This window comes from Nonomuraea sp. ATR24 (genome assembly GCF_041950485.1).
Lineage (GTDB): Bacteria > Actinomycetota > Actinomycetes > Streptosporangiales > Streptosporangiaceae > Nonomuraea > Nonomuraea ceibae.
Map to the genome: position 1 here is coordinate 55,847 of NZ_JBGNUU010000029.1, position 54,817 is coordinate 110,663.

At 74.0% G+C, this 54,817-nt stretch carries 54 protein-coding genes (2 of these 54 cut by a window edge); 31 read left to right on the plus strand and 23 right to left on the minus strand.

Going from position 1 to position 54,817, the window contains the following annotated elements; all coding sequences use genetic code 11:
• The 3 genes in view from ACBI99_RS41420 to ACBI99_RS41430 are tightly spaced (each overlapping or abutting the next) and all read right to left on the minus strand, a layout consistent with a single transcriptional unit that may run on beyond the window.
• Positions 1-984 carry the 5' portion of an ABC transporter permease gene (locus ACBI99_RS41420; RefSeq protein ID WP_375074960.1) on the minus strand. Its footprint begins 573 nt before the window's first position, so the window shows 984 of its 1,557 coding nt (coding positions 1-984); its start codon is at positions 982-984; the stop codon falls past the left edge of the window.
• Entirely contained in the window at positions 981-1,853 is an 873-nt protein-coding gene (locus ACBI99_RS41425; protein WP_219509460.1) for an ABC transporter ATP-binding protein, read from the minus strand. The genes ACBI99_RS41420 and ACBI99_RS41425 overlap by 4 nt, the downstream gene beginning before the upstream one ends.
• Complete coding sequence (locus ACBI99_RS41430) at positions 1,846-2,517, minus strand: TetR/AcrR family transcriptional regulator (RefSeq protein WP_219509461.1); 672 nt, start codon at positions 2,515-2,517, stop codon at positions 1,846-1,848. The genes ACBI99_RS41425 and ACBI99_RS41430 overlap by 8 nt, the downstream gene beginning before the upstream one ends.
• A 131-nt stretch (positions 2,518-2,648) precedes the next feature.
• On the opposite strand from ACBI99_RS41430, the gene ACBI99_RS41435 reads away from it, so the two are divergent.
• Entirely contained in the window at positions 2,649-4,160 is a 1,512-nt protein-coding gene (locus tag ACBI99_RS41435) for an MFS transporter (protein ID WP_357588319.1), read from the plus strand.
• Between the two features lie 50 nt (positions 4,161-4,210).
• Complete coding sequence (locus ACBI99_RS41440) at positions 4,211-4,792, plus strand: TetR/AcrR family transcriptional regulator (protein WP_219509463.1); 582 nt, start codon at positions 4,211-4,213, stop codon at positions 4,790-4,792.
• A 10-nt stretch (positions 4,793-4,802) separates the two neighbouring features.
• On the opposite strand, the gene ACBI99_RS41445 is transcribed toward ACBI99_RS41440, so the two are convergent.
• From ACBI99_RS41445 to ACBI99_RS41455, 3 genes are all read right to left on the minus strand, one after another.
• The gene (locus tag ACBI99_RS41445) at positions 4,803-7,193 is read right to left on the minus strand and encodes a PEP/pyruvate-binding domain-containing protein (RefSeq protein WP_375074961.1); all 2,391 of its coding nucleotides are present in this window, start codon (positions 7,191-7,193) and stop codon (positions 4,803-4,805) included.
• 200 nt (positions 7,194-7,393) lie between these two features.
• Positions 7,394-8,605: a sodium:proton antiporter gene (locus ACBI99_RS41450; protein WP_219509465.1), complete on the minus strand. Its 1,212-nt coding sequence runs from the start codon at positions 8,603-8,605 to the stop codon at positions 7,394-7,396.
• Positions 8,606-8,765: 160 nt separating this feature from the next.
• The gene (locus tag ACBI99_RS41455; protein ID WP_375074962.1) at positions 8,766-9,533 is read right to left on the minus strand and encodes an SDR family NAD(P)-dependent oxidoreductase; all 768 of its coding nucleotides are present in this window, start codon (positions 9,531-9,533) and stop codon (positions 8,766-8,768) included.
• A 50-nt stretch (positions 9,534-9,583) separates the two neighbouring features.
• Here ACBI99_RS41455 and ACBI99_RS41460 point away from each other — a divergent pair, with 50 nt between their 5' ends.
• From ACBI99_RS41460 to ACBI99_RS41485, 6 genes are all read left to right on the plus strand, one after another.
• The gene (locus tag ACBI99_RS41460) at positions 9,584-9,937 is read left to right on the plus strand and encodes a helix-turn-helix transcriptional regulator (RefSeq protein ID WP_219509467.1); all 354 of its coding nucleotides are present in this window, start codon (positions 9,584-9,586) and stop codon (positions 9,935-9,937) included.
• Positions 9,938-10,000: 63 nt separating this feature from the next.
• Complete coding sequence (locus tag ACBI99_RS41465) at positions 10,001-10,570, plus strand: redoxin domain-containing protein (protein WP_375074963.1); 570 nt, start codon at positions 10,001-10,003, stop codon at positions 10,568-10,570.
• A gap of 7 nt (positions 10,571-10,577) precedes the next feature.
• Positions 10,578-11,426: a cytochrome c biogenesis CcdA family protein gene (locus ACBI99_RS41470; RefSeq protein WP_375074964.1), complete on the plus strand. Its 849-nt coding sequence runs from the start codon at positions 10,578-10,580 to the stop codon at positions 11,424-11,426.
• Positions 11,427-11,470: 44 nt separating this feature from the next.
• Positions 11,471-11,821, plus strand: a complete 351-nt coding sequence (locus tag ACBI99_RS41475; protein ID WP_219509493.1) for a PadR family transcriptional regulator — start codon at positions 11,471-11,473, stop codon at positions 11,819-11,821.
• Positions 11,818-12,837 carry a hypothetical protein gene (locus ACBI99_RS41480; protein WP_375074965.1) on the plus strand — a complete coding sequence of 340 codons (1,020 nt, stop codon included), beginning with the start codon at positions 11,818-11,820 and terminating at the stop codon, positions 12,835-12,837. The genes ACBI99_RS41475 and ACBI99_RS41480 overlap by 4 nt, the downstream gene beginning before the upstream one ends.
• 119 nt (positions 12,838-12,956) lie before the next feature.
• The gene (locus tag ACBI99_RS41485) at positions 12,957-13,355 is read left to right on the plus strand and encodes a DUF6223 family protein (protein ID WP_375074966.1); all 399 of its coding nucleotides are present in this window, start codon (positions 12,957-12,959) and stop codon (positions 13,353-13,355) included.
• Here the strand turns inward: ACBI99_RS41485 and ACBI99_RS41490 are convergent.
• From ACBI99_RS41490 to ACBI99_RS41500, 3 genes are all read right to left on the minus strand, one after another.
• Complete coding sequence (locus ACBI99_RS41490; RefSeq protein ID WP_364179160.1) at positions 13,331-13,636, minus strand: hypothetical protein; 306 nt, start codon at positions 13,634-13,636, stop codon at positions 13,331-13,333. The two genes, ACBI99_RS41485 and ACBI99_RS41490, sit on opposite strands and share 25 nt — an antisense overlap.
• Positions 13,637-13,734: 98 nt before the next feature.
• Complete coding sequence (locus ACBI99_RS41495) at positions 13,735-15,063, minus strand: MFS transporter (protein ID WP_375074967.1); 1,329 nt, start codon at positions 15,061-15,063, stop codon at positions 13,735-13,737.
• Positions 15,064-15,086: 23 nt separating this feature from the next.
• Positions 15,087-15,554: a GNAT family N-acetyltransferase gene (locus ACBI99_RS41500; protein ID WP_219509473.1), complete on the minus strand. Its 468-nt coding sequence runs from the start codon at positions 15,552-15,554 to the stop codon at positions 15,087-15,089.
• 93 nt (positions 15,555-15,647) lie between these two features.
• On the opposite strand from ACBI99_RS41500, the gene ACBI99_RS41505 reads away from it, so the two are divergent.
• Positions 15,648-16,259 carry an MBL fold metallo-hydrolase gene (locus tag ACBI99_RS41505; RefSeq protein WP_375074968.1) on the plus strand — a complete coding sequence of 204 codons (612 nt, stop codon included), beginning with the start codon at positions 15,648-15,650 and terminating at the stop codon, positions 16,257-16,259.
• 178 nt (positions 16,260-16,437) lie between these two features.
• Here the strand turns inward: ACBI99_RS41505 and ACBI99_RS41510 are convergent, their stop codons facing one another.
• A complete protein-coding gene (locus tag ACBI99_RS41510; RefSeq protein WP_357588346.1) occupies positions 16,438-17,040 on the minus strand; it encodes a TetR/AcrR family transcriptional regulator in 603 nt (200 codons plus the stop codon).
• Between the two features lie 102 nt (positions 17,041-17,142).
• Between ACBI99_RS41510 and ACBI99_RS41515 the strand changes: the two genes are divergently transcribed.
• Complete coding sequence (locus ACBI99_RS41515) at positions 17,143-18,645, plus strand: MFS transporter (protein ID WP_375074989.1); 1,503 nt, start codon at positions 17,143-17,145, stop codon at positions 18,643-18,645.
• Here the strand turns inward: ACBI99_RS41515 and ACBI99_RS41520 are convergent.
• Genes ACBI99_RS41520 through ACBI99_RS41530 form a run of 3 tightly spaced genes read right to left on the minus strand, consistent with a single transcriptional unit; the run spans position 18,614 to position 19,621 of the window.
• On the minus strand, positions 18,614-18,940 hold the full coding sequence (locus ACBI99_RS41520; RefSeq protein ID WP_219509475.1) for a DUF1048 domain-containing protein: 327 nt from the start codon (positions 18,938-18,940) through the stop codon (positions 18,614-18,616). The genes ACBI99_RS41515 and ACBI99_RS41520 overlap by 32 nt on opposite strands.
• 1 nt (position 18,941) lies before the next feature.
• Complete coding sequence (locus ACBI99_RS41525) at positions 18,942-19,298, minus strand: DUF1048 domain-containing protein (protein WP_219509476.1); 357 nt, start codon at positions 19,296-19,298, stop codon at positions 18,942-18,944.
• Complete coding sequence (locus tag ACBI99_RS41530; RefSeq protein ID WP_375074969.1) at positions 19,295-19,621, minus strand: PadR family transcriptional regulator; 327 nt, start codon at positions 19,619-19,621, stop codon at positions 19,295-19,297. The genes ACBI99_RS41525 and ACBI99_RS41530 overlap by 4 nt, the downstream gene beginning before the upstream one ends.
• 151 nt (positions 19,622-19,772) lie before the next feature.
• Between ACBI99_RS41530 and ACBI99_RS41535 the strand changes: the two genes are divergently transcribed.
• The 3 genes from ACBI99_RS41535 to ACBI99_RS41545 all read left to right on the plus strand — a co-directional run bounded on the left by ACBI99_RS41535 (position 19,773) and on the right by ACBI99_RS41545 (position 22,879).
• Entirely contained in the window at positions 19,773-20,711 is a 939-nt protein-coding gene (locus ACBI99_RS41535) for a winged helix-turn-helix transcriptional regulator (RefSeq protein WP_375074970.1), read from the plus strand.
• Positions 20,712-20,837: 126 nt separating this feature from the next.
• Positions 20,838-22,103, plus strand: a complete 1,266-nt coding sequence (eno, locus tag ACBI99_RS41540) for a phosphopyruvate hydratase (RefSeq protein ID WP_375074971.1) — start codon at positions 20,838-20,840, stop codon at positions 22,101-22,103.
• Between the two features lie 65 nt (positions 22,104-22,168).
• Positions 22,169-22,879, plus strand: coding sequence for a YqjF family protein (locus ACBI99_RS41545; protein ID WP_219509480.1), 711 nt, complete (start codon positions 22,169-22,171; stop codon positions 22,877-22,879).
• Between the two features lie 24 nt (positions 22,880-22,903).
• Here ACBI99_RS41545 and ACBI99_RS41550 read toward each other — a convergent pair whose 3' ends face one another.
• A complete protein-coding gene (locus ACBI99_RS41550; RefSeq protein ID WP_375074972.1) occupies positions 22,904-28,297 on the minus strand; it encodes a metallophosphoesterase in 5,394 nt (1,797 codons plus the stop codon).
• A 160-nt stretch (positions 28,298-28,457) separates the two neighbouring features.
• Here ACBI99_RS41550 and ACBI99_RS41555 point away from each other — a divergent pair, with 160 nt between their 5' ends.
• Complete coding sequence (locus ACBI99_RS41555) at positions 28,458-28,889, plus strand: type II toxin-antitoxin system PemK/MazF family toxin (RefSeq protein WP_375074973.1); 432 nt, start codon at positions 28,458-28,460, stop codon at positions 28,887-28,889.
• Between the two features lie 21 nt (positions 28,890-28,910).
• Here the strand turns inward: ACBI99_RS41555 and ACBI99_RS41560 are convergent, their stop codons facing one another.
• From ACBI99_RS41560 to ACBI99_RS41570, 3 genes are read right to left on the minus strand one after another with little or no spacing between them, the layout of a single operon-like run.
• On the minus strand, positions 28,911-29,318 hold the full coding sequence (locus ACBI99_RS41560) for a cupin domain-containing protein (protein WP_219509482.1): 408 nt from the start codon (positions 29,316-29,318) through the stop codon (positions 28,911-28,913).
• Positions 29,319-30,140, minus strand: coding sequence for a phosphoenolpyruvate hydrolase family protein (locus ACBI99_RS41565; protein WP_375074974.1), 822 nt, complete (start codon positions 30,138-30,140; stop codon positions 29,319-29,321).
• The gene (locus ACBI99_RS41570; RefSeq protein WP_375074975.1) at positions 30,137-31,345 is read right to left on the minus strand and encodes a Tm-1-like ATP-binding domain-containing protein; all 1,209 of its coding nucleotides are present in this window, start codon (positions 31,343-31,345) and stop codon (positions 30,137-30,139) included. Before ACBI99_RS41570 ends, ACBI99_RS41565 begins: the two co-directional genes overlap by 4 nt.
• A gap of 34 nt (positions 31,346-31,379) precedes the next feature.
• Here ACBI99_RS41570 and ACBI99_RS41575 point away from each other — a divergent pair, with 34 nt between their 5' ends.
• The 3 genes from ACBI99_RS41575 to ACBI99_RS41585 are packed head-to-tail and all read left to right on the plus strand — an operon-like array spanning position 31,380 to position 34,872.
• Positions 31,380-32,651, plus strand: coding sequence for an NAD(P)/FAD-dependent oxidoreductase (locus ACBI99_RS41575; protein WP_375074976.1), 1,272 nt, complete (start codon positions 31,380-31,382; stop codon positions 32,649-32,651).
• A gap of 55 nt (positions 32,652-32,706) precedes the next feature.
• A complete protein-coding gene (locus ACBI99_RS41580; RefSeq protein WP_375074977.1) occupies positions 32,707-33,381 on the plus strand; it encodes a DUF3152 domain-containing protein in 675 nt (224 codons plus the stop codon).
• Between the two features lie 60 nt (positions 33,382-33,441).
• Positions 33,442-34,872, plus strand: coding sequence for a carboxylesterase/lipase family protein (locus tag ACBI99_RS41585; RefSeq protein ID WP_375074978.1), 1,431 nt, complete (start codon positions 33,442-33,444; stop codon positions 34,870-34,872).
• Positions 34,873-34,886: 14 nt separating this feature from the next.
• On the opposite strand, the gene ACBI99_RS41590 is transcribed toward ACBI99_RS41585, so the two are convergent.
• Entirely contained in the window at positions 34,887-35,465 is a 579-nt protein-coding gene (locus tag ACBI99_RS41590) for a TetR/AcrR family transcriptional regulator (RefSeq protein ID WP_219518031.1), read from the minus strand.
• Positions 35,466-35,575: 110 nt separating this feature from the next.
• Between ACBI99_RS41590 and ACBI99_RS41595 the strand changes: the two genes are divergently transcribed.
• The 3 genes from ACBI99_RS41595 to ACBI99_RS41605 all read left to right on the plus strand — a co-directional run bounded on the left by ACBI99_RS41595 (position 35,576) and on the right by ACBI99_RS41605 (position 38,522).
• On the plus strand, positions 35,576-36,364 hold the full coding sequence (locus ACBI99_RS41595) for an SDR family NAD(P)-dependent oxidoreductase (RefSeq protein WP_375074979.1): 789 nt from the start codon (positions 35,576-35,578) through the stop codon (positions 36,362-36,364).
• Positions 36,365-36,451: 87 nt separating this feature from the next.
• On the plus strand, positions 36,452-37,573 hold the full coding sequence (locus ACBI99_RS41600) for an MBL fold metallo-hydrolase (RefSeq protein WP_357588371.1): 1,122 nt from the start codon (positions 36,452-36,454) through the stop codon (positions 37,571-37,573).
• A 34-nt stretch (positions 37,574-37,607) separates the two neighbouring features.
• Entirely contained in the window at positions 37,608-38,522 is a 915-nt protein-coding gene (locus ACBI99_RS41605; RefSeq protein ID WP_375074980.1) for a pirin family protein, read from the plus strand.
• A 32-nt stretch (positions 38,523-38,554) separates the two neighbouring features.
• Here ACBI99_RS41605 and ACBI99_RS41610 read toward each other — a convergent pair whose 3' ends face one another.
• Positions 38,555-39,502, minus strand: coding sequence for a DUF1731 domain-containing protein (locus tag ACBI99_RS41610; RefSeq protein WP_219518027.1), 948 nt, complete (start codon positions 39,500-39,502; stop codon positions 38,555-38,557).
• Between the two features lie 154 nt (positions 39,503-39,656).
• On the opposite strand from ACBI99_RS41610, the gene ACBI99_RS41615 reads away from it, so the two are divergent.
• On the plus strand, positions 39,657-40,247 hold the full coding sequence (locus ACBI99_RS41615) for a hypothetical protein (RefSeq protein WP_357588375.1): 591 nt from the start codon (positions 39,657-39,659) through the stop codon (positions 40,245-40,247).
• A 474-nt stretch (positions 40,248-40,721) separates the two neighbouring features.
• Positions 40,722-41,303, plus strand: a complete 582-nt coding sequence (locus tag ACBI99_RS41620) for a hypothetical protein (protein ID WP_219518025.1) — start codon at positions 40,722-40,724, stop codon at positions 41,301-41,303.
• Positions 41,304-41,675: 372 nt separating this feature from the next.
• Here ACBI99_RS41620 and ACBI99_RS41625 read toward each other — a convergent pair whose 3' ends face one another.
• Positions 41,676-42,674, minus strand: a complete 999-nt coding sequence (locus ACBI99_RS41625; RefSeq protein WP_308126205.1) for a hypothetical protein — start codon at positions 42,672-42,674, stop codon at positions 41,676-41,678.
• Between the two features lie 216 nt (positions 42,675-42,890).
• On the opposite strand from ACBI99_RS41625, the gene ACBI99_RS41630 reads away from it, so the two are divergent.
• From ACBI99_RS41630 to ACBI99_RS41640, 3 genes are all read left to right on the plus strand, one after another.
• Positions 42,891-43,715 carry a helix-turn-helix domain-containing protein gene (locus ACBI99_RS41630; protein ID WP_364179548.1) on the plus strand — a complete coding sequence of 275 codons (825 nt, stop codon included), beginning with the start codon at positions 42,891-42,893 and terminating at the stop codon, positions 43,713-43,715.
• A gap of 73 nt (positions 43,716-43,788) precedes the next feature.
• A complete protein-coding gene (locus tag ACBI99_RS41635; protein WP_375074981.1) occupies positions 43,789-45,540 on the plus strand; it encodes an ABC transporter ATP-binding protein in 1,752 nt (583 codons plus the stop codon).
• Complete coding sequence (locus ACBI99_RS41640; RefSeq protein WP_375074982.1) at positions 45,537-47,276, plus strand: ABC transporter ATP-binding protein; 1,740 nt, start codon at positions 45,537-45,539, stop codon at positions 47,274-47,276. The genes ACBI99_RS41635 and ACBI99_RS41640 overlap by 4 nt, the downstream gene beginning before the upstream one ends.
• 37 nt (positions 47,277-47,313) lie before the next feature.
• Here ACBI99_RS41640 and ACBI99_RS41645 read toward each other — a convergent pair whose 3' ends face one another.
• Entirely contained in the window at positions 47,314-48,954 is a 1,641-nt protein-coding gene (locus ACBI99_RS41645) for a protein kinase (RefSeq protein WP_375074983.1), read from the minus strand.
• A 146-nt stretch (positions 48,955-49,100) separates the two neighbouring features.
• Entirely contained in the window at positions 49,101-50,192 is a 1,092-nt protein-coding gene (locus tag ACBI99_RS41650) for an FAD-dependent oxidoreductase (RefSeq protein ID WP_375074984.1), read from the minus strand.
• Positions 50,193-50,260: 68 nt separating this feature from the next.
• Here ACBI99_RS41650 and ACBI99_RS41655 point away from each other — a divergent pair, with 68 nt between their 5' ends.
• From ACBI99_RS41655 to ACBI99_RS41680, 6 genes are all read left to right on the plus strand, one after another.
• A complete protein-coding gene (locus tag ACBI99_RS41655) occupies positions 50,261-51,163 on the plus strand; it encodes a class I SAM-dependent methyltransferase (RefSeq protein ID WP_375074985.1) in 903 nt (300 codons plus the stop codon).
• A complete protein-coding gene (locus ACBI99_RS41660) occupies positions 51,160-51,780 on the plus strand; it encodes a TetR/AcrR family transcriptional regulator (protein WP_375074986.1) in 621 nt (206 codons plus the stop codon). The genes ACBI99_RS41655 and ACBI99_RS41660 overlap by 4 nt, the downstream gene beginning before the upstream one ends.
• A gap of 103 nt (positions 51,781-51,883) precedes the next feature.
• Positions 51,884-52,516 carry a dihydrofolate reductase family protein gene (locus tag ACBI99_RS41665; protein WP_219519879.1) on the plus strand — a complete coding sequence of 211 codons (633 nt, stop codon included), beginning with the start codon at positions 51,884-51,886 and terminating at the stop codon, positions 52,514-52,516.
• Between the two features lie 144 nt (positions 52,517-52,660).
• On the plus strand, positions 52,661-53,050 hold the full coding sequence (locus ACBI99_RS41670) for a hypothetical protein (protein ID WP_219519876.1): 390 nt from the start codon (positions 52,661-52,663) through the stop codon (positions 53,048-53,050).
• A 114-nt stretch (positions 53,051-53,164) separates the two neighbouring features.
• A complete protein-coding gene (locus tag ACBI99_RS41675; RefSeq protein WP_219519873.1) occupies positions 53,165-53,359 on the plus strand; it encodes a hypothetical protein in 195 nt (64 codons plus the stop codon).
• A gap of 21 nt (positions 53,360-53,380) precedes the next feature.
• A complete protein-coding gene (locus ACBI99_RS41680) occupies positions 53,381-54,205 on the plus strand; it encodes an MBL fold metallo-hydrolase (RefSeq protein WP_357588385.1) in 825 nt (274 codons plus the stop codon).
• A gap of 45 nt (positions 54,206-54,250) precedes the next feature.
• Here ACBI99_RS41680 and ACBI99_RS41685 read toward each other — a convergent pair whose 3' ends face one another.
• Positions 54,251-54,817: the 3' portion of a DUF4291 domain-containing protein gene (locus tag ACBI99_RS41685; RefSeq protein WP_375074987.1), read on the minus strand. It continues 15 nt past the right edge of the window; 567 of the gene's 582 nt are visible here — the last part of the coding sequence; the start codon falls outside the window, past its right edge — the gene reads right to left on this strand; it ends in the stop codon at positions 54,251-54,253.

Genomic DNA, 54,817 nt, shown 5'->3' on the forward strand with positions numbered 1-54,817 from the left:
CCTGGCCCAGTGGTCCAGCCCGCCGCTCTGGCCGAACTGTTCCAGGACGCTCGGCCCGGCCAGCCCGAGCCCCGCGCCGACGAACGCGGCGCCCGCGATCCACGCCAGCGCGGCGCCCCGGTGGACGCGCCAGGCCAGCCCGAGCGGCCCGCGCAGCGCGGCCGGGGCGCGGGCGGGCCCGAGCCGCGGCGCGAGGAGGCCGCCGCCGAGGTCGCGCCGGGCCGACAGCGTGTAGGCGAGCCAGGCCAGAGCCGCGACGAACGCCGCGAGCAGCAGGAACACCCACCACCGCTCGGCGCCGAACGCGCGGGCGCGCAGGATCCAGCCGTTGGGGACGAGCCAGCCCAGCCATTCCAGGCCGGGACCGGCCAGGTCGCTGATGCCGCGGACCAGGTAGGCGGCGAAGAACACGGCGAAGGCCGCGGCCCCGGCCGTGCGGGCGCTCCGGGTGAGCTGCACGGTCACCGCGGCCAGCCCGGCCCCGAGCCAGCCGGCGGAGGCGGCCATCAGCCCCCAGGCGAGCGGCCCGGCCAGGCCGAGCCCGGCGCTCGCGCCGACCACGGTGATCAGCAGGGCCAGGACGAGGTTCGCGCCGAGCACGACGGCGAGGGCGGCGGTGAGCGGGGCGTGGCGGCCCACGGCGGCCGAGCCGACGAGCTCGCGCCTCCCCTGCTCCTCGTCGGAGCGGGTGTGCTTGACCACGAGCAGGATGCTGGCCAGAGCGGCGAAGATGGTGGTGGCGGCGCCGCGCTGCTGGGCGGCGGCCGCGCCCACGCTGTCGCCGTACGCCGGTCCCTGCAGCAGCATGATGGCCGGGTTGTCGATGATGTTCACGAAGTAGTCGCGGCGTGCCTCCGGGGTCGGCAGCAGCTCGCGGATGGTGGTGACCGTGGCCGCGACGAAGAGCGTGACGCTCAGGATCCACAGCGGCTGCCAGACGCGGTCGCGGCGCAGGATCAGCCGGATCAGGGTGCCGGTGTTCATCGGTAGTGCCTCATGAACAGCTCTTCGAGAGTGGGAGGCTGGGCGGTGATGTCGCGGATGCCGTACTCCGTCAGGCGGGTCAGGACCTCGCCGATGTGGTCGGCGTCGGCCTGGAAGCGGACGCGGCCGCCCTCGCCGGTGAGGTCGTGGACGTGGGGCAGGCCGGCCTCCGGAACCCTGGCCAGGTCGGCCGTGACCGAGATGCGCGTGAGGTGGCGCAGCTCGGCGAGCGTGCCGGACTCCACGATCCGGCCGTCGCGGATGATGCTCACCCGGTCGCAGAGCGCCTCGACCTCGGCGAGGATGTGGCTGGAGAGCAGGACCGTGCGGCCCGCGCGCCGCTCCTCGCCGACGACCTCGCGGAAGACCGCCTCCATCAGCGGGTCGAGCCCGGAGGTCGGCTCGTCGAGCAGCAGTAACTCCACCTCGGAGGCGAGCGCGGCGATCAGCGCGACCTTCTGCCGGTTGCCCTTGGAGTAGGTGCGGGCCTTCTTGCGCGGGTCCAGGGCGAACCGCTCGATCAGCTCGTCGCGCCGTTTGGCGTCGGCGCCGCCGCGCAGCCGGCCGAGCAGGTCGATCACCTCGCCGCCGGACAGGCTGGGCCACAGCGTGACGTCGCCGGGCACGTACGCGAGCCGCCGGTGCAGCTCGACGGCCTCGTTCCAGGGGTCGCCGCCCAGCAGGCTCACCTCGCCGGAGTCCTTGCGCAGCAGGCCGAGCAGGATGCGCAGGGTCGTGCTCTTGCCCGCGCCGTTGGGGCCGAGGAAGCCGTGGACCTCTCCCTCCCGCACGGTCAGGTCCAGCTGGTCCAGCGCGCGGACCTTGCCGAAGTTCTTGACCAGCCGGCGGATCCGGATCGCGTCAGGCATCGGGGTGCTCCTCGTCGTGGACGTCGGTGACGGCCTGGCGGACCCGGTCACCCTGCTGGGTGGCGATCCACTGCCCCATGTGCGCGTAGACGTCGAGCATGGCGGCGCCGAGCAGGCCGGAGTTCGGGCGGCGCAGCACGTCGATGCCGAGCCGCCTGGACAGGTGCTCGTGCAGGACGATCGTGCCCAGGTGCATCGCGGCCATGACGGCGGCGCGCTCGCGCACCTTCGCCTCGCCGGGGGTGAACGTGTCGGGCCAGGTGTCGGTGAAGAACCGCTCGGCCCCGGCCGAGCCCTCGTCGAACAGCTCGGCCGCCACGGGTGAGCCGTCGACCAGGGCGCGGGCCAGGTAGCGGACGCTGAGCTCGCTCGCCTCGTACATGCCCCTGAGGAAGTCGGCGTTGACCTCGGCCCCCTCCTGGACCCGGCCGGCGGCGCCCAGGACGGTGTCGCGGACGTGCTGGTCGCAGGCCTCCCGCAGGCGGTCCTTGGAGCCGAAGTGGTGCTGGACCAGGCCGACGGAGACGCCGGCGGCGTCGGCGATGTCCTTCAGCGTGGCGGCTTTGACGCCCCGGGCGGCGAACTGCTCCAGCGCGGCGTCGCGGATGCGGGCACGCGCGGTCAGGTCCTCCGGCGGGCGGTCCCCCGTTGGCGGTATCGACATACCGGGAACAATATCTGCATATTGGAAACCATATCAAGATATTGCCGCAGCGATCCAGCAGGCTCCTCTTTATTTTGAACGATCGTACTAGTTGTACTATCGTTCAAATATTCTTGCCCAAGGAGGATGTCATGCCCGAAGTCGTCACCCGGCGTGCGGGAACGCGGGAGTGGGCCGGTCTGGGACTGCTGGCGCTGCCGACGGTGCTGCTCGGCCTGGACGTCACCGTGCTGTACCTGGTCCTGCCGAGCATGGCCGAGGCCCTGGACCCGTCGGCGACCCAGACGCTCTGGATCATGGACGCGTACGGGTTCTTCATCGCCGGGTTCCTCATCACGATGGGGACCCTGGGCGACCGGATCGGGCGGCGCCGCCTGCTGGTGATCGGGACGGCCGCGTTCGCCGCGGTGTCGGTGTTCGCCGCCTTCGCGCCGAACGCCGAGCTGCTGATCGTCGCCCGCGCGCTGCTCGGGGTCGCCGGGGCCACGCTGATGCCCTCGACGCTGTCGCTGATCTCGAACATGTTCGCCGACGCCCGGCAGCGCGCGGTCGCGATCGGGATCTGGGCGACGATGTTCGCCCTGGGCATGGCCGCCGGCCCGGTGGCCGGCGGCGCCCTGGTCGGCACGTTCTGGTGGGGCGCCGCGTTCCTGCTCGCCGTCCCCGTCGCGGTCGCCGTGCTCGCCGGGGCGCGGGCGCTGCTGCCCGAGTACGCCGACCCGCAGGCGGGCCGCCTCGACCTGGCCAGCGTCGGCCTGTCGCTGGCCGCGATCCTGCCGGTCGTCTACGCGATCAAGCACGCGGCGGCGGACGGGCCCGGCCCCGGCACGGCGGCCCTGGCCGTGCTCGGCGCGGTGGCCGGGGCGCTCTTCGTACGGCGTCAGCGCGGCCTGGCCTCGCCCCTGCTGGACGTCACGCTGTTCACCAGCCGGGCGTTCTCCGCGGCGCTGGCCGTGCTGCTGATCGGGCTGGTCGGCGTGGGCGGGACCATGTACCTGGTCACCCAGTACCTCCAGCTCGTCGAGGGCCTGACGCCGTTCGCGGCCGGCCTGTGGATGGGACCGCCCGCCCTGGCGATGTTCGCCGCGGCGATCGGCGCGCCGATCATCGCCAGGCGGATGCGTCCCGGCCTGGTCATGGCGCTCATGCTCGCCCTCTCGGTGATCGGCTACGCGCTGCTGGCCACCGCCGGCACCGGGGACGCGGCACGGGTGGTGGCCGGGTTCGCGTTCGTCTACCTCGGCCTCGGCGCGATCGCCGCCCTCGGCACCGACATGGTCGTCGGCGCCGCGCCGGCCTCGAAGTCCGGGTCGGCCGCCGCGATGTCCGAGACCGTCCAGGAACTCGGCATCGCCGTCGGCGTCGCCGTCCTCGGCAGCCTCACCACCGTCCTCTACACCGCCCGCATGACCGCCCCGGCGGACGTCCCGCCCGAGCTCGCGGCGCGTCTCACCGACAGCCTGCCCGGCGCGCTGTCGGTCGCCGGCCAGGTGCCCGCCCCGGTGGTGCGGGAGGCGCAGGCGCTGTTCACCAGCGGGGTGAACATCGCCTCGGCCGTGGCCGGCGTCGCGATCGTCGCGGCGGCGGCGCTGTGCCTGACGGCGCTGCGGCACGTGCGGCCTCTCGGGGAGAACGAGCGGTGACGTGCTCGTCCACCCTGGCTCGTCTACCCTGGACCTCACGGGAGGGGTGCATGAACGACGACAGCGGGCACATCGACGGCCGCAAGGCCCGGGGCCACCGGCGCCGCGCCGAGATCATCGAGGCCACCCTCGCCGTCGTGACGCGCGAGGGCGCGGCGGGCGTCACCCACCGCACCGTCGCCAAGCAGGCCGGCATCACCACCAGCCTGAGCACCTACTACTTCGCCACCCTCGACGACCTGCTCGTCGCGGCCCTGTCCAGCGTCGCCGACACCTACACCCGGCGCATCCGCCAGATCATCGACGGCCCCGGCGACAAGCTCCGCGCGCTGGCCGAGCTGATCGCCGAGTCCGGCGGCCCCGGCCGTGACCACGCCCTGGCCGAGCGCGAGCTGTCCACCCTGGCGGCTCGCCGCCCGGCGCTCGCGCCCGTCGCCCGCCGCTGGCGGCAGGACATCGGCGAGCTCGCCGCCACCCTCACCGACGACCCCGAGGCCATCGCCGCCGTCGTCGCCGCCGCCGACGGCCTGTGCACCGCCATCCTCATCGACAACGCCCCCGCCGACGCCGGCTACGTGCACCGCATCCTGACCCGCGCCGTCCACGCGCACCCCGCCGCCGCTGTCTCCTGAGCGGCCCGGCTCATTCCTCCTCGATGCGCACGGTGCCCGCGGCGCCGTCGATGGTGATGAGCTGGCCCGTCCTGATCTCGCGGGTGGCGTCGCGTACGCAGATGACGGCCGGGATCCCGTACTCCCTGGCGACGGTCGGGCCGTGCGCGACCGGGGAGCCCGTTTCGGTGACCAGGCCCGCCGTCGTCAGGAAGAGCGGCGTCCAGCCGGGGTCGGTGGTGGGCGCGACCAGGATCTCGCCCGGCTCGATGTACGCGCCGGCCGGGTCGCGGATCACCCGCGCCCGGCCGGTCGCGCGGCCCGCCGCCCCGGCCATGCCGGTGAGCACCCCGTCGCCCGCCGGAACCGCCGGCGCGAGCGCCTCCACGTCGGTGCCGTCGGACAGCAGCGCGCCGGGGACGCCGGGCCGCCGCAGCTCACGCTCGTACGCGGCGCGCCGGGCCGCGATGACCTCGCGCAGGTCCGCGCCCCGGGCGGCCTGGCGGGCCTCGGCCAGGTCGAGGAACATGATGTCGTCCGGCCGCTCGAACAGCTCCGCGCCGGCCAGCAGCAGTTGCTCCCGCGCCGCCCGCAGCGGGATCAGCCAGGCGAACTTCCCCAGCTCGCGCAGCCCGGTGAGCTCGCGGGACCTGCGCATGAGGAAGACCGCGACCCTGCCGCGGACCGGCCGCCCGCGCGTGGCCCGCCGCGCCAGCGCGGCGAGCGTCCGCTCCGCCCGATCCGCGGCGCGCTCGAAGCGCCGGTCCGGCGCCTGCTCGGGATCGCCGACCCGCAGGTAGTTGGCGATCGTGGCGAACAGCGGCGCCGGGTCCTCCGCCCAGCGCGGCATACCGACGTCGATCTCGGCCGCGGCCCGCAGGCCGTACCTCTCCAGGAACTGTGCCAGGCCGATGTCGGGCAGGTCGCCGTCCCGGTAGCGGGCGGCGAGCTCCGGCGCGGGGGTGCCGGCGAACAGCTCCCGGTGCTCGCGCGCGCTGACGGCGAGCCGCCACAGGGCCAGGTCCATCTCGGTGGTCACGTTGTACGGCATGCCGCCGAGGACGGTGTCCAGCTCCTCCTCGCTCGCCACCCCGTCGAGCAGGGCGGCGGGGACGGTGCCCGCCACGATCCCGGCGGTCAGCGGCCAGACGATGCCCTGCATGTCCAGGGTCATGATCGGCCGGTGCGAGTCCTCCGCCACCCAGCGCAGGCGTTCGGCGGCGCTCGCGTCCGGCCCGGGCGGCACGGTCAGCCGCCTGATCCTCCGCACGCCGCGGTAGGCCCAGCCCCGCGCGGCGTCCGGCCAGGCCAGCGCGGCGATCACGCCGGCGACGGCCCGGGGGGCGATGCGCGCGACCCCCTTGACCACGGCGCGCACGTCGAACGGCAGGCCGGGCCGCGGGGCGAAGCGCGGGTCGTCCAGCATCCGCCGCACGGCGCCCTGCACGCGCGGGCCGTACACCTCCAAGGACGTGCCGAGCCGGTCACGCATCACCTTGCTGCGCAGGAAGTCGGTCAGGTCGAAGTAGAGCCTGCCGCCGATCGCGACCATCCGGGGCAGCGGATCTCGGCGGTCGACCTTGGCTCCGGCCGCTTCGAACCAGAGGCCCGCGCCGGTCCTGAGCAGCGACACGCCCATCGGCGTCATCGGCCGGAGCATGCCCTGGATGTGGCCGAACTCCAGGTAGAGCCGGGTGTCGGCGGTCGCGGGCGGCGCCGGGAACAGCGTCGTGACCGGGCGGGACTGCAGTAACCACAGCACGCCGTCCCGGTCGAGGGCCCACTCGACGTCCTGCGGCGAGCCGAAGTGCTCGCGCAGCCGCAGCCCCGCCGCGCGCAGCTCCTCCAGCCAGCCGGTCTGCGGGGCGTCGTCGTCGAACTCGTAGTGGTCGGGCGCCACGGTGCCGTCGACGATCGCGGTGCCCAGGCCCTCCGCGGCGTCGACGACCATCTGGGTGCGCCGGCCAGTGATCGGGTTCGCCGTGAACAGCACCCCGGCGCGCTCGGGGTCGACCATCCGCTGCACCACGACGGCCATCGCCGCGTCCTCGATGCCGACGTTCGCCCGGTAGGCCACGGCGCGCTCGGTGTGCAGCGAGTCCCAGCAGCGGCGGACCGCCTCGGCCAGCGCGTCCTGGCCCTCGACACCCAGGTAGGTGTCCTGCTGGCCGGCGAAGCTGGCGTGCGGCAGGTCCTCGGCGGTGGCGCTCGACCGCACCGCCACCTTCCCGCCGCCGAGCCGCTCGTAGGCGCGGGCCAGCTCCTCCCGGGGGACCTCGCCGCTCGCGTAGGCCTCGACGGTCACGCAGAAGCCGTCAGGGACCCGCTCCCCCGCCCTGATCATCTCCCCGAGCCCGGCGGCCTTGCCGCCCACCAGGCCGATCATCGAGGCGTCGATCTCGGCCAGCCGGATCAGCTTCATCCCGGATCCTCCTCGCAGCCGTGGCGCCCGGATCCGGCCGGTCCGCCACCCGGAACGGCCGGTCGGCGCGGACCCCGTGAACCCGCAGCAGCCTTCAGCAGTCAATCTACGCGTACGTGACCATCCGTCCAGTAGGCGGCGGCCACCCGGTCAGGCCAGGCACTTCGAGCCCGCCGGGCAGCAGGCCGGCGGCGGCCTGCTCACGGGCGGCGGATGCGGCGCGTCACGGCGGTGTGCCAGGCGGGGACCTCGCGCTCGTCGTCGAACCAGCGGGCCACCACGATGTCGGTCGAGGAGTGCAGCAGGATCGACACCACGATGGTCACCGCGACGTACTGGAACACCGGTTCGGCGACCGCGATGCCGGAGCCCAGCACGAGCAGCCCGTACACGACCGAGGCGAACCCCTTGGGCCCGAACCAGGCCACGGCCGCCTGCTCGCGCACCGACAGCCCAGAGCGCAGGAACGACAGCCAGATCGCCACCGGCCGCGCCACCACCAGCGCGAGCACCGCGAACAGCCAGCCGGCCCAGCCGACCGCGCCGAGCAGCGCCGGCGTGATCAGCGCCCCGAACACCAGCAGCGCGGCCAGCTTGAACACCTCGGCGATGAGCTCGCCGAAGTGCTCGAACGACTCCCGCTGCCGGGGCCCGAACGTGGCCACGGTGATCCCGGCCGAGAACGCGGCCAGGAACAGGTTGCCGTGCGTGGCCTTGCCGACGGCGAGCACGAGCAGGCCGATGGCCAGCGCGTTGAGCGGCTCGTAGGCGGTGGACGCGGCGAACCAGCGGGTGCGCTCCAGCTTGATCGCCGCCCACGGGATCGCGACCCCGATGACGATGCCCAGCCCGAGCTCCAGCCCCAGCTCGCCCAGGTGCAGATCGTGCGACCCCGCCGCGACGGCCAGGAAGACGATCACGAACGGCAGCGCCAGGCCGTCGTTGACGCCGGACTCGACGTTCAGCAACTGGCGCAGCCGGGGCGGCACCTTGTCGTTGCCGACCAGGGCCGCGGCGAACACCGGGTCGGTGGGCGCCAGGATCGCGCCGATGAGCAGCGCCTCGACCCAGCCGAGGCCGAGCAGGTAGTGGGCGCCGAGCGCGGTGATGGCCAGCGTGAGCGGCAGGCCCCAGCCCAGCGCCCGTCCGGGGAGCCGCCAGGCGCTGCGCAGCTCGGTCCAGCCCACCCGCATGCCGTCGGTGAACAGCACCGTGAACAGGGCCAGCTCGGCGAGCGTGGCGACCAGGTCGTCGCCGGGACTCAGCGACACGACGCCGAGCACGCCGTCGCCCAGCACGAACCCGGCCACCAGGAACAGCGCGGCCGTGGACAGGATGGTGCGGTGGGCCAGGCTCGACAGCAGCACGGCGAGCAGGAGCACGCAGGCGAAAGCGGTCAGCAGCACGCCCATCAGGGACACCGCGCAGGGAAGATCATCGGGCACCTCCGGTCGGGACAGAGAACCATCTTGCCGACCAGGCTTCCCGGCGCACCGCGCTCACCTTAACAGCGGCGCCGCCCGGGCGACAGACTCCGCTGTGCGGGCGACCCGGCGGGGCGGCGGGGGCGGCTCAGGTGAGTTCGAGGCCGCCGTCGACGGTGATGACCTGGCCGGTGACCCAGGCGGTCGCGGGGGTGGCGAGGTGGACGATCCAGGCGGCGACCTCCTCGGGGGCGCCGCGGCGGCCGAGCGGGATGCGGGCGGCCTCGTCCCGTTTGATCTGCTCGACGACGTCGTCCGGCAGGCCGGCGGCGGCCAGGGCCTGGCTCTCGGTGGGGCCGGGGGCCAGGGCGTTGACGCGGATGCCGTCGGCGGCCAGTTCCAGCGCCCAGCTGCGGGTGAGCTGTTCGAGTGCGGCCTTGGAGGCGGCGTAGTGGGCGGCGCCGGGCAGCGGCCGGTGGCCGTAGGTGCTGGAGACGTTGACGATCATGCCCCGGGTGGCGCGCAGGTGCGGCAGGGCGGCGGCGGCGAGCAGGCTGGGCGCGGTGACGTTGAGGGCGAACAGGTCGGCGACGCCGTCGGCGGTGACCTCGGCCAGGGGCATCCTCCTGGTGGCTCCGGCGTTGTTGACCAGCACGTCCACGGCGCCCCACCGGTCGACGGCGGCCTCGACGACCTGCCGGGAGGCGTCCGGGTCGCGCAGGTCGGCGGCGTGGACGGCGATGCCGGGGTGGCCGTCGGCGGTCTCCTCCAGCGTCGGCAGGCGGCGGGCGACGCCGAGCACGCGGGCTCCGGCGCGGGCGAACTCCCGGGCGGCGGCCCGGCCGATGCCCGAGCCTGCGCCGGTGACGATGACGGCCTTGCCGGTGAGGTCCGCGCAGGGCTGCTGGTCCACCATGACTCCTTTGTTCGTTGTTCGTGAAACGTCGAACAAGGTAGCATGGGGTCGTGAAGCAGGCGCAGCATCCCGAGCTCGAGCAGATGACCCTCGTCGCGGTGCTGGGCGCGCTCAGCGACCCGATCCGCGTCGGGCTGGTGCGCGTGCTGGCCGACGGCCGCGAGCGGGGCTGGGGCGAGCTGCGCGCGCCCGTCGCCAAGTCGACGCTCAGCCACCATCTGCGCGTGCTGCGCGACGCCGGCATCACCCGGACCCGGCAGGAGGGCACCCGCTGCTTCGTGCGGCTGCGCCGCGCCGACCTGGACGCCCGCTTCCCCGGACTGCTCGACGTGGTGCTCCAGGTGGCGGACGCCGACGACGTCGGCGCGCACGTCGGGACGCACGACAGCCCGCAGCCCGCCTGAACCGGGCGGGCCGTCATCGCCTCGTAAGAAATCGGGCCGCCGCGCGCTCCTAGGGTGACCGGCATGAGCAACGTGCGAAGCGCGGCCGCCGCGCTGGCAGCGCTCGCCCTGCTGGCCGCCGCGTGCGGCACCGGCATGCGGGACGAGCCCGGAGACATGGGAGACACGGCCACGACGACCTCGGCCCCGGCGGCCTCCCCCGCCGGGCCCGGGAGCGCGTCCTCGGCGCCCGCCGCGTTACGCTTCGACGCCCGGACGCTGGACGGCGAGCCGTTCGAGGGTGAGAGCCTGGCGGGCAGGCCCGTCGCGTTCTGGTTCTGGGCGCCGTGGTGCCCCAAGTGCCTGTCGGACGCGCCCGCCGTCAAGGCCGCCGCCGCCCGGCACGGCGACGTCACGGTCGTCGGGGTCGCCGGCCTGGACACCGAGGCGGCGATGAAGCAGTTCGTCCGGCGCACGGGGACCGGTGACCTCGTGCACCTGTCCGACGCCGAAGGGACGCTCTGGACGAAGCTCGGCGTCAGCGAGCAGTCCACCTTCGTGTTCATGAGACCGGACGGCTCCACGGAGAAGGTCACCGGCCCGCTCGGCCAGGACAAGCTGGAGACCCACCTGCGCGCCCTGGCCACCCGGTAGCCCGGCCGTGCCCCTGTCCTCGTCCCTGCCTGAGGCTCCGCTGGCCCTGGCGCTCACCGCCGGGATGGTGGCCGCGTTCAACCCCTGCGGCTTCGCCATGCTGCCGGCCTACCTCACGCTGCTGATCACCGGCCGCAGCGCCGCGCCCGTACGCCAGGCGCTGGTCCTCGCGGCGGCGATGACCGCCGGGTTCGTCACGATCTTCGGCCTGTTCGGGCTGGTCGTGACCGTGCTGGCGGTCTCGGTGGGCGGGCGGCTGCCGTGGGCGACCCTGGTCATCGGGGCGGTGCTGGCCGGGCTGGGCCTGTGGCTGCTGTCCGGCCGGGAGCTGGTGCTGCGCCTGCCGGGCCTGCCCACCGGCCGTCCCACCACCTCGCCGCTGTCCCTCTACGGCTACGGCCTGTCGTACGCGGTGGCCTCCCTGTCGTGCACGGCCGGCCCGTTCCTGGCGGTGACCTCGGCGGCGCTGTCCGGCAGCGGCGTGGCCGGCGGGATGGCGGCCTTCACCGCGTACGCGCTGGGCATGGGGCTGATCGTCGCAGTCCTGTCGCTGGCGGTGGCGCTCGCCCGCGCCGCCGTCGTGGCCCGGCTGCGGCGTGTGCTGCCGTACGTGTCCCGGGTCAGCGGCGGCCTGCTCGCCCTCGCGGGCCTGTACGTGCTTTATTACAGCTGGTACGAGCTGCGCGTCCTCGCCGGGCAGGACGCGCGCGACCCGATCGTGGGCGCGGCGACGGAGGTGCAGGCGACCCTGGCCCGCTGGGTGGCCGAACTCGGGCCGGGCCCGCTCCTGCTCGCGCTCGTCCTCCTGCTGGTCCTGGCGGCGGCGGCCGTGCGCAGGGCCCGCCAGAAGCCATGACCTTTCGCATATCTTGTCTTGCAAGTTATGATGGCCGTGTGACTATGACGGAGCCGATGTTCCTGGCCTTGACGGCACTCCTGGACGAGCCGCGCCACGGCTACGGGATCGTGCGGGAGGTGGACCGGCTGTCCGAAGGCACCGTGCAGCTCAAGATCGGGTCGCTGTACGGGGTGCTCGACCGCCTGACCGCCGACGGCCTGGTGGAGCTCGACCACGAGGAGGCCCACTCGGGCCGCCTGCGCCGCTACTACCGCATCACCGAGCAGGGCGAGGCGGCACTGGCGGCGGAGCTCGCCAGGCTGACCGGCACCCTCCGGCTCGCCGCCGAACGCCTCGGCGCCCGGCGGCGCGGTTTCACCATCGGCCCCTCGACCGCCGGAGGTCCCGCGTGACCCTCCTGGAGGAGCGCTACCGCCTCGCCCTCAGGATGCTGCCCGCCTCCTACCGGGCCGAGCGCGAGGAGGAGATGGTCGAGGCCTTCCTCGAAGGCGCTCGCCACGCCCACGGCGAGCGCGGCACGCAGCCCGACTGGGGCGAGGTCGTCTCCATCGCCGCACTGGCGATCAGGATCAGGGTCGGCGGGATCGGCGCCGCCCCCCGCTCCCGTGCCGTCGGCGACGCCGTCAGGCTGGCCGCCCTGCTCGGGCTGGGCTACCAGGCCGTGATCGGCTGGATCGGCCTGGCCTTCTCCGTGCAGGTGCTCGGCCCGCTGCCGGGGCAGTCGCCGGTCCTCACGCCCCGGGGGGCGGCGCCGGAGCTCGTGTCGGCGGCCGAGAGCCTGGTGTGGATCGCCGCCTTCGCCGCGCTCGCGCTCGGCAGGGTGCGGGCGGCCAAGCTCCTGGCCGGCCTGGGACTGCTGTACGTGCTGGTCATGTTCGGGGTCGACGCCTTCACCTGGCCGCGATCACTCGTCGACTCCGCGCCTCACCTGCTGGTCACCGTGGTGCCCGTCGCGGCCCTGCTGACCGCCTACCACCGGGACGCGCCGGTGCGGCGCTCCCCGCCGCTGTCCGCCCTGCCGCTGGGGCTGACCGTCGCGTACGCCGCCGCCGTGCTCGCCGTCACCGGCCTCGGAGGCGGGACGGACGCGGCGGCCGCGTGGGCTGCCGGCTGGCTCGACCCGCAGGGGGTGGCCACGGCGGCGCTCCTGGTCGCCGGCCTGGTGAGCCTGCTACGCGGGACCGCACCGGCCGGGCGGCTGGCCCTCGCCGTCGTCACGGTGCCGCTGATGGCGGCGCGCTCCCCGCACTTCCTGATCGACGTCGCCCCGGCGCAGCCGCTCACGATCACCCTGACCGCGCAGAGCGCGGCGCTGCTGCTCCTGTGCCTGGCGCTGATCGTCTCGGCCGTGCGCGCCCTGCCACGCCCCCACGCGGCGGCGCTTCCCGGACTGCCGCGGACGCGGTAGATCGTGCGGCCGTACGGCATCCGCAGCAGGGAGAGATGTCTCCGCAGGCGGGATGACCGGCGGCGGGGCCGGCGGACATAGTTCTGACGTCCGGTCGCGGGAAAGCGGAGGAGAACTCCATGTCGGTCCTGTCGGTGCTCGCCGCCCAAGCGGCCTCACCCGTCTGCACGTCCGCCGCGGAGTGCGCGGGCCAGGGGGTCGGCACCTTCCTCGGCACCCCGCAGCGCGTCTGGGCCAGTGTGGCGGCGCTGGTCTCGCTGGCCGGCGTGATCGCCGGCCTGCCGGCCCCGCGCGCCGCACGCCGGTCGGGCGGCAGGCGGAGGAGAGCCGTCGCGGCCCTGGTCCTGGGGCTGACCGGCGGGCTCAACGGCGCGGTGAACCTGGCCGTCGCCGACGGCGGGCTCGGCACCGGCAACGGCGTGTTCGGCGGAGCCGTCGCCCTGACCCTCGGACTGGCGGGCGCGACCCTCGGCGGGCTGGCCCTGACCCGGGGTCAGGGGATGTACATGAGGAAGTAGTAACCGGCCGCCCGGTACCGGTCCTGGTACCACCGGCAGGGGGCGAGCCCGGTGTACTGGCCGTTCACGGCGGCGTCCTCGAAGGCCACCTCGCAGGCGGCCAGGGTGTCGTAGCGGCTGGACCAGTACCAGTCCGGCGGCACCGGCGCGAGGGCGTGGCCTCCGGCCGAGGCCGGCGTGGCCTCGGCCACGGAAGCGGAGGCGGGCGCCGCCCCGGCCAGCGCGGCGGCGCCCAGCGCCGCCGCGACCAGGGCTGCGCCGGACAAGCTGCGGATCTTCACGGAGGCTCCTCACGGTCGGGTGGGAGAACACCTTCAGATCAGCACCGATCGCCGGCCACGGGGAGCCCTCGCTTTTCCATACTTCCGCCGTATGGGGCTCAGGTGAGGTCAGTGCTGGGGGCGGGCCGGGGTGTCGCGTGCAGGGCCGGGCCCGGGAGGTGGCGTTCGAGGCGGAGGGTGCAGGCGATCGCGACGCCGTTCAGGGCCGAGAGCACCAGGAAGGGCGCCGCGTGGTCGAGGTCGAACAGGGTGGCGAACAGGACCGGGGCGAGGATCTCCGCCGCGACGAAGGAGTACTGGAACACCGCCAGGTAGCGGCCGCGGGCGTGCGGCGGTGCGAGGGTGGCCGCGAGGGCCATGGAGGCGGGCGCGTGCATGATCTCGGCGACGGTGAACAGGAAGGTCGCCGCGACGAGCGCCACGATCGCCCACCGGCCCGGGTCCGGGGTGAGGGCGGCGAGGGACAGGCTCCAGCAGGCCCACAGGCCCGCCGCGGCGCACAGGACGCGGGTGCGGCGGTAGGGGGCGAGGCGCCTGGTGAGGGCGCCGCCGAGGGCGAAGACGATGATCGCGTTGCCCGCCAGCACGGCCGAGGTCAGCCAGGCGGGGCCGCGCAACGCCGTCTGCACGAAGGTCGGGAGCGCGAGCCCGAGCATGAGGGTGGACAGGGCGAAGACGACGTTCAGCGCGGTCAGCCCCAGGAACACCCGATCACCGGCGAGCTCGCGGTAACCGGCGGCCGGTGCGTCCGGCGCGGCCGGGCCGGGGCGGCAGGGGAGGCGGAGCAGGGCGGCCAGGGCGAGCGCGGCCAGCAGGAAGCAGGCGGAGGATGCCCAGGCGACCGCGTGGTAGGCGGCGGGGCGGCCGTCGGTGACGAGCAGGCCGGTGACGAACCCGCCGACGCCGATCCCCACGGTCCTGGCGATGTTGGCCCGCGCGTACCACAGATCCTTGCCCGCAGAAGCACGGTGATCGGCGTGGTCGGCGATGAGCGTGAAGATCGACGACCAGTAGAGCCTGACGCCGAGGGCGCCCACCGAGGCGGCCAGGAAGATCCCGATCGGCTCGCTGACCCACACGTAGGCGAGAAAGGACCCGGCCTGAAGAACCTGCGCGCCGATCACCGGCGTGCGCGACCCGTACCGGTCGGCGAGGACCCCGGCCCACAGCGGGACGGGGATCGTGAGCACGTTGGCCACGCCGAGCAGAACGCCCAGCACCGGCAGGGGGACGTGGGACAGCGTGGTGAAGTACACGATCGACAGCGGCATGAACAGCCCGCTGCCGATCGAGGCGAGCAGAAGGGAGGCCACGAGCGCGACGGCGCCACGGCTCGACGAAGACAGGGAGGGCATGACGGAGCCTCGGATTTCAGCACGGGAGGTCGGGGGTTTCCGCTCAGGGGAAGGCCGACCCGCGCTAGACATCCATCAGAGGCATGCCGCAGATCTTACCGCTCGGCTCCCCCGCCGGGCGGAGTGAGCGCGACCTGGTAGACGATGAAGCCACGGTGATCGGCCACCTGGTCGTACAGGCGGCGGGCGGTGGCGTTCGTGTCCTGGGTGTGCCAGTAGAGGCGTCCGCATCCGGCCTCGGCCGCCCATTCCCGCACCGCGCCGATCAGCGCCCGCGCCACGCCCTTGCCCCTGGCTGCCGGGGCGGTGAAGAGGTCCTGCAGGTAGCAGGAGTCGACCCCGGGCGCCGAGGTGTTGGGATGGGACAGGAAGTGCGCGATGCCGACCAGCGCGCCGTCCATGCGGGCGCCCAGAGCGTGTACGCCCGCGCCGTCCTGGAATCTGCGCCACGCCTGCTCGTACATGGACGCGGGCTCGGTCCGCCCGTAGAAGGCGAGGTAGTCGCGGAACAGGGCTTCCCAACCGGCTCTTTCACCGGCTGACAGCGGCCCGATGTCGATCATCCGTACACGATAGGGACGGAGGCGGCCGCCAGGGCATGACCACTTGCGCGCGTAATGGGGGAACCACCACCGCGGCGGTGAGAGGTTGGTGCCGTGAGACAGGTGACCGTTCTCGGCAGTTGCGGGGCCTTCCCCGAACCCGGCCGGGCATGCAGCGGGTTAGCGATCGAATGGGACGGCCCTTCCGGCGGGCCGAGGCTGCCGCTGTACTGCCCGCCCGGGGTCCTCGACCGGCTGGCCGGGCTGGAGCCCGACGTGGACCTGCGCACCGTCTTCGACCCGCGCCCCCTGCCCGGCCACCACCGGGCAGGCCCCTTCGCGCTCACCGGAACCCTGCTGCCGCACTGGGTCGACAACGCGGGCATCCGGCTGGAGGCGGACGGCACGGCCATCGCCTACTCGGGCGACACCGGCCCCACTCCCCTGCTGGCGGACTTGGGCCGCGACGCGGACCTGTTCATCGTCGAGGCCACCGACCGGCCGGGTGAGCGCGAACGCCCGGACCGCAACCTGATGACCGCAGCCGAAGCCGGCCTGTGGGCACGGCGTGCGCATGCGCGCCGGGTCATGCTGACGCACTTCTGGCCCGGCAACGACCGGACCGCCGCGCTACAGGCACCCGGGACGGCCTTCCCCGGCGAGATCCTGATCGCGAACGAAGACCTCACCATCCCCCTGGGCTACCCTGCCCGGGGTAGCGCATGAATGAGTCCAGAGAGGTGGCCTGGGGATGCGCGGAAGCATGGCGGGAGGGACCGATCCTCGCGGCGAGGTTCAGGTCGCGGCCGTCGACCTCGTGAGCGGCAAGGTGGGGTTCCGCCTCCCCGTCCTCTCGGTTGATCATCTGAGGGCCGGGGACGGCGAGGCGTAGGGCGCCGGCGGCTCAGTCGTACAGGGTGGCGACGGCTGTCAGGAGCTGGGCGCGTGCGGTGGGGGCGGGGGTGACGCCGGTGAGCACGTAGGCGGCCAGTCCTTCGGCCAGCGCCACCAGGGTGAGCGCCGTGGTGTGCGGGTCGAGGGCGGCGGGGACGCGTCCGGCTTGCTGGTCGCGGGTGATGAGATCGGCGAGCCGGCGGTGGAAGTCGGCGTACAGGACGCGCAGGCGGGCGGCGATGGCCTCCTCGGCGAAGGCGAAGGCGTGGAAGGACTGCCGGACGCGCATGTGCGCCTCGGTGGCGGCGTCGTACGGGATGAGCTCGCCCAGCACCGTGGTGAGCACCAGGCGTGGCTCGGCCGCCTGCAGGTCGGCGCCTGCCTTGGCGCGGATGCGGGCGCTGGACAGGTCGTTGCCGCGTTCGAAGGCGGCTTCCAGGAGTTGCCGCTTGGCGGGGAAGTAGTGCTGTACGCGGCCGGGTGAGATGCCCGCCTGGGCGGCCACCTCGGTGAGGGAGACGGCGGCGAGGCCGCGTTCGGCGACGATGGCGAGCACCGCGTCGGCGATGTCCGCGCGGCGTTGCTCGTGGTGCGCTCCCGGTCCCCGGCCCATCAGTCCTCCCAAAGTTTTCCAATGCGGTCACATCGGATTATATGGTGGACGCCGTAATCCGATGTGACCGCATTGCGATAGGGGGAGGAGCCGGTGCCGGTCGTGCTGGCGGTGCTGTGCGCAGCGCAGTTCATGGTCGTGCTGGACGTGTCCGTGGTGAACGTCGCGCTGCCGTCCATTCAGCGGGCGCTCGGCTTCGACGCGGCGCACCTGGCGTGGGTGGGCAACGCGTACGCGCTGACCTTCGGCGGGCTGTTGCTGCTCGGCGGGCGGCTGGCCGATCTGTACGGGCACCGGCGCGTGTTCGCCGCCGGGCTGGTGGTGTTCACCGTGGCCGGCCTGGGCGGCGGGCTGGCGGAGGCGCCGGGCTGGCTGATCGCGGCCCGGGCCGGCCAGGGGGTGGGGGCGGCGGTGCTGGCCCCGGCCACGCTCACGATCCTGACGTCCGCCTTCCCCGAGGGCGCGCGGCGCACGCGCGCGATCGCCGTGTGGACGGCGGTGAGCCTGGCCGGCGGCACGACGGGCAACCTGGCCGGCGGGGCGCTGACGGAGTTTCTGTCCTGGCGCTGGACCCTGCTGATCAACGTGCCGATCGGGCTGGCCTGCCTGGCCGCGACCCGCCGGCTCGCGCCCGGCCCCGACCGGCGCGGCGGGCAGGGCGGGCCCGACAGGCACGGCGGGAGGCGGCTGGACGTGCTCGGCGCAGTGCTGTCCACCGGCGGGCTGGCCGCGCTGGCCTATGGCCTGTCGGGCGGCCTGTCCGACGCGCCCGCCGCCGCCCCTGCCGACGCGCCCGCCGCCGCCCTCGCCTTCGCCCCTGCCGTCACGCTCGTCGCCGGGTTCGGCGGGGTCGTGCTGCTGGGGCTGTTCGCGCTGGTCGAGGTGCGCGTGGCGCGGGCGCCGCTGATCCCGCCGTCGCTGCTGCGGCCGAGGGCGATCTGGCTGGGCAACGTGACGATGCTGCTGGCCGGGGCGTGCCTGAACCCGATGTGGTACTTCCTGACCTTGTCGCTGCAGAACGTCCTCGGGTACGGGCCGTTGCTGACCGGGCTGGCGTTCCTGCCGCACACCGGGCTGACCATGCTCGTCGGCCTGCGCCTGACCCCGTGGCTGATGCGCCGTGTCGATCATCGCGTGCTCGTCGCCGCCGGGGCGCTGGCCGGCGCGGCGGGGTTCTGGTGGCAGAGCGGCATCGCCCCCGGCCAGGACTACCTGACGGCCGTCCTCGGCCCGGCCGTACTGATCTCGCTCGGCGGCGGCCTGCTGAACACGCCGCTGACCGTCATGGTCACCTCGGGGGTCGCCCCGGCCGACGCGGGAGCGGCCTCCGGGCTGCTGAACACCGCCAAGCAGGTCGGCGGCGCCCTCGGCCTGGCGGTTCTGGTCGCGCTGACGGCGGCGCCGGGCGGCGGCCCGGCACCGGCGCACGTGCCGGCCGCCGGCTACGGGGACGCGTTCGCCGCCATCGCCGTGGTGCTGACCGCCGTCGCCGTTCTGGCGGTGGCGCTGCCGCGGCGGCGCGACGGCACCCCGGCCGCGTCCAGAGGGTCCCAGACGTCCGGGGAGTCCGGTGTCACGTCTCCGCCGGGCCGGACTTTCCCTTGACCGACTGCTGGTAGAGGTCGGCGTACGTGGGCGAGTCCTTGATCAGGTCGTCGCAGAAGGCGGCGACGTCGTCACCGATGAGCTCCAGGACGCCCTTGCCGGCGGCGACGCCCTCCTCGAAGAAGTCGAGAAGCCCCGGGAGCAGGGAACCGTCGAGCAGGCCGACCGGTCCGACCTTGAAGAAGTATCGCTGGATCTCCTTGTAGACGATCTCGTAGTCCGGCGGGAGCGCCTTGACCCGCGCCATGTGGGCCCGCCATTGCCTCTTGCCTTCGATGATGTCCCGGATGCCCATGTCAGCCCCCCAACCGGCCCAGTTTGCGGGCGACGTTCCTGTTCAGCTGCTCGCGCCACCGGTCGCGGTAGGTCCGGCCGCCCTCTCCCCCGGCCAGCGCCGCGCAGAAGCCGGCGATGTCGTCGCCCAGGACCTCGTGCACGCTCTGGCCGTCGGCCGCCGTCTCTTCGAGCAGCCCGAGGGCGCTGTCGAAGATCGGCATCAGGTTCCGGCCGGTGAAGTCGGAGTAGAGGACGAGGTGACCCTTGATCTCCTCCCACGCCGCCTGGTGGTCGGCGGGCAGTTTCCGGGCCCGGGTCTCGAACTCCTTCCATTCCCTGGTGAGATCGCTGCCTGTCACGGTCTCCCAGAAGTTCATGTCCCGCCCTCCTTGAGCTTGTCGATCCGGGAGGTGATGTACTCCCATTTCGCCCAGAACGTCGCGAGCTCTTCGCGTCCCGCGTCGTTGAGCGCGTAGAACTTGCGCGGCGGGCCCAGCCCGGACGGCCGTTTCGTGACCTGGACGAGCCCCTTCTTCTCCAGTCGCAGCAGGATGGTGTAAACCGTCCCCTCGACGACGTCGGCGAACCCGAGCTCGTTCAGCCGTCGCGTGATGGCGTACCCGTAGGTCTCCTCGCTGCCGACGATCTCGAGCACGCAGCCTTCCAGCGTGCCCTTCAGCATCTCCGTCAGGTCGTCCATCCTGGCCCTCTTCGTTCTCGGTACTCTGTACCACCGAGTACCACTATACAGCATCACAGAGTAGTGCGGCGGGACCCGGTGGGTTTCGCTTCGATACCTACACTGGAGCGAGTGTCGCCGCGCAGCGCGGTGATCGGCAAGGAGACGGGCAGTGTCACGACAGGTGCGGGAGCAGGACGCCGTGTGCGCGATCGCACAGGGTGCGGCCGTGGTCGGCGAATGGTGGAGCCTCCTCCTCGTACGGGAGGTCATCCGCGGCCGGCGCCGCTTCGACGACCTGCACACGGAGCTGGGCATCTCGCGCCGGGTGCTCGCCGAGCGGCTCAAGCACTTGCTCGACCACGGCGTGCTGGAGCGCCGCCCCTACCAGCAGCGGCCGACCCGGTACGAATACCACCTGACCGACGCCGGCCGGGCGCTGGCGCCGGTGCTGATCGGCCTGCAGGACTGGGCGGACCGGTTCGTCCTCGGCGACGGCTCCGTCACCGGCGACGCCGCCCCCGGCAGTCCCCAGGCCGACCGGCTGCACACCCTCGTCGGCTCCCGGGTGCCCGCCCCGCTGCGCCTGCCCGCGACGGGCGGCGGCGAGCTGGACGTCGTGGCCGGCGACGCGCCCGTCACCGTCGTCTTCACCTACCCGGCCACCGGCATCCCGGGCCCGCTGCCGGCGAACTGGTCGCAGATCCCCGGCGCGGCCGGCTGCACGCTGGAGAACCGGCTGTTCCGCGACTCCGCCGCCGCCTTCGCCGGCGCCGGGATGGCCCTGCGCGGGGTGAGCACCCAGGGCCCGGACGAGCAGCAGGCCTTCGCCGAGGCCGAGGACCTCCCCTTCCCCCTTCTCTCCGACGTCGAGCTCGCCCTGTGCGCGGCCCTGCGGCTGCCCACCTTCCGGGCCGGTCAGGCCCTGCGCCTCAAGCGGGCCGTCGTCGTCGTCGACTCCGCCCGGACGATCCGCCGCGTCCTCTATCCGATCACCGACATTCCCGGCGCGGTGGAGGAGGCCCTGCGGCTCGGCGCCGAGGTGGCGGAGGAGCGGCGGGTCGCGTCCGGGGGCATGGCGCAGCGCCTGAGGGCCTCGACCCGGCGTTGACGCGCCGGCCACCCACACCTCGGCCCCGCAGCGGAGGGCGGCGAGTGGCGCTCGACGCGGCGACCGGTTAAGTTTTGCTCTGGAACTTACCGAGTTCCATACTGAAACTCATGCTGAGGGGCGAGTATGACAGCGATCGTCCGGGTGACCGGCCGGGAAATCCTTGACAGCCGCGGCAACCCGACCGTCGAGGTGGACGTGATCCTCGAGGACGGCAGCCTGGGGCGCGCGGCCATCCCGTCGGGCGCCTCGACCGGGGCCAACGAGGCCGTGGAGCTCCGCGACGGCGACCCGCGCCGCTATCACGGCAAGGGCGTGCGGAAGGCGCTGGAGGCGGTCCGCACCGAGCTCGCCGACGCCGTCACCGGCATGAACGCCGAGGACCAGACGGCGATCGACGAGACGATGATCAAGCTGGACGGCACGGCGAGCAAGGCCAGGATCGGCGCGAACGCGATCCTGGGCGTCTCCCTGGCCTCGGCCCAGGCCGCGGCGGCCTCGCACCGGCTCCCGCTCTACCGCTATCTCGACGCGGACGCCGCGCTGCTGCCCCTGCCGATGATGAACATCATCAACGGCGGCGCCCACGCCGACAACCTGCTCGACTTCCAGGAGTTCATGATCGCGCCGATCGGGGCGGCCACCTTCGCCGAGGCCGTGCGCATGGGCTCGGAGGTGTTCCACACCCTGCGGGCGGCGCTGAAGGCCGCCGGGCACCACACCGGCGTCGGCGACGAGGGCGGCTTCGCGCCCGACCTGCGCTCGGCCGAGGAGGCGCTGGACTTCATCATGGCCGCGATCGAGAACACCGGTTACGTCCCCGGCACGGACGTCGCCATCACGCTCGACCCGGCGGCGTCGGAGTTCTACCGCGACGGGGCCTACGTCTACTCCGGCGAGGGCGCCACGCGGTCGGTCGCCGAGCACGTCGCCTACCTCGCCGGGCTGGCCGCCGCCTACCCCGTCGTCTCGATCGAGGACCCGATGGCCCAGGACGACCTCGAGGGCTGGCAGCTCGTCACCAGCACCCTCGGCGGCGCCTGCCGGCTCGTCGGCGACGACGTCTTCTGCACCAACGCCGCCCTGCTCCGCAGCGGCATCGAGCACGGCGTCGCCAACGCGATCCTGGTCAAGGTCAACCAGATCGGCACGCTGACCGAGATGCTCACCACCGTCAGGACCGCCCACGAGGCCGGCTACGGCGTGGTGATGTCACATCGTTCGGGGGAGACCGAGGACACCGTGATCGCGGACCTGGCCGTGGCCACCGGCTGCGGCCAGATCAAGACCGGCTCGCTGTCCCGGTCGGAGCGCACCGCCAAGTACAACCGGCTCATCCGGATCGAGGAGGAGCTGGGCACGCAGGCGCGCTACGCCGGCCGCCTGCCCTGACGCCCCGGACCTCGCGGCGCCCGGGGCCCGGGGTTGGACCCGGCGCCGGAGGGCAGGGGTGCGGGATGCGCGCCCCGCCGTCCCCTCACGTCACCCGCCCGGTGATGTATCACCGCTGGTCGCGGCTGACCTTCATCCACTGGCGCTATCCGGTCGCCGACGTGCGGGCGCTGCTGCCGGACGGCCTCACCCCCGAGACCTTCGACGGGACGGCGTGGGTGGGGCTGACGCCCTTTCTCATGGAGGGCGTACGGGTCCCGGGCGTGCCCGCGTTGCCGTGGCTGTCCACGTTCCCGGAGACCAACCTGCGCACGTACGTCCGCGACGCCCGTGGGCGTACGGGCCTGTGGTTCCTGTCCCTGGACGCCGGCCGGCTGCCCGCCGCGCTCGGCGGCCGGGCCGGGTACGGGCTGCCGTACTTCTGGTCGGACATGTCCGTGGACGGCGGCGGGAGCCGCGTCCGCTACCGGTGCCGCCGCCACTGGCCGGGCGGCCCGCGCTGCGACGTCGAGGTGGAGCTGGGCGGCACGCTGACGGAGGACGAACGCGACGAGCTCGCGTACTTCCTGACCGCCCGGTTCCGGCTCTTCACGAGGGTGGCGGGCCGGACGGTGTGGGCGCCGGTGGAGCATCCGCCCTGGCCGTTGCGGCACGCGAGCCTGATCAGCCTGGAGCAGGACCTGACCCGGGCCGCGGGACTGCCGGACCCGCAGGGGCCCGCCCTGCTCCACGCCTCGCCCGGGGTGCCGGTCCGGGTGGGGATGTGGCGCCCGTGACCGCGAGGTCACGGGCGCCGCGGGTCACGGGGTGACGGTGACCCGGGTGGGCGGGGACGCGCCGATCCGGACCTCCAGGGTGATCGGGGTGCCGGCGCGCAGGGCCGTGCGGGCGTCGCCGCGGAGGTTCAGCTTCAGGTCCCGGCTCTTGCCGGGCTGGAGCGTGACCTTCTTGGCGTCGACGGGGTCGCCGTCGTGGGTGACGGTGACCTGCTCCTGGCACTTGCTCTTTCCGGCGCAGATCAGGGTGATCGTCGCCTGGGCAGGGGCGTTGCCGGGCTTGAGCGTGGCGGTGACGGTGTCGTCGGCCACGCTCATCCCCGCGCCGCCGGGCTCCCGCGCGAGCAGGGGCGCAGTGTAGCGCTGGGTCCCGGCCGAGGTGTTCAGCGCCAGGACGGTCCCGGCCGGCTCGGCCAGGCGTACGGTCAGGGCGCCGTTGCCCTGCTCGTCGAGCCGGACCTCGCCGAGGTGGGCGATGTCGGCCTCGCCGGGCGCCGACGCCGAGGCGCCGGGTTTCAGCAGGAGGAACGACAGCTGGGCCCCGGCCGCGCCGGCGCCCGCCGACATGGCGACGGTGACCGTCCCGTCGCCCGCGGTCGCCGCGTGGCTGATCCCGCTCCCCGTCGCCGAGGCTGTCGAGGCTGTCGAGGCCGACGACGCGGCCGTGGCCGACAGGGTCGCGGCGGCCGAGAGCTTCGTGGCGGCCGCGGCGGTGGCGCGCAGGGTGGGGTGGCCGAGGGCGGCGTCCCACTGCCAGGTCGAGGCCAGGTCGAAGCCCAGCTCGCCCGACCAGAACGCCTCGGCGGCGGCCTGGTCACGGGTGGCGGTGGCGCCGTTGAGGGTGGCGGGGCCTGTCGTGGTGTCGGTCTGGGTGGTGGCCTGGACGGTTTCGAGCGCCCAGTTGTTCTCCAGGGTGGCGACGTGGCCCGCGCCGACGCGGCCCAGGAAGCGGTGCGCCCAGGACGGGGCCGAGACGGCCGGGTTGAGGGCGGCCGAGTCGCGGATGACCGTGCCCGTGTAGCCGTATCCGGCCACGCCGCCGTCGTTGCGGGTGTCCGCGCGGACGGTCCCGGTGGCGAAGACCCGTTCGGTGGTGGAGCCGGCCAGGGCCACGCCGACGACGCCGCCCGCCTCGGTGGCGCGTACGTGCACGTCGGCGGTGGAGTAGGAGTCGCGCACGACGCCCTGGGAGTCGCCGACAAGGCCGCCCGCGCGCGAGCCCGCGGTCACGGACCCGGAGACGAGAACCCGCTCGACGGTTCCGGTGCTGGTGGCGGCCAGGATGCCGGCGCGGGCGGCGGTGGTGTTCACCACGCCGGCCAGGGCGAGGTCGTGCACGCGGCCGGAGACCTGGGTGAACAGCGGGGCGGTCAGGCCCCTGATGCTGTGCCCGGCGCCGTCGAACTCGCCGGTGAACGGCCTGGACAGGCTGGTGAACGGCGTGCCGGTCAGGTCGAGGTCGGCGGCGAGCGCGTAGTCGTGCGACGGGTGCTCGCCCATCACGGTCAGGTCCGCGGCGCTGTCGACGAGGTGGAAGCCGCGCGGGTCGGTGGGCAGCGGGGGCGCCGGGGCCGGTTCGAGCTTCTCGGGCGCCATCCGCAGGGTCGGCCTCCTGGCGACGTCGTCCCACTGCCAGACGGCGCCGAAGTCCCAGCCGCGCGCCTCGTAGAAGGCCTGCCGCTGGATCTCCGAGGGGGCGACGACGTTGCCTTTCTGGTTGCCGGCCGACGGCGGGTCGGTGATGGTCTGGCCGCTGATCGGCACGGCCCTGCTGACGTGGTTGTCCTCCAGGGTGGCGGTCTGCCCGCCGTAGACGCGGCCGACGATGGCGTGCGCGTAGCTCGACGCGGTGATGTTCGCGTTGAGGGCGACGGAGTGGCTCACCTGGGTGCCGGTGTAGCCGTAGGCGGCCACGCCGCCGGCGGAGGCGCTCTGTGCGCTGACGGCCCCGGTGGCGAGCACGTTCTCGGTGACGGAGCCGCCCACGGCGACGCCGACGACGCCGCCCGCGTACTGGGTGGTGGCGCGCACGTCGGCGGTGGAGACGCTGTCGCGCACGGTGCCGAAGTGGTGGCCGGTGACGGCGCCGGCGTAGCTGTGCGCGGTCAGCGTCCCGCCGGCGCGGACCCGCTGGATGGTGCCGTGGTTCTGGTCGGCGACCAGCCCGGCGGGGGTGCGGTCGGTGGTGACGTCGCCGTGCACGACGAGGTCCTCGATGGTGCCGTGGTTGTCGGCGAACAGGCCGGGCCCCTGGTCGGGCAGGGCGGCCAGGCCGGAGACGGTGTGCCCGTCGCCGTCGAGGACGCCGGTGAACGTGGTCGCGCGGCCGAGCTGGGCGCGGCTGACGCCGGTCAGGTCGAGGTCGGTGGTCAGCCGGTAGTGGCCGGCCGGGTCGTTGTCGACCTTGGCCAGGTCGTCGGCGGAGTCGATCAGGTAGGGCGACTCGGCGGTGCCCTCGCCGGCCAGGCCCTCGCGCACGGTCATGACCGGCCGCAGCGGCCTGCCGGACGCGAGCGAGTCCCACACGTACAGCTTGACGGTCGCGCTGGGCGCGACCGGCAGCGGCGTGCGGAAGCGGACGTACTGCTCGCGGCCGAGGTGGTCGAACGTGACGTCGGCCGTTCGCACGTCGATCATCCGCTGGTGGGTGTTGTCGTACGTGGCGGCCATGACGGTGGCCTTGTCCAGGCTGCCCGGGTAGGACAGCAGGCCCACGCCGGCGAGCTCGCGGTTCTCGACCTCGGCGGCGGAGACCTTCCAGGAGCCCTGCGGCTTGGTGACGGTCACCTCGTCGACGGGCCGCCCGTCGATCGTGTACGCCGACAGCTTCAGCCCGGCCTCGGTCGCCTCCAGGACGGCGCCCATCTGGACGTTCTCGTCGAAGACCTTGTCGTCCCACCAGAACCGCTGGTTGTCGTAGAACTTGGGCCCGGAGGAGCCCAGGGTCACGAACGTGGTGCCGGCGGCCTGCTCCTCGGGGGTCCTGGCCAGGCGGCCCTCGAAGATCGTGGAGCGCTTGTAGACGTGGTCGTGGCCGCCGAGGTACAGGTCGACGCCGAGCCGGTCGAGCACGCGGGTGACCTTCTCCCGGGCGAGGTCCATGCCGGCGTCGTCGGCGTGCTGGCCGCCGTAGTAGGAGAAGTGGCCGGTGACGACGTTCCACTTGGCGCCGGAGGCGCGCACGTCGTCGACCAGCCAGGCGAGCTGCTCGTCGAGGCGCGTGTTGGAGTTCAGCACGGAGAAGTGGATCTCGCCGCGGTCGAAGGAGTAGTTGCTCTCCCCGATGGCGCCGTTGGCGGGCAGCGCGAACGTGTTCGTGAAGATCGCGGCCGGCTTGCCGCCGACCACGTCGTAGTCCAGGTCCTCGTACGTCTCGTGGTTGCCGACGAGGCCCGCGTACTGCAGGCCGAGGCGGGACAGGAAGTGCTCGTGGACCTCGGCCCACTGCTCGCCGCGGCCGCCCCGGTCGACGAGGTCGCCGACCTGGAGCACGGTGCCGCCGCCGGGCCGCTCGGCCTTGAGCCGGTCGAGCACCTTGCCGGGCAGGGCGAGGGCGCCGGGGTCGCCGTCGGGCACCTGGACGTCGCCCAGGAGGTAGACGGGTCCGGCGTCGCCGGCGAGGAACGGGCCGCGCTCGCCGGTCCAGGAGGAGCGGTCGGCGCTGAGCCGGTAGCGGTAGGCGGCGCCCGTCTTCAGCCCGGTCAGGCGGAACTCGTGGGAGCGCAGCGTCCGGCCGGTGATCGCGTGCTGGCGGACGGGCTCGTCGTTGCCGACCACGTCGACCTCGTACGGGCGGCTGTTCTCCGAGGTGAGGACCGGGGCTTCGGCCCAGTCGCCCGAGCCCTCGGGCAGGACCTGCGCGTAGACCTTCCGGATGGCGCGGTCGGTGGTGACGGCGATGCCGGCGGTGCCTGGCTTGTCGCCCACGGCCACGTTGGCGCGCAGGAAGACGGACTCGGGGTCGGGCTTGTCCTGGGAGATCCGGATGCGGAGCAGTTCGGCGTTGGTGTTGCCCAGGTTGTCGGTGGCCTTCACGACGACGAACGCGTCGTCGTACGAGCGGACGCGGAAGGCGCCGCCGGTGACCGGGACCTCGCCGGCGGAGTCGTACACCTCGACGCTGACGGCCGGCCGGGTGCCGGAGTCGTCGGTGGCGGTGGCCTGGGGCAGGGTGATCGTGTCGCCGTGGCGGGCGGTGGCGGGCACGCCGGAGACGGTGATCTTCGGGGCGTAGTTGGCGCCTCGGGTGGTCTCGCCGATCCAGATCGGGGCGGAGACCACGAAGTCGCCGTCGGCCTGGTCGGCGCGGACGTAGAAGAAGTCGCCGTCGCGGACGGCGAGCTCGGCCTTCAGCGTCAGGTCGTTGCCGCTGAGCTTGCCGAAGTCGTGGGCGACGGCGCCGCCGTTGGTGATGAGGCGGGCGCCGGTGAAGGAGTCGCCGTCGCCGGGGTCGGCGAGCCGCAGGTCCACGTTCAGGGCGGTGGTGGCGGCGGGCAGGATCGTGCCCATGGGCTTGTCGTTGCCGCCGAGCGCGACGACAGCGTCGACGTCGGTCGTCGAGTAGAGGGTGCGCTCGCGCATGGCCGCGTACAGGCCCTTGAGCGAGTGCTCCGCGGCCCACACGCCGGTGATCGACGGGTTGCCGGACACCCAGGTGGCGGAGTGCTCGTCGCCGTTCCACACGGGGGCCAGGTGCCAGCCGGCGTCGAGCGCCTTCTGGAACTCCTTCACCGCGTCGGCGGACTTGACCTCGATGAGCTCCATCCGCTCGTCGGCGACGGGGTCGAGGCCCTTGAAGCCGAAGAAGTCGCCCTTCGCGGTCGGGGACGGGTGGTTGAACTGGCCGATCGCGTCCGGGTCCTGCTTGATGCGGGCCAGGAACGTGAAGTAGTCGTACTTCAGGTCGCCGGTGCCGAAGGCGTTGCCGTAGCCGTCGACGCTGCCCTTCTCGGTCGCCCTGGCCGTGGCGTGCCAGTCGGCGTTGAACACGTTGATGTGGCCGGTGCCGTCGTACCAGGTGTTCTCGATCGACGGGACGGCGACCAGCTTGTCCTGGCCGGCGTTGAACTTCTCGGCGCTCTCGTGCAGGTAGCGCCATTCGGCCGAGTCGGCCTCGCGCCAGTCGTCGAGGTAGTCGTCGCCGTTGCGGATGTCCCACATGACGTCGTGCTCGGACACCGTGAAGAAGTCGGCCCCGGTCGTGCCGTGGACGTGCTCGTAGGCGTCCGGCGGCAGCTTGACGCCGTCGCTCACGGAGGTGTGCGAGTGGAACTCGCCGGTGTAGAGGCTCCTGCCCAGGTAGGTGGGCCGGTCCTCGGGGGCCGCGGCGGCGGGTTGGGGGGCCAGTGCGCCGGCCGCGAGGGCGATCGCGGTGATCGCTCCGGGCCAGGCGCGTCGTGGTGCGCTGATGCGCGTCATGTTTCTGCCGTTTCACGTGGGTCCAGCGGGACAAAAGTGCTTTCCACAGAAACCACGACAGGTAGAACGCTTTGTCTCGCACTCATGTGCTAAAGGTGAACGAGGGCCGAAACCATGACAACTACTCCGCTTGGGTCGCGTTCCGGAGTAGGATCCGCCCGTGCGTGATCCAGGTGAGGACCCCAGGCCCGTCCGGGGCGCGGTGCGCGAGATCCACTCCATGAGCGGCGTGGCGACGCTGCACTACTCCCCCGACCTCGACGGTCTCGCCGACCCCGGAGAGATCGTCTGGGCCTGGGTGCCGTACGAGGAGGACCCGTCGCGCGGCAAGGACCGGCCGCTGCTCGTGGTCGGCCGCAGCGGGCGCAGGCTGCTGGCGATGATGCTGTCGAGCCGGGGCGGCGACGGCCCCGACTGGGTGGAGATCGGCGCGTGGGGCCGCGACGGGAAGGTCTCCCACCTGCGGCTGGACCGGGTGTTCGCGCTGGACGAGGACGACATCCGGCGCGAGGGCGCGGTGCTCGACGCCGACCGGTTCGCCCGGGTGGCCGCCCGGCTGATGAAGACCTACGGCTGGGCCGCCGGCCGCTGACGCGCGGCGGCGGCCCCCGGGTCAGGGGTGCAGCCAGTGCGGCTGCCGCCCCGGCGCGTGCAGGTGGTAATCAGGGGCGCCCTCCAGCGCCCTCTCCTCGCCGCCCGGCGTGTAGGTGACGATCAGGCGCAGCGGGCGCCACGTGGTGTTGTACGTCGAGTGGAACACCCCCATCGGGATGTGCACCGTGTCGCCCTCGCGGATCGGGAACGGGTCGCCGTCGTCGACCATCTGCTCCGCCTCCCCGGAGATCACGTAGATGACCTCCTCGGCGTCGGGATGGTTGTGGCGGGCGTGGCCCTCGCCCGGGTTGACGACGACCTCGCCGAGCGTGCTGGCCGCGCCGGGGACCAGCGACGGGGTGACGAACCACTTGATGGCGCCCCAGCCGAACGTCATCGTCGGCACCGTGTCCGGCTTGATCAGCATCTACAGCTCCAGGTTCTTGAACGCGGTCACCTGCTCGGTGATGGCCCGCTCGGTGGGGAGACGCTCGACGGAGGAGGCGCCGAAGAAGCCCGCCACGCCCTTCGTCCGCGACAGCACGTACTGGGCGTCGGCGGGCTCGGCGATGGGCCCGCCGTGGCACAGCACGAGCACGTCGGGGCGGACGGCGGCGGCCGCGTCGCGCATGGCCTGCACCCGCGCGACGGCCTCGTCGAGCGTGAGCGCGGTGCCCGCGCCGATGCTGCCCTTGGTGGTCAGGCCCACGTGCGGCACCAGCACGTCGGCGCCGGCCTCGGCCATGGCCCGCGCCTGGTCCTCGTCGAACACGTACGGCGCGGTCAGCAGGTCGCGCTCGTGGGCCAGCCGGACCATCTCGATCTCCAGGTCGAAGCCCATGCCGGTCTCCTCCAGGTTCTGGCGGAACACCCCGTCGTACAGGCCGACGGTCGGGAAGTTCTGCACCCCGGCGAAGCCCATCGCCTTGAGCTGGTCCAGGAAGACCGGCATGACGCGGAACGGGTCGGTCCCGCACACGCCGGCGAGCACGGGCGTGTCGCGCACCACCGGCAGCACCTCGGCCGCCATCTCGACGACGATCTGGTTGGCGTCGCCGTACGGGAGCAGCCCGGCCAGCGAGCCGCGCCCGGCCATGCGGTAGCGGCCCGAGTTGTAGATGATGATCAGGTCGACGCCGCCCGCCTCGGCGCACTTGGCCGACAGGCCGGTGCCCGCGCCCGCGCCGATGACCGGCCTGCCGTCAGCGACGCCGCGGCGCAGCCGTTCGAGTGCCGTGGTCCGGTTCACCGGTGTCCTCCGATCAGTTCGTGGAGCCGGCCGGCCATGGCCCGGCCGAACTCCGGATCGTTGATGTGCAGGTCGAGCCGCACCGTGTCGGGATGGGCGGCCAGGGCGTCGAAGCACGCCTCGTCCGCCTCCGGGTCGTGGAAGGGCATGCCCTCGGCGTCGAGCGCCGACACTCCCCGGGCCGGGACGAACACGGCGGCCGGCGCCCTGGCCCCGGCCAGCTTGGCGGCGACGCGGCGGCCGAGCTCGGCCATCTCCTCGCGGGTGGTGCGCATGAGCGTGACCGCCGGGTTGTGCACGTACAGGGTGCGGCCCTCGAACCGGGCGGGCACGCTGTCGCGCGGCCCGAAGTTGACCATGTCGAGCGCGCCCGGCGCCACCACCTGCGGGACGCCGTGCCGGGCGGCGGCCGTGAGCCGGTCGGGGCCCGCCGACAGCACCCCGCCGACCAGGTCGTCGGCCAGCTCGGTGGTGGTCAGGTCGAGCACCCCGGCGAGCATCCCGCTGGCCGCCAGCCCCTCCATCGCCCGGCCGCCCGCGCCGGTGGCGTGGAAGACGAGCACCTCGTAGCCGAGCTCCTCCAGCCTGTCGCGGGCGGCGTCGACGGCCGGCGTGGTCACGCCGAACATCGTCGCCCCGACCAGCGGCCGGTCGGACGCCTCCGGCCGCTGCTCGCGGTAGGCGAGCGCCATCCCGGAGGCCGCCGCCGCCGCGTTGCCGAGGATCGCCCGCGAGACCCGGTTGACGCCCGCCACGTCGACCACGCTGTACATGATCGTGACGTCCTTGGCGCCGACGTACGGGGACACGTCGCCGGACGCCATCGTGGACACGATGATCTTGGGCAGCCCGATCGGCAGGTCCCGGACCGCACGCGCGGCGATCGACGAGCCGCCGCTGCCGCCCACCGCCAGCACCGCGGCCACCCGGCTCCGCGCGTGCAGGTCCGCCAGGACCGCCGCCGCGCCCTCCCCCATGGCCGTGACGGCGGCTCCCCGGTCGCCCGCCGCGCGCAACGCCGCCAGGTCCGCGCCGCCCGCGGCCGCCACCCGGTCGTTGGGGACGTCGACCGGGTACGACACGCCCGGCTCGCCGGTGCCCGCGTCGATCACGACGACGTCGCGGCCGAGCTCGATCAGCCTGTCACGCAGCCATCCGTATTCGTGCCCCTTGGTGTCCAGGGTGCCGATGAGTACGACTGTCATTCTCCGACGTTATCCCGGCTGCGATCATTGGAGCATGCGTGTTGCAGTGATCGGGAGCGGCATCGTCGGCGCGGCCGCCGCCCACCACCTGAGCGGGCGCGGCGTGTCCGTGACCGTGGTCGACGGCGCCTACCCGGGCGAGGCCACGCAGGCGGGGGCGGGCATCGTCTGCCCGTGGGTGGACCACTGGGACGACGAGGACTGGTACCGGCTCACCCGCGAGGGCGCCCGCCACTACCCGGGGCTCGTGGAGGAGCTGGGCGAGGACTTCGGCTACGCCCGCGTGGGCGCGCTGCTCGTCGCCGAGGAGCCCGCCGACCTGGAGCCGGTGCGCGCCCTGCTGGAGCGGCGGCGGGCCGAGGCGCCGGAGATGGGCGAGGTCACCGACGTGCCGGCGCCGTCGGCGCTCTTCCCGCCGCTGGCCGAGGACCTGGTGGCGCTGCACGTCGCGGGCGCCGCCCGGGTCGACGGCCGGGCCGTCCGCGACGCGCTCCTGCACGCCGCCGTCGCCCGGGGGGCCGAGGTGCGTCCCGGCACGGCGGTGCTCACCCCGTCGGGGCAGGTCCTCGTCCGCGAGACCCGCGCCGCCGACGCCCGCGCCCGCGTCCACGCCCGCCACGCCGCTCCCCCGCCCCCCGCGGGCACCTGGCGCCAGGGCGACCCCGCCCCGGGCGCACCGGAAGGCGCGCCGGCCGAAGGAGCGCCGGGCGAAGGAGCGCCGTCCGCCGGGCCCGCCTTCGGGGTGGGGCGCGAGGTCGAGGGCGGGCCCGGCGGCGAGGCCGGGGAGGCTCTGGAGGCGGACGCGGTGATCGTGGCCGCCGGGGCGTGGGCCGGGGAGGCGTGCCGGCCGCTCGGCGTGGAGCTGCCCGTGTTCCCGAGGCGGGGCCAGATCGTGCACGCCACGCTCGACGGCGTCGACACCGCGTGGTGGCCGATCGTGCTGCCGCGCAGCGGGCCGTACCTGCTGGGCTTCCCGGGGTCGCGGCTGGTGGTGGGGGCGACGGTGGAGGACGTCGGGTTCGCGCCGCGCGTGACGATGGGCGGGCTGGACGAGGTGCTGCAGGCGGGGCTGCGGATCGCGCCGGGCCTGTTCGGGGCGACGGTGACGGAGGCGAGGGTGGGGCTTCGGCCGGTGTACGCGCCCGGCCGGCCGCTCATCGGGCGGCTCACCGACCGGGTGGTGGTGGCGACGGGCCTGAGCGCGTACGGGCTGACGGCGGGGCCGTTCGCGGGCCGGATCGCCGCCGCGCTGGCGCTGGGCGAGGAGCCGCCGATCGACCTCACCCCGTACGCCCCGCCGGTGTGAGGGCCGGGCGTATGATCGTCGTTCCCCCACCGTGCGCGAGTAGGGGGAGGCGGCGATGCGCCCGTTCCTGGTCCTGGTCCTGGTGCTGCTGACGGCGGGCTGCGGCAAGGCGGTCACGCCCGCGGGCCAGCCGGTGGCGGGCGTGGCCGCGACGGCGCCCGGCCCGGAGACCGGGGAGTCCGGGGAAGGCGGGGAGGCCCGGGAGGTCGTGGTGCCGAGGGCGGCGTCCGGGCAGTACGAGGTCGTCGGCGGGAGCGCGGCGGCCCGGCGCGGGCCGGGCCGGGCGGTGCGCTACCTGGTGGAGGTGGAGCGCGGGCTGCCGTTCGACGGCCGGGCCTTCGCGGCGCAGGTGCACCGCACGCTGAACGACCCGCGCGGCTGGACGCGGTTCCGGCGCGTGTCCCGCCCGCCGGTGCGGGTGCGGGTGGCGCTGTCGAGCCCGGCGACGACCGACCGCAGGTGCCGCCCGCTGCGGACCGGCGGCCACCTGTCCTGCTGGAACGGCACCCGCTCGGTCATCAACGCGCTGCGCTGGGCGCGGGGCGTCCCCCAGTACGGCGGCGACCTGGCCGCCTACCGCCGCTATCTGATCAGCCACGAGGTCGGCCACGCGCTGGGTCACCGCCACCGGCCCTGCCCCGGCCCCGGCAGGCTCGCCCCGGTGATGGCGCAGCAGACGAAGTCGCTGGGCCGCTGCCGCCCGAACCCGTGGCCGCACCCCGAAAGGTAGACCGGCCCCATAGCGGAGAAGACTGGTGATCGCAACACGACGACGAGAAGGGCTCACGTCATGCCGACGATCACGACAGGGAAGGTCAGCGGCCTGGAGGACGACGGCATCGCCGTCTTCAAGGGCATCCCGTACGCGAAGATCCCGTTCGGGCCGCTCAGGTTCGCCGCGCCGGAGCCTGCGGACCCGTGGGAGGGCACGCTGGAGGCGACCGCGTTCGGGCCGCGCCCGCCACAGCCGGCGATCATGCCCGGCCAGGAGCCGTGGGATCCGGCCGCCGGGCTGGACATCCTCACGGTGAACGTGTGGACGCCCGATCCCGGCGGCTCCGGGCTGCCGGTCATGGTGTGGCTGTACGGAGGCGCGTACTGGATGGGGTCGGCCGACTGGCCCGAGTACGACGGCGCGCGGCTGGCCCGGCACGGGGTGGTCGTGGTGACGCTGAACTACCGGGTCGGCATGGAGGGATTCGCCCAGATCGAGGGCGCTCCGGCCAACCGGGGGCTGCTGGACCAGGTGGCGGCGCTGCGCTGGGTGCGGGAGAACGTGGCGGCGTTCGGCGGCGACCCGGACAACGTCACGGTCTTCGGCGAGTCGGCGGGGGCGGGTTCGGTGGCGGCGCTCATGGTGATGCCGTCGGCGGCCGGGCTGTTCCGGCGGGCGATCGCGCAGAGCGTGCCGGGGCCGTTCCTGACCTCCGAGCTGGCCTCGCGGGTGACCGGCGCGGTGATGGCCCGGCTGGGCGGCGGGTCCCCGTACGAGACGACGCCGGAGGGGCTGGTGGCGGCGTCGGCGGCGTTCGCCCGGGAGGAGCTGCCGGGCGCGCGCGATCGGTGGGGGCTGCTGACTCACATGGGGATGCCGGTGGCGCCGGTGGTCGACGGCGAGGTGCTGCCGGACACGCCGTGGAACGCGCTGGCGGCCGGGGCGGGCGCGGACGTGGAGCTGATCGTCGGGTACAACCGCGACGAGTTCACCGTCTTCCACGCGATGGCGAGCGGGCCGCCTAACCTGGCGGCGGCGCTGGAGGCGCTGGCCCCCGACGGCGCGGACGCCGCCTACCGGGCGGCGCTGCCGGGAGCCTCGGACGGCGACCTGTACGTGCGGCTGATGTCGGACTGGCTGTTCAGGATGCCGAGCGCGCTGCTGGCCGACGCCCATCACGGGACCACGTACGCCTATGAGCTGACCTGGGCGCCCACCCCGGTGCTCGGCGCGTGTCACGGGCTGGACGTGCCGCTGGTGTTCGGCACGACGCGGGGCGAGCTGGCGCTCATGCAGGCGGGCGGCTCGCCGGACACGGAGGCGATGTCGGAGCAGTTCCGCACGGCCTGGACCCGGTTCGCGGCCACCGGCGACCCGGGCTGGCCCGCCTACGACCCGGCGACGGCGGTCACCCACCTGTTCGACGTGAAGCCGTCGGACGTGGCCGACCCGGAGGCGGCCTCGCGGGCGCTGTGGTCGAAGACGGGCGTGCGGGTGATCGGCTGAACGCCCGGCGGTGATCAGCCCGCGTCGCTGAGCCGCTCCGCGCCGACGCCCCTGAGCAGGGTGTCGACCAGGCGGGTGGCCAGGGCGTCGGGCTCACCGGGGCTCTGCGCGGCCTCGTGGATGAGCGCGTAGTAGACGCGCCTGGCCCAGTCGAGGTCCACGTCGTCGCGCAGCACCCCGGCCGCCTGCGCCCGGCGGAACAGCTCGGCGCAGCTCTCCTCCACCTCGGCGTGGACGCGGGCGACCTCGGGCCCGGCCGTGGCGGCGCGGCTCATGGCGAAGCCCCAGTCGATCTTCACCCGGAGCACGTTGGCGGTGGCCTGGTAGAGGGCGACCAGGGGCGGCGTGGTCTGCGGGCCGGCCGCGGCAACGGCCTCGGCGAAGCGCCGGGTGGCCCACTCGGTCATGGCCTCGACCAGCGCCTCGCGGGAGGCGAAGCGCCGGTGCACGGTGGTGCGGGCGACGCCGGCCGCCTCGGCGATCTGCTCCATGCTGGCCGACGGGTTGCGGCTGAGGACGCGCTCGGCGGCCTCCAGGATCGTGCGTACGGTCCGCTCGGCGTCTGACCGGCGGGCCCGGGTTCCCTGGCTCACACGTCACGAGGATACAGCACCGTACCGCTTTGTCGCAGAGTTGCATCATTGATGTTGCATCTTCTATGGTCTACGCATCGAGCTTGTCGCAACTAACGAAGGGCTTCATCATGGACCTGCGACTCACCGGGAAGACCGCCGTCGTCACCGGAGCCGGCCGGGGCATCGGGCTGGCCATCGTCCGCACGCTGCGCGAGGAGGGCATGCGCGTCGTGGCCGGAGCCAGGACGATCACGCCCGAGCTGATCGCCACCGGCGCGACCGGCGTCAGCGTGGACCTGTCCACCCCCGCCGGGCCCGGCGAGCTGGTCGAGCGGGCGCTGGCCGAGCTGGGCGAGATCGACCTGCTGGTCAACAACGTGGGCGGCGGCGACGGCGGCGACGGCCAGACCGGCGGCTTCCTCGGCTTCACCGAGGAGCAGTGGCGGCTCACCCACGACCTCAACTTCCTCAGCGCCGTGCGCGCCACCCGGGCCGCGCTGCCCAGCCTGCTGCGCGGGAGCGGCGCCGTCGTGAACGTCTCCTCCAACGGCGCCCGCATGCCGCACGCCGGCCCCGTCCCCTACACGACCGCCAAGGCCGCGCTCACCGCCTGGAGCAAGGCGCTGGCCGAGGAGTTCGGGCCGCAGGGGGTGCGGGTCAACACCGTCTCACCCGGCCCGGTGCTGACCGCCATGTGGGAGGCGCCCGACGGCTACGGCGCGGCGCTGGCGGGCGCGTTCGGCCTGCCGCACGAACAGCTGCTGGCCGGGCTGCCCGGCACGATGGGCATGACGACCGGCAGGTTCGTCACGCCCGACGAGGTCGCCTCGCTGGTGGCGTACCTGGCCTCGCCGCTCGCCGCGAGCGTCAGCGGCGCCGACTACGTCGTCGACGGCGGCGCGACGAAGACCGTCTGACGCCGCGAAACGGCGCCCGTCCCCGGGAACACCGGCGGCCCCGCGATCAGTTGAGCTGGTGTACCGGAATTCAGGGGAGAGTGAGCGATGGCAGGTTTTCGGACGGCACGACGCATCCTGGTGGGGGGCGCGGCGCTCGCCGCCGCGGGATGGGCGCTCCGGGACGTGCCCGCCGAGCTGGGCGTGCGCCCGCTGACGTCCGGCCCGGAACGGGCGGCGCGGATCCGGCGCTCACCGCAGTTCAGGGACGGCGCGTTCGTCAACACCATGCCCGAGGGCACCGCGATGATCACCACGCCGCCGGTGGGGCTGCTCGGCGAGCTGGCCAAGGACAAGGAGCTGCGCCGGCCGCCCGGCCGGATCCCGGTGCGCATCCCGCCCGCCGACGCGCCGCCCGCCGACGGCGTCCGGGCCGTCTGGTACGGCCATGCGTCCACGCTGGTCGAGATCGAGGGGCGGCGGGTGCTGTTCGACCCGGTGTGGAGCAGGCGGCCGTCGCCGACGCGGCTCGTCGGCCCCAAGCGCCACCACGAGCCGCCCGTGGGGCTCGGCGCTCTCCCCCAGGTCGACGCCGTGGTCATCTCCCACGACCACTACGACCACCTCGACCTGGCGACCGTGCGCACGCTGATCCGCACGCAGAAGGCGCCGTTCCTGGTGCCGCTCGGCATCGGCGCCCACCTGGAGCGCTGGGGCGTGCCCGCGTACCGGATCGTCGAGCTCGACTGGGACGAGGAGGCCGTGGTCGGCGGGCTGCGGTTCGTCGCGACGGCGGCCCGCCACTTCTCCGGCCGGACGTTCTCCCGCAACGACACGCTGTGGGGCTCCTGGGTCGTGGCCGGGGCCGCCAAGCGGGTCTTCTACGCGGGCGACTCCGGCTACTTCGAGGGCTACAAGGGCATCGGGGCGGCGCACGGGCCGTTCGACCTGACGCTCATGCCGATCGGCGCCTACAGCCCCGCCTGGCCCGACGTGCACATGAACCCGGAGGAGGCGGTCAACGCCCACCTCGACCTGGGCGGGCGGCTGATGCTGCCGGTGCACTGGGCGACGTTCACGCTGGCGCTGCACCCCTGGTCGGAGCCGGTGGACCGGCTGTGGCGCGAGGCCAAGGCGCGTGACGTGCGGATCGTGGTGCCCCGTCCCGGCGAGGCCGTCGACACCGCCGCCGCCCCGGCCGTCGACGGGTGGTGGGAGACGCTCGGCTGAGCAGCGGTGCGGCCGGCAGCCGTACAGTCTCAGGATGAGCAACCTTGAGACGGACCCGCGCGAGATCCGCTGCGCCGCCGACGGCGGGGGCGAGGAGCTGCTGGAGGGGCGGTCCGTGCCGCTGGGCGGGCCGCGGGCGATGGCGGTGAGCCGCACGCTGCCCGGCGTGCGGCGGCGGCTCATCGGCGCCTGGTGCTTCGCCGACGCCTACGGTCCCGAGGTGACGCGGATGCGGGTGCCGCCGCACCCGCACACCGGCCTGCAGACGGTGAGCTGGCTGCTGGCGGGCCGGGTGCTGCACCGCGACAGCCTCGGCAGCCTGCGCGAGGTACGGCCCGGGCAGCTCAACCTGATGACGGCCGGGTGCGGCATCTCGCACTCGGAGGAGTCGCCGCACGAGACGCTGCACGGGGTGCAGCTCTGGGTGGCGCTGCCCGGGACCGACCGGCGCACGGCGCCCGCCTTCGAGCACCACGCCGCGCTGCCGGAGCTGACGGGCGACGGCTTCTCGGCGACCGTGTTCATGGGGGCGCTGGGCGGGGCCGTCTCCCCCGCCACGGTCTTCAGCCCGCTCGTGGGCGCGCAGGCGGCGGTCGACGGGACGGCCGAGCTGCCGCTGGATCCGGCGTTCGAGCACGGGCTGCTGCTGCTCGACGGCGAGGTCGAGCCGCTGCGCGCGGGCCCGCTGCGCTACCTGCCGCCGGGACGTGACCGCGTACGGCTGAGCGGGCGCGGGCGGGTGCTGCTGATCGGCGGCGAGCCGTTCGGCGAGGAGATCGTCATGTGGTGGAACTTCGTCGGCCGAGACCACGACGAGATCGTGGCCTTCCGCGAGGAGTGGGCGTCGGGCGACGGGTTCGGCGTCGTCGAGGGCTTCGACGGCCCGCCGCTGCCCGCCCCCGCCCTGCCCGGCACCCGGCTCCGCCCCCGCGGCCGGGTCCGCGAATGACCTCGGCCGAGGTGGGGGCGTCCGGTCGCGCGCTAGCGGGCGCCGGTGCGTGAGCGGCGGACGAGGTCGCGGGCGGCCTGCGGCCACTGGCCGAAGTCGAACGTGAAACCGGCGTCGAGCAGCCGCCCGGGGACGACCCGGCGGCTCTTCAGCAGCAGCTCGGTGTCCGAACGCATCGCGAGCGCGCCGAGCTCGGCCATCCACCGCGTCGCGGGCAGCCCCACCGGGACGCCCTTCGCCCGGCGCAGCTCCCGCATGAACGCGCGCTGCGGCAGCGGGTCGGGGGCGGCGAGGTTCACCGGCCCGGTCAGGTCGTCGCACCCGGCCAGGAACTCGACGGCGCGGGCGAAGTCGCGCTCGTGGATCCACGACACGTACTGGGCGCCGCCCGCGATCGCTCCGCCGAGGCCGAGCCGCGCCATCCGCAGCAGGACGTCGAACACGCCGCCGCGGTCGGGGCTCATCACCATGGCGGTGCGCAGGGCGACCTTGCGGGTGCCCGGCGTACTGGCCCGCTCCTGCTCCCGCTCCCACGCCTTGGCGATCTCCACGCTGTAGGCCCAGTAGCGCGGGACGCCGGGCTCGCCGCCGCCGATCACGCCGGTCGCCTCGTCGTTGGCCGCGTCGAAGCGGTGGGCGTAGACGGTGGCGGTGCTCATCTGCAGCCAAACCCGGGGCGGCCGCGCGGCGGCGGCGATCGCCTCGCCCACCACCCGGGTGGAGCGCACCCGCGACCGCATCATGGCGCTCAGCGTTTCGGGCGTGTAGCGGCAGTTGACGCTCCGGCCGGCCAGGTTGACCACGAGGTCGCTGCCGTCGATCTCGGCCGTCCACGGCCCCGGCGTCTCACCGTCCCAATGAACCTCGCCCTCGCGCGCCGGCCGCCGGGTCAGGACCACGACGTCGTGGCCCGCGCCGGTCAGCGCCCGCCTGAGGATCGCACCCACCTGCCCGGTGCCGCCGGGTATGACAACCTTCATCAGGCTCCCCCCTAGATGCCGGGACTGAGCCTAGACGCTCTCCTTCCCGGGGCACCGGGCGCCCCGGCGAACAGGACCTCTCCCCCGGGCCGGCGCCCGGCAGTATATTGATCTTCCCGGCGCGTGAACCGCCCGCCGAGAAAGGTCGTGCGCGTTGCAGAACGTCCTGGCACAACTCCCCGCACTCATCGGCGTTCTGCTGGGCGCGATCGGAACCTACGGCGTCACCGCACTCACAGAACGCACGAGGTGGAAACGACAGCTCGCCACGCGCTGGGACGAGCGGCGCGTGATCGCGTACATGGAGTACGCGCACGCCGTCAAGAAAACCATTTCCATCTGCATGAAGCTGGCATCCCAGCGAGGCGTGGGCGCGGAACTGAACTTTCTCGCCCCGGAATACTCGAAGTCGGATCTGGCGGCGGCGGAAGAAGAACGAACCATAAGCTGGGAGGCCGTGCTTCTGTTCGGGAGCGACGAGGCCATCGTCGCCGGAAGAAAGTGGCACGAAGCTGTTTTCCGGCTGGAATTGATCGCCGACGGGCAGGAGGCGGATCTCACCTGGGATCTCGCCGTCCAGGCGACCAGCCGGGCGCGCGGAGAATTCTATCGAGTGGTCAAGCGCGAGATCGGCATGCGGGGGGCGGGGGCGCCCGGAACCTACGAGTGGCAGCTCAGCACTTTCGCGAGCAAGCTCCCGGCGCACGAAACCCGGCCCGGACTGAACCGCTCAGGTGACGCGTAACTCTCTTATGAACGGCTGAATCGTTCGAGCACCTCCGGACCCAGGGGATCGGGACATCCGGGGTGCCGGTCCTGCCGGACGGCCGGCCGAGACGGTCGACGGCTCGGCCGGTCGCGATCGGACCCCTGCCGGACGGCCGCGACCAGCTCATCGCCGGGGCGCCGGGTGAGCGTACGGACGGCCCGCGCCGCCGGGCGCTGGGAGAGCAGGACTCCCCCGACGCCCGCAAGCACCACAGGCAAGGCGCCTGCCGTGCGGGCCAGGAGGTCGCCCATGCGCCGTCGGCCGCTGGCCACGGTGCCCGGCCGCTGCGGCCTGCTGCGGATCTGGGCGCACGACGACCCCTGGCACACCGGGCCACCCGGATCTTGTCCAGCACCGTGATGAAACGCGGGCAAAGAACTTCTAGCCAAATAGCCCAGCCTCGCTGATGATGTGGACGATCCCCTCACCTACATAGGCTGCGGAGGGCCCATGAAAGCACTCGGCCGTAGATCGAAGTTATTCAGGGTGCTGGCCCCACTGGTCGCCATCATGGTCATTTCGACTGGGACCGTGGTGTCGACCGCTACCGGGGCACTAGCCGGCATCACGTCGCGCACCGACGACCTGGAGGGCGTTCCGCAGACCAGATGGCAAGGCGGGGGCGACGGCGACGGGATCGCCGGCTATGACATCAACCAGCCCGTAGCGCGTTCGGGGGTGAATAACGGCTGGCTCTACGTCGGCAATGGCTGGGCCGCAAATCGTATTCCGATAACCCTCGACGGCGGCTTCGTCGATCGATACAACTGCGCGGTAGGAGTATGGGTCAACGTTCTGTATTCTGGCGCGTTCGTCGGCCTACAGGTCTGGAATCCGAACGGATGGCATATCATCGCCGAAACCTATCCCTGGGTAACGGGCGGAGGCTACAAGCAGATATCCATGTCCGGATTGAACCTGCAAGGCTACTCGGGCACCATCTACCTACAGGTGATCTTCGGTAACAGCAACGGCGTCAAGACATGGGTGCGCTTCGACGACATGTCCATCGCCTGCACGAATCCCTACTGAACGTCGGCACGAGCCGGCACGGCTCGACGCCCTCGGCGCGCACCGACGGAAACCGGCAGTTCCGCCCCGGCGAGGCGCGTCCGCTCCGCAACCAGGTCGGCGAAGTCGTAAGCGCGCTCCACGCGGGCGCTCACGCGTTCGGCGAGCCTGCTTGCGCCATGAGCATCGTGCGCCACCTCGTGTCACTCCTGCCGCGACCTGTGCGTGCGGGGCCTGCGAACCCGCGCCCCTCGCAGGTGTCTTCCGGGCGTCATGGCCGAGGACCGGCCCACGCGGAAGACAACAGGTGGTGCGCTCTCGGTCCGGTGGGCCGAGGAACCGGGACAAGCCCCTACATAGGGGAAGATTCGCCTGGTAGGGCGGCCCTGTGCGTCAGTAGACCGAGATGTGCGGGTGGTCGTAGTGGTTGGCGGTGGCGCCGCCCCGGTCGGACATGTAGCGCCACGCCCCGGTGCGGACGTGCCAGATGCGCTGGCGGTAGATGATGTACATGATGCCGAGCCGCTTGGCGTTCTTGATCGCCCAGGCGGAGATGTCGTGGCCGCGCTGGATCTCGGCGGCCGAGGGCATGGCGCCGCCCCGGCTGAGCATGAAGTCGCAGGCCCGGCCCAGCGGGTGCTCGCCGCCGTCCTGGATCGCCCGGTAGCAGCCGATCCCGAACGGCACCACGAAGCGCTTGGCGATGAGCGTCTTGACCAGCCGCATCCGGGGGGTGATGTTGTCCGGCCCGCCGGGGAGCTGCGGGAGCCAGGTGCCGTCGCCGCGGCGGCCGGGCGCCTTGTGGAGCTGGTCGATCTTGTCCCGGATGCGCTCGATCTGCTTCTCGGCCTTCTCCCGCTTCCCGGCGAGGTCGCCGACGGTGGCCGACAGTTCCTCGGCGCGGGCCTCGGCCTCCTTCTGGGCGTTCAGGTGCCGGTCGCGCACCTGGGTGTAGCCGCTCAGCCTGGCCTGCTGCTGGGCGATCAGGTGGTCGCGCAGCGCCAGCCGGTTCAGCAGGTCGGCCGGGTCCTCCTCCTCGGCGACCATCGTGAGCTCGTTGCGCCTGCCGCTCATGAACTCGGCGACGGCCATCGTCCGCAGGTAGGTGGACTCGCGGTCGAGGATCTCCTGGGCGGCCTCCAGCTTCTCGCGGGCGGCCTTCTCGGCCTTCTCCACCCGTTGCAGCTCGCGGCGGCCGTGGTAGTAGTCCTCGATCATCCGGTCGGAGTCCTTGCGCAGCGCGGCGAGCTCCTTCTCCAGGCTCTTGACCGTCGGCTTCGGGTCGGCGCCCGCGGTGCCGGGGACGATGAGCAGGGCCGCCACGACGGCGAGGACCGCCGTACGGGAACCGAGCGAGCCGCGCCGCCGTCCGGCGGGGGACGCAACCGCCACGCTTCTCCTTTGCCCGATCCGCAGGGCGGAATCCGGTCAGGACGTAAATCAGGCCGGGGGTGCCCTCTATCGAGGCAAGATAGTAGGGGATCCTCCTGCGTGCCCGGCAATTGACGGATTCGGCAGGGGTCGAGGCCGCCTGCTCGATAACGGGTGCCCGAAGATACTGTCGGGGTATGTACGGAAATCGTCCTGCTAGATCATCCGGTCCCCGCCGTGGTCGTGCGCGCTGAGCAGGGCGGCGGCTGGGAGGTCGTCCGGGGGCCCGGTCCCGGCGGCGTGGAGCTCGTCGGCTACCGCGACCGCGCCGGGCGGGGCCTGGACATGCCGGTGCTGCCGCAGCCGGGGCTGACGATCGTGCTGGTGCTCGACGGGGAGCTGCGGATCGAGCGGTCCGGCCCGGTGACGGCCGGGATCGTCAGCGGGGTGGGGGTCAACTCGGTACGGGTCCACGGCCGGGACGTGGCCTGCGTGGACGTCCACCTGTCCCCGCTGGCCGCGTACTCCGTGCTGGACGGGGCGGTCGCCGAGCTGGCCGGCACCGTCGCCGGGTTCGAGGACCTGTGGGGCGCCGAGGCGCGGCGGCTCCGCGGGGCGCTCGCGGGCGCGGGGCGGTGGGAGGAGCGGTTCGCCGAGCTGCGCGCGGCGCTCGCCGGGCGGATGCACGCGGGCCGGTCCGTCGACCCGGAGGTGGCCTTCGTCTGGCACGGGCTGGTGGCCAGCGGCGGGCGGCGCCGCACGAGCGATCTGGCGGCCGAGACGGGGTGGAGCCGCAAGCGGCTGTGGTCGCGGTTCAAGGCCCAGATCGGGGTGACGCCCAAGCGGGCGGCGATGATCGTGCGGCTGTCCCCCGCGATCGACGCGATCATGGCGGGGACCGCGCCCGCCGAGGTCGCCGCCCGGTACGGCTACGCCGATCAGCCCCACCTCACCCGCGACCTGCGCGAGCTGGCCGGGTACACGCCCGCGTCGCTTTATCGCGCCTGGGCCGGGGATCAGGCGGCGCCTGGGGGAACATTCGTTCAAGACGCCGCCGGGTAGGCCACGCCAGGGTCGTGGACATGGTTCACGAACACCCTCACGAACACATGCGAGAGCACCCGCGGGCGGCGTCATGAGCGGGCAGGCCGACGACGCCGAGCACCGGGAGGCCGTGCGGGCGCTGCGGGAGCTGCGCCGTCCCGTCGCCGGGCGCGTCCGGCTGGCGTGCGTGCTCGCCGGGCTGGGCGCGCTGGCCGGGCTGGCCCCGTACGCGGGGCTGGCCGAGCTGGCGGGCGCGCTGCTGGCCACGCCGCCGGACCGGGACCGGGTGGTCCTGGTGGTGGCGCTGATCGTCCTCGGGCTGCTGCTGCGGGGCGCGTTCATGAGCGCGGCGCTGACGATCACGCACGTGGCCGACGTGCGGCTGCAGGCGGTCCTGCGCCGCCGGATGATCGCCCACCTCGGCCGGGTGCCGCTCGGCTGGTTCTCCCGCAACTCCTCCGGGACGCTGCGCAAGACCGCGATGAGCGACGTCGACGCGCTGCACCAGCTCGTCGCCCACCAGGCGGTCGAGACCACCGCCGCGATCGTCACGCCGCTCGGCGCCCTCGCCTACCTGCTGGTCCTGGACTGGCGGCTGGCCCTGCTCGCGGTGGCGACGGTGCCGCTGTTCGCCGGCGCGTACGCGTACATGGAACGCGGTTCCAACGACGTCATGCGCCGGATCGACGAGAGCAACGCGAAGCTGGGCTCCGCCGTGGTCGAGTTCGTCTCGGGCATCGCGGTGGTCAAGGCGTTCGGCCGGGCCGGCCGGGCGCACGCCGCCTACCGGCGGGCCGCCGAGGAGTACACGGAGTTCTTCGCCGCCTGGGTCCGGCCGATGGACCGGATCGAGGCGCTGGCGGGGCTCGCGGTGTCCGCGCCGGTGGTCGGCCTGGTCGCCGTCGCCGGGAGCGCCTGGTTCACCGGCGCGGGCTGGGTGACCCCGGGCGAGGCGCTGGCCTGCGTGCTGCTGGCCTTCGTGATCCCGATCGCGATCGAGCCGCTCGGCTTCGCCTCGCTGAGCCGCCGCTCCGCCGCGGCCGCCGCGCTGCGCATCCAGCGGCTGCTGGAGGTCGCTCCGCTGCCGGCGCCCGCGTCGCCGCGCCGTCCGGCCGGCCACCGGGTCGAGTACGACGACGTGCGGTTCGCCTACGACGAGCACGACGTCCTGGACGGGGTGAGCTTCACCTGCGAGCCGGGCACGGTCACGGCGCTCGTCGGCCCGTCGGGCTCCGGGAAGTCCACGCTGGCCACGCTGCTGCCCCGTTTCCACGACGTCACCGGCGGCGCGGTCCGCGTCGGCGGCGTGGACGTACGGGAGATCGACCCGGCCGAGCTCTACCGTCACATCGGCTTCGTGCTGCAGGACGTGCGGCTGCTGGGCGGCTCGATCCGCGACAACGTCGCGCTCGGCCGGCCCGAGGCGACGGACGCCGAGATCCACGACGCCTGCCGGGCGGCGCGGATCCACGACCGGATCCTCGCGCTCCCCCGCGGCTACGACTCCGTCGCCGGCCACGACGCCCACCTGTCCGGCGGTGAGGCGCAGCGGGTCGGCATCGCCCGCGCGCTGCTGGCCGACACGCCCGTGCTGGTGCTCGACGAGGCCACCGCGTTCGCCGACCCGGAGTCGGAGGCGGCGATCCAGGACGCGCTGTCCCGCCTGGCCGGGGGCCGGACGGTGCTGGTGATCGCGCACCGGCTCGCCACCGTCGCCGGCGCCGGCCGGATCGTCGTCCTGGACCGGGGCCGCGTCGCCGAGACGGGCACCCACGCCGAACTGCTCGCCTCGGGCGGGCCCTACAGCCGCATGTGGGCGGCACACGAGGAGGTCGCGGCATGATCGCCGATCTGAGGCTGCTGCTCGGCCCGGACCGGGCCCGCATCCTGACCGGCTACCTGGCCTGGACCGTCGTCTACGGCCTGCTCAGCGGCGTCGCCGCGGCGCTGCTCGTGCCGGTGGTCGAGGACCTCGCCGCCGGCGACCGCGACGCGCTCGGCCCGCACCTGCTGACGCTCGCGGCCGTCACCGCCGTGGCCGCCGCCGTCCGGTACGCGCAGACCGTACGGGGGTCGGCCGCCGCGCTGCACACCATGTCGGCCATGCACCGGCGGCTCGGCGACCACCTGGTGAGCCTGCCGCTCGGCTGGTTCGACGCCGGGCGCACCGGGCGGCTGACCCGCGTGGCCACCGACGGCACCATGATGATCACCGGGATCTTCGCGCACCTGCTGGCGCCCCTGGTCGTCGCCGTCGCCTCGCCCGCCGCCGTGACCGTCGCCCTGTTCTGGTACGACTGGCGGCTCGGGCTCGCCGCCGCGCTGTCCGTCCCGGTCCTGGCGCTGGCGTTCCGCTTCGCCGCCGCGAGCCTGTCGCGCGGGGAGGCGCGCAACCACGCCGCCGACGTCGAGGCGGCCACCCGGGTCATCGAGTTCGGCAGGGACCAGCGGGTGCTGCGCGCCTTCGGCCGCGGCGCGCACGGCTACCGTCCGCTGGAGGAGGCGATCGAGGAGCAGCGGCGCACCCGCCGCCGCACCCTGGCCCAGGGCGTGGCGGGGCTGACCGTGGGCGGGCTCGCGGTGCAGCTCGCCGTGACGGCGCTGCTGCTGGTGTGCGTGTGGCTCGCCCTCGACGGGGCCGTCACGCCCGCCGCCGCGGTCGCGCTCATCGCGCTCGCGTTCCGCTTCGCCGGCCCGCTCGCCGACGCCGTCGAGTACGCGGGCGCGATCCGGATCGCCGGGAACGACCTGCGCCGCCTCACCGACGTGCTGCGCGAGCCTGCCGTGCCGGAGCCGGCCGTCTCGGCGCCGCTGCCGCGGCCCGGGCGGATCGAGCTCGACCGCGTCACGTTCGGCTACCGGCCGGGGACGCCGGTGCTGCGCGACTTCTCGCTCACCGTGCCGGCCGGCTCGGTGACCGCGCTGGTCGGGCCGTCCGGGTCCGGCAAGACGACCGTCATCCGGCTCATCAGCCGGTTCTGGGACGCCGGGCAGGGCACGGTCCGCGTCGGCGGCGCCGACGTGCGCGAGCTGCGCACCGAGGACCTGATTGGGCAGCTCGCCCTCGTCTTCCAGGACGTCTACCTGTTCGACGACACGCTGGAGGCCAACATCCGGCTCGGCCGGCCGGAGGCCACCGGCGAGGAGCTGGCCGAGGCGGCCCGGCTCGCGGGCGTGGACGAGATCGTCGCCCGGCTCCCGGACGGCTGGCGTACCCGGGTCGGCGAGGGCGGCGTGTCGCTGTCCGGCGGCGAGCGCCAGCGCGTCTCGATCGCGCGGGCGCTGCTCAAGCGGGCCCCGATCGTGCTGCTGGACGAGGCCACGGCCGCGCTCGACGCCGAGAACGAGCGCTTCCTGCGGCGTTCGGTCCGCGAGCTGGCCCGGCACAGCACGGTGCTGCTCGTCGCGCACCGGCTGGGCAACGTCGTCGAGGCCGACCAGATCGCCGTCGTCGAGGACGGGCGCGTGACCGAGACCGGGACGCACGACTCCCTCGTGGCCGCCGGCGGGCCCTACAGCAGGCTCTGGCAGGCGCAGCGCGGCGGGCGGGGCTGGCGGCTCACCGCCGCCCCGTCCTGACCGCCGCAGCTCCCGGCGTCCCTGCCCGAGGGGGTCGTCAGGCGCCCGGGGGCCTGTTCCGGCGGGTTCTGCGGACGGCGAGATGCCGGCCGAGGAGCACCGAGCCGGGGACGAGGACGACGCCGAACAGGCTGGTGCCGAGCCCCAGGCCGACGTCGGCGTCGAGCAGCCCGTCGCCCTTACCGCCGAGGACGGGCACGTCCACCGACACCTTGACCGACACCGAGACCAGCGGCTCCTTGCTCTTGGCGGGCGGCCGGGTGCTGGGAGGGGGCGGCGGGGCGCTGGTGGCGGGCGGGTCCGGACGCTCGGTGCCGGGCCCGGGCTCGGGCTCGGGCCGCTCGTGCTCGTCGGGCTCGGCGGGGCCCGCCGTGCCGGTCGGAGCGGGGGCCGTGGCGGGGGCCTTGGTGGGCGCGTCGGTGTGCGCGTCGGTGGGCGCCGGGTCGCCGGGGCCGGCGTCGCGGGTGGGGCGGTGCGCATCGGGCGTGCGGGCGGGCGGGACCGTGGGGCCGAACGTCGCCGCGCGGGCAGGGTCGCGGGCAGGGTCGCGGGCCGGTGGCGTGCCGGGCGGGGCGGTGAAGCGCACCGGGGGCGTCATCCAGCCGGAAGCCGTGGGCTCCGGGCTGCCCGTGCCGGGTACGGGCGCGGGCTGCGACGTGGCGGGCGGGGACGCGTACCGGGGGCCGGGTGTCTCGTTCCAGATGAGGAAGACGGAGACCACCGCCACCGCGGTCGCCAGCACGAGCCCGCCGGTCACGGCGAGGCGGGAGGCGGGCGCGAGCCCGGCGGGGAACGGGAGGGCGCCCGCGCCGGGGGGCGGCTGCGGGGTGCGCAGGGTGAGGAACGGCACGGTGAGCGCGCCCAGCCGGGAGCGGCCCCGCGCCTCCCACCGCGAGCCGTAGGCGGCCGACGCGACGCGTTCCAGCTCGGCCAGGAACGTCTCGGCCGAGCCGGGCCGCTCGGCCGGGTCCTTGGCCAGCCCGTACAGGACCAGGCCGCGGACCGGCTCGTCGACCGCGCCCAGGTCGGGGACGGCGTGCCGGTGCTGGTGGGCGAGGGCGGCGACGTTGTCGCCGGTGAACGGGCGGCGGCCGGTGAGGCACTCGTAGAACACCGCCGCGGCCGCGTACACGTCGGAGCGCGGGCCGGCCGGGGCGTCGTCCCACCGCTCGGGCGCCATGTAGGGCGGGGTGCCGGCCGGCGGGCCCGCCTCGCCGGCGCGGGCGGCCACGCCGAAGTCGACCAGCTTGCTGCCGCCGTCGTCGGTGACGATGACGTTCTCGGGCTTGAAGTCGCGGTGCACGATGCCGTGGCGGTGCGCCTCGGCCAGGCCGAGCAGCGCGCCCTTGAGCACGGCGAGCGCGGCCTCCGGGCCGGTGCCGCCCTCCTGCCCGAGCAGGCGGCGCAGCGGGACGCCGTCGACGAGCTCCATCACGATGGCGGCGCCGGCCTCGTCCTCCACGTAGTCGAGCAGGCGGGCGATGTGCGGGCTGTCGAGCTCGGCGATCACCCGCGCCTCGGCGCGGAAGCGCGCGGCGAAGACGGGGTCCTCGCGTAACCGGTCCGACAGGTGCTTGACGGCGACGGCCGTCCCGTCGGAGTCGCGCACGGCCAGCGTCACGTGCCCGGTGCCGCCGCGCCCGAGTTCCCGGATCTCGGTGTAGCCGGGAACTTCCATGACGGAACCTCCGCGTTCGAGGGGGAAAGATCCTTCTGCGGGGGACGCTAGCCTATCGTCACAGCCTGTGTCGAGAGGTTCCGAATTTGTAACCATGAACCGCTGAGTCGGTATTTTTCCCCTCGCCGATGCGGTCCGGCGAACGCTCAGGCAGCGGGCACGCCGGCTGACCCGCCGATCAGTCCGGGCCGGTTTTCGGACGCCCCCGACAGCAGCCGGCGCACCTCGGCGGCGGCGGTGCGGCCGGCCCGGTTCGCGCCGATGGTGCTCGCCGAGGGGCCGTAGCCGACGAGCTGCAGCCGGGGCTCGCGCACCGCCCGGGTGCCGTCGACCTTGACCCCGCCGCCGGGCTCGCGCAGCCGCAGCGGGGCGAGGTGGTCGAGCGCCGAGCGGAACCCGGTCGCCCACACGATCACGTCCGCCTCGTGGTGCCGCCCGCCGGCCCAGGCGACCCCGCCGGCGGTGATCCGCTCGAACATCGACACCCGCTCCAGCACGCCCTTGGCCAGCGCGTCGCGGACGACGGCGGTGTGGCCGAGCCCGGTGACGCTGACGACGCTGCGCGGCGGCAGCCCGGCCCGCACCCGCTCCTCGACCAGCGCGACGGCCTCCCGGCGGGCCTGCTCGCCGAACTCGCCGTCGCGGAAGTCGGGCTCGCTGCGGGTGACCCACAGCGTGCTCGCGGCCACCCCGGCCAGCTCCGACAGCACGTGCGCCGCCGAGTGCCCGCCGCCGACCACGACGACGCGCCGCCCGGCGAACTCCGCCGGCCCCCGGTAGGAGGCGTAGTGGAGCTGCCGGCCGCCGAACGCGCGGGCGCCCGGGTAGTAGGGCCAGTACGGGCGCGTCCAGGTGCCGGTGGCGTTGACCACCGCCCGGGCCGCCCACTCCCCCGCGCCGGACACGACGGTGAGCCGGTCGCCCGGCAGCACGGCGGTCACCCGGACCGGCCGCAGCACGCGCAGCCCGGCGCTCGCCTCGTAGCCGGCGTAGTAGGCGGGCACCACCTCGGCGGCGGGCCGCGCGCCGTCGACGTCGGGCTCGCGGCGCACGCCCGGCAGGTCGAAGATGCCGTGCACCTTGTCCATGGTCAGCGTCGGCGACCGGTGCCGCCACGCGCCGCCAGGACCGTCGGCCGCGTCGAGCACCAGCGGCTCGAAGCCGAACCTGCGCAGGAAGTACGCGCTGGACAGGCCCGCCTGCCCGGCGCCGATGACCACGACGTCGATCTCCTCCATGTCCTGTCCCAACCACGCGGGCGCCCGCCGTCTTCCTTGACAACCCCGCACGTTATGAACGATCGTTCATGAACGCACGTTCACAGGGAGGCGCGATGATCGTCAACGAGCACCAGTCCGAGGCGTGGAATGGCTACGAGGGCGCCCACTGGGCCGGCCACCCCGACCGCTACGACGCCGTCAACAGCGGCTTCAACGACCACCTGCTCCGCCACGTCGCCGACGGCGACCGGGTGCTCGACGTCGGCTGCGGCACCGGCCAGATCAGCCGCCTGGCCGCGCGCCGCGCCCGCCACGTCACCGGCGTCGACCTGTCGGCCCCCATGCTGGAGACCGCCCGCAGGCTGGCCGCCGCCGAGGGGCTCGGCAACGTCGCGTTCGAGCGGGGCGACGCGCAGGTCCACCCGATCGAGCCGGGCGCGTACGACGTGGCGACGAGCCGGTTCGGGATCATGTTCTTCGCCGATCCGGTGGCCGCGTTCGCCAACATCGGACGGGCGCTGCGGCCCGGCGGGCGGGTGGCGTTCCTGGGCCTGCGCGACCCGGGCGACCTCGGCACGGTGCTCGCCGCCGTGGCCGCCCACCTGCCGGAGGCGCCGCCGTCGCCCGACGGCACCTCGCCGCTCTCGCTCGCCGACCCCGGCCGCGCCGCCGAGGTGTTCACCGCCGCCGGCTTCACCGGCGTCCGGGCCGAGGCGGTCGAGGCCGAGCAGGTGCTGGGCCGCGACGCGCGTGACGCCGCCGACTTCCTGGCCGCAGGCGGCCCGCTCCGCCACCACCTCCGGCACTCCGACGCCGGCTCCGCCCGCCGCGCCCTCGCCGCCCTGGAGCCCGCGCTGCGCCCCTTCGAACGCGACGGCGCCGTACGGCTGCGCGTCACCGCCACCCTGATCACCGCCACCCAGGACACCGCGACCCTGGACACCGCCACCCTGGACACCGCCACCCGTCCCGCGGGCGGCCGCCCGTGAGCCCGCGCAAGGCGGGGGCGGTGGGCGGGGACGTGACGCTGCCCGAGCACCTGGTCGCCGCCGCCGGACGCCTGATCGCCCGCCAGGGCGCGGCCGGGCTCACCGTACGGGCCGTCGCCCGCGAGGCCGGGGTGGCCGACGGCGTCCTGTACAACCACTTCGCCGACAAGGACGAACTGCTCGCCCAGGCCCTGCACGCGCACGTCCGCACGGTCGCCCGCGCCCTCCCCCCGCTGCCGGAGCCCGGGACGGGCGACCTGGAGGCCAACCTGCTCGCGTACGTGTCCTACGGCGTGGAGTTCCACCGGGCGATCCTCCCCGCGTTCGCCGGCCTGCCGGCCCAGCCGGGCATCCTGACCCGGTTCGCCGCCCTCGGCGGCGGCCCGGACCTCAAGGAGACGCTGGCCGGCTACCTGCGCGAGGAGCTGGCCCTGGGCCGCCTCTCCCCGTCGGCGGACCCGGACGCCGCCGCCACCATGATCGTCGGCGCCTGCCACGAGCTGGTCCTCCCCCACCTGTTCGCCGGCGCCCCGGCGGCCGCCGTCGACGTCCCGCCCGGCTTCGCCGCCCGGCTCGTCGCCACCTGCCTCCACGGCATCGGGCCGCACGGTCCGTGACCTATCGTGAGCGAGGAGTGCCGGGGCGTGTCCGGCGATGATTTCGGCCGCGCCCGCGGGTCCATCTCACGACAGGACGGCCGACCCACCGGGAGAACACGTCATGGGCCTCATCCACATCGAGCTGTTCACGACCCTCGACCTCGTCGGGCAGGCGCCCGGCGGCCCCGAGGAGGACCCGCTGGGGTTCTCGTTCGGCGGCTGGCAGGCGCCCCTGCTGGACGAGGTGGCCGGGGCGCAGGTCGCCGCCGCGTACGAGGGGACCGACGCGCTGCTGCTCGGGCGGCGGACGTACGACATCTTCGCCGCCTTCTGGCCGCACCAGGAGGGCGGCGAGGACCACGAGTTCGCGGTGCTGTTCAACCGCGTCCCCAAGTACGTGGCCTCGCGCGGCCGTCCGGACCTGTCGTGGGCCGGTTCGACTCAGCTCGGGCCGGACCTGGCCGGGGCGGTGCGGGAGATCCGGGAGCGGCACGAGCACGTCAAGGTGGTCGGCAGCCTCAATTTGGTGCAGACGCTGCTGCGGGAGAAGCTGTTCGACCGGCTCGACCTGTGGGTGCACCCGATCGTGCTCGGCAGCGGGAAGAAGGTGTTCGACGGCGGCGCGGTGCCGACGAACCTCACGCTGCTCGAACCGCCGGCGGCGAGCCCGAAGGGCACGGTCCTGCTGCGTTACGGGCTGGCCGAGGGCACACCCGCGACGGGCGACATGAGCGCGCCCGGCCGCGAGGGCTGAGAGGCGGCCGTCCGGGGGCGGCCGGGAGTGGCCCGATTGCGGACGAGTCCGTCCGGGCCTCTGTTGGACAGCCCTGACCTGCGGGTTCGCTGGTTCTCGGCAGCGGCGACAGGCGCCGCTCCCCGACAGGGATGAGGAACAGCGATGAACGACATCCGCACGGTCAAGGGTCTCTTCGCGGCGGCGGTGCTCGCCTGCGGCGTGGTCGCCCTGGCTCCGTCGGCCCACGCCGACCACCAGTCCTGCAGCAACCGGAGCGACGTCCCCGGGGTGTGCCTGAAGGTCGTCAACGAGGGCACCCGCGTCACGTACGCCGAGGCGTACCACGACGGCCGCACCGGGGCCTGGGAGGGCCACATCGACCTGCACCGCGAGGGCAGGGCGACGATCCAGCGGGGTGACTCCCGGCCGCCGCAGGCGGCGATCTGGAGCGGCGTCGACGACTACGCGCCCGGCATGCGGATCTGCGCGCAGGGCTGGGAGAAGGTCGGCGCGGGCTGGCGGGCGAAGGGCCGGACCTGCTTCACGCTCTGAGCGTGAAGCGCGGACGCCGGGCGGGCAGCCGGGGGCGCCTGTCCGGCGTCCGCGCGTGGTTTGCTCCATGCCTCCCGTGGCAGGGGGACGAAAGGCATGAAAGGGGGCTAAACCATGACGAAGCCACAGCAGCAGGAGCTCCGCAGGTCCGGAAAGGGCGCCACGGACGACAGCTCCGCGCAGGCCATCCCCGAGAAGCGGCGCGGCACCCGGGGAACCGCCCAGCCGCACGGGACGGACAAGGGCAAGAAGGGCGGCGGCAAGGGCGGCGGCGTGCCTCCCGAGCAGCGGCCGCCGCATCCGGCCTGACCGGCTCCTGGGAGGACCGCCATGCGCGACAACGGGCTGACGTTCATCGGGAACGCCACCATGCTCATCCGGTACAACGGGTTCACGCTGCTCACCGATCCGAACTTCCTGCACCGGGGGCAGGCGGCCTACCTCGGGTACGGGCTCGCGTCGCGGCGCAGGACGGACCCGGCGCTGGAGATCGAGGACCTGCCGACGCTGGACGCCGTGGTGCTGTCGCACCTGCACGGCGACCACTTCGACCGGGTCGCCCGGCGCGGCCTCGACCGCGACACGCCGATCGTCACCACCGGCCAGGCCGCGCGCCGGCTGCGGCGGCGCGGGTTCCGGCAGGCGACCGGGCTGGACACCTGGGGGCAGTACGAGCTGCGCGGCGCCGGGGGGACGCTGACGATCACCGCCACGCCGGGACGGCACGCGCCGGGGCCCGCGCAGTCGCTGCTGCCGCCGGTCATGGGCAGCGTGCTGGAGTTCTGCGACCGGGACGGGCTGATGGACCTGCGCATGCACATCAGCGGCGACACGCTGATGGACCGGCGGCTGGAGTCGATCCCGATCCGGTTCCCCGACATCGACGTGGGCGTCGTGCACCTGGGCGGCACCAGGCTGCTCGGGCTGATGACGGTGACGATGGACGGGGAGCAGGGCGCGAGCTGGGTGGACCTCATGGATCCGGACACGGTGGTGCCGGTGCACTTCGACGACTACACGGTCTTCAAGTCGCCGCTGTCGGACTTCCGCGACCACGTCGAGCAGGCCGGGCTCGGCGACCGGGTCGCCTACCTGCGGCGGGGGCAGACGCTGGAGCTGTCGGGGCGGCGCGCCCGCCAGCACCCCGGCGAATAGCACCCGGCGAGCAGGGCCGACGAGCAGGGCCGGCGAGTAGGCCCGTCAGGCGGGCGTGGCGCCGATCCTGCCGGCCAGGTCGGCGGGGAGCGGGTACGGGCGCTCGGCGGGCAGCCGGGCGGAGATGTCCTGGCCGGCACGCAGGGCCGCGCGCAGGTCGTGGACCCGGGCGGTGATGTCGGTGATCGACAGCGTCCACTCGTCGGCGTAGCGGGCGACGGCCTCGCCGGACAGCCCGATCTGGATCGAGCGGTACGGCAGCGCGTTGTGGTGCGGGTCGCGTTCCGGGTCCCACTGGACGCGCACGGGGCTGCGCCGCAGCCGCTCCGGCCAGTCGCCGCGCCCGTCGTCATGGCTCAGGCAGGAGTGCGCGAGCGCCCAGGCGAGGCCGTCGCGGGCCACCTCGATCGCCAGCACGCGGGTCTGGCCGGGCTTGGCGGCCCAGCCGCAGCGGTACATCATCCACAGGAACGACGGCTTGATCCAGGTCATCCGCTCCCGCTTGAACGGCGGGACGAACCGCTGGGCCGTGATGGCGGGAGCGGCGACGGCCGGGTCGTAGGCCTGGTAGACGGTGACGGACTCCTCGGTGTGGGCGGCGCGGATCTGCCG

Excerpts from the sequence above, each read along its gene's own strand:
- ACBI99_RS41645 (WP_375074983.1), bottom strand. The coding sequence starts at position 48,954 with ATGGAAGTTCCCGGCTACACCGAGATCCGGGAACTCGGGCGCGGCGGC.
- ACBI99_RS41485 (WP_375074966.1), top strand. The coding sequence starts at position 12,957 with ATGTCGGTCCTGTCGGTGCTCGCCGCCCAAGCGGCCTCACCCGTCTGC.
- ACBI99_RS41455 (WP_375074962.1), bottom strand. The coding sequence starts at position 9,533 with ATGGTGGACCAGCAGCCCTGCGCGGACCTCACCGGCAAGGCCGTCATC.
- ACBI99_RS41670 (WP_219519876.1), top strand. The coding sequence starts at position 52,661 with ATGAACGACATCCGCACGGTCAAGGGTCTCTTCGCGGCGGCGGTGCTC.
- ACBI99_RS41510 (WP_357588346.1), bottom strand. The coding sequence starts at position 17,040 with ATGGGCCGGGGACCGGGAGCGCACCACGAGCAACGCCGCGCGGACATC.
- ACBI99_RS41635 (WP_375074981.1), top strand. The coding sequence starts at position 43,789 with ATGAGCGGGCAGGCCGACGACGCCGAGCACCGGGAGGCCGTGCGGGCG.
- ACBI99_RS41430 (WP_219509461.1), bottom strand. The coding sequence starts at position 2,517 with ATGTCGATACCGCCAACGGGGGACCGCCCGCCGGAGGACCTGACCGCG.
- ACBI99_RS41675 (WP_219519873.1), top strand. The coding sequence starts at position 53,165 with ATGACGAAGCCACAGCAGCAGGAGCTCCGCAGGTCCGGAAAGGGCGCC.
- ACBI99_RS41610 (WP_219518027.1), bottom strand. The coding sequence starts at position 39,502 with ATGAAGGTTGTCATACCCGGCGGCACCGGGCAGGTGGGTGCGATCCTC.
- ACBI99_RS41495 (WP_375074967.1), bottom strand. The coding sequence starts at position 15,063 with ATGTCTAGCGCGGGTCGGCCTTCCCCTGAGCGGAAACCCCCGACCTCC.
- ACBI99_RS41600 (WP_357588371.1), top strand. The coding sequence starts at position 36,452 with ATGGCAGGTTTTCGGACGGCACGACGCATCCTGGTGGGGGGCGCGGCG.
- ACBI99_RS41570 (WP_375074975.1), bottom strand. The coding sequence starts at position 31,345 with ATGACAGTCGTACTCATCGGCACCCTGGACACCAAGGGGCACGAATAC.
- ACBI99_RS41500 (WP_219509473.1), bottom strand. The coding sequence starts at position 15,554 with ATGATCGACATCGGGCCGCTGTCAGCCGGTGAAAGAGCCGGTTGGGAA.
- ACBI99_RS41425 (WP_219509460.1), bottom strand. The coding sequence starts at position 1,853 with ATGCCTGACGCGATCCGGATCCGCCGGCTGGTCAAGAACTTCGGCAAG.
- ACBI99_RS41440 (WP_219509463.1), top strand. The coding sequence starts at position 4,211 with ATGAACGACGACAGCGGGCACATCGACGGCCGCAAGGCCCGGGGCCAC.
- ACBI99_RS41560 (WP_219509482.1), bottom strand. The coding sequence starts at position 29,318 with ATGCTGATCAAGCCGGACACGGTGCCGACGATGACGTTCGGCTGGGGC.
- ACBI99_RS41520 (WP_219509475.1), bottom strand. The coding sequence starts at position 18,940 with ATGGGCATCCGGGACATCATCGAAGGCAAGAGGCAATGGCGGGCCCAC.
- ACBI99_RS41550 (WP_375074972.1), bottom strand. The coding sequence starts at position 28,297 with ATGACGCGCATCAGCGCACCACGACGCGCCTGGCCCGGAGCGATCACC.
- ACBI99_RS41445 (WP_375074961.1), bottom strand. The coding sequence starts at position 7,193 with ATGAAGCTGATCCGGCTGGCCGAGATCGACGCCTCGATGATCGGCCTG.
- ACBI99_RS41575 (WP_375074976.1), top strand. The coding sequence starts at position 31,380 with ATGCGTGTTGCAGTGATCGGGAGCGGCATCGTCGGCGCGGCCGCCGCC.
- eno (WP_375074971.1), top strand. The coding sequence starts at position 20,838 with ATGACAGCGATCGTCCGGGTGACCGGCCGGGAAATCCTTGACAGCCGC.
- ACBI99_RS41650 (WP_375074984.1), bottom strand. The coding sequence starts at position 50,192 with ATGGAGGAGATCGACGTCGTGGTCATCGGCGCCGGGCAGGCGGGCCTG.
- ACBI99_RS41530 (WP_375074969.1), bottom strand. The coding sequence starts at position 19,621 with ATGGACGACCTGACGGAGATGCTGAAGGGCACGCTGGAAGGCTGCGTG.
- ACBI99_RS41595 (WP_375074979.1), top strand. The coding sequence starts at position 35,576 with ATGGACCTGCGACTCACCGGGAAGACCGCCGTCGTCACCGGAGCCGGC.
- ACBI99_RS41605 (WP_375074980.1), top strand. The coding sequence starts at position 37,608 with ATGAGCAACCTTGAGACGGACCCGCGCGAGATCCGCTGCGCCGCCGAC.
- ACBI99_RS41680 (WP_357588385.1), top strand. The coding sequence starts at position 53,381 with ATGCGCGACAACGGGCTGACGTTCATCGGGAACGCCACCATGCTCATC.
- ACBI99_RS41585 (WP_375074978.1), top strand. The coding sequence starts at position 33,442 with ATGCCGACGATCACGACAGGGAAGGTCAGCGGCCTGGAGGACGACGGC.
- ACBI99_RS41580 (WP_375074977.1), top strand. The coding sequence starts at position 32,707 with ATGCGCCCGTTCCTGGTCCTGGTCCTGGTGCTGCTGACGGCGGGCTGC.
- ACBI99_RS41620 (WP_219518025.1), top strand. The coding sequence starts at position 40,722 with ATGAAAGCACTCGGCCGTAGATCGAAGTTATTCAGGGTGCTGGCCCCA.
- ACBI99_RS41450 (WP_219509465.1), bottom strand. The coding sequence starts at position 8,605 with ATGGGCGTGCTGCTGACCGCTTTCGCCTGCGTGCTCCTGCTCGCCGTG.
- ACBI99_RS41665 (WP_219519879.1), top strand. The coding sequence starts at position 51,884 with ATGGGCCTCATCCACATCGAGCTGTTCACGACCCTCGACCTCGTCGGG.
- ACBI99_RS41525 (WP_219509476.1), bottom strand. The coding sequence starts at position 19,298 with ATGAACTTCTGGGAGACCGTGACAGGCAGCGATCTCACCAGGGAATGG.
- ACBI99_RS41435 (WP_357588319.1), top strand. The coding sequence starts at position 2,649 with ATGCCCGAAGTCGTCACCCGGCGTGCGGGAACGCGGGAGTGGGCCGGT.
- ACBI99_RS41640 (WP_375074982.1), top strand. The coding sequence starts at position 45,537 with ATGATCGCCGATCTGAGGCTGCTGCTCGGCCCGGACCGGGCCCGCATC.
- ACBI99_RS41545 (WP_219509480.1), top strand. The coding sequence starts at position 22,169 with ATGCGCGCCCCGCCGTCCCCTCACGTCACCCGCCCGGTGATGTATCAC.
- ACBI99_RS41655 (WP_375074985.1), top strand. The coding sequence starts at position 50,261 with ATGAACGCACGTTCACAGGGAGGCGCGATGATCGTCAACGAGCACCAG.
- ACBI99_RS41475 (WP_219509493.1), top strand. The coding sequence starts at position 11,471 with ATGACGGAGCCGATGTTCCTGGCCTTGACGGCACTCCTGGACGAGCCG.
- ACBI99_RS41465 (WP_375074963.1), top strand. The coding sequence starts at position 10,001 with ATGAGCAACGTGCGAAGCGCGGCCGCCGCGCTGGCAGCGCTCGCCCTG.